This is a genomic window from Chromatiales bacterium (assembly GCA_020445605.1).
Classification (GTDB): Bacteria; Pseudomonadota; Gammaproteobacteria; order JAGRGH01; family JAGRGH01; genus JAGRGH01.
This window is the reverse complement of sequence record JAGRGH010000054.1, coordinates 54,923-112,593: the sequence shown is the minus strand read 5'-3', so window position 1 is coordinate 112,593 and position 57,671 is coordinate 54,923. Positions and strand designations below refer to the sequence as shown.

Annotated in this window: 50 protein-coding genes, 2 tRNA genes and 1 CRISPR repeat array (2 of these 53 running past the window's edge); of the genes, 14 read left to right on the top strand and 38 right to left on the bottom strand. The window is 64.3% G+C overall.

Annotated features, from left to right (window positions below; translation table 11 throughout):
* Positions 1 to 927: a CRISPR direct-repeat array (repeat unit 36 nt; unit sequence GAATTCCTTGGCATTACGCCAAGGCCTCATTGAAGC) (it extends 1,005 nt beyond the left edge of the window).
* Positions 928 to 973: 46 nt separating this feature from the next.
* Positions 974 to 1,312: an XRE family transcriptional regulator gene (locus tag KDG50_13915; GenBank protein MCB1866509.1), complete on the bottom strand. Its 339-nt coding sequence runs from the start codon at positions 1,310 to 1,312 to the stop codon at positions 974 to 976.
* Positions 1,313 to 1,317: 5 nt separating this feature from the next.
* The gene (locus tag KDG50_13910) at positions 1,318 to 1,677 is read right to left on the bottom strand and encodes a type II toxin-antitoxin system RelE/ParE family toxin (GenBank protein ID MCB1866508.1); all 360 of its coding nucleotides are present in this window, start codon (positions 1,675 to 1,677) and stop codon (positions 1,318 to 1,320) included.
* Positions 1,678 to 2,037: 360 nt separating this feature from the next.
* Here KDG50_13910 and KDG50_13905 point away from each other — a divergent pair, with 360 nt between their 5' ends.
* Positions 2,038 to 7,077, top strand: coding sequence for a hypothetical protein (locus KDG50_13905; GenBank protein MCB1866507.1), 5,040 nt, complete (start codon positions 2,038 to 2,040; stop codon positions 7,075 to 7,077).
* Positions 7,078 to 7,194: 117 nt separating this feature from the next.
* On the opposite strand, the gene KDG50_13900 is transcribed toward KDG50_13905, so the two are convergent.
* The 4 genes from KDG50_13900 to KDG50_13885 all read right to left on the bottom strand — a co-directional run bounded on the left by KDG50_13900 (position 7,195) and on the right by KDG50_13885 (position 10,037).
* Complete coding sequence (locus KDG50_13900) at positions 7,195 to 8,001, bottom strand: hypothetical protein (GenBank protein MCB1866506.1); 807 nt, start codon at positions 7,999 to 8,001, stop codon at positions 7,195 to 7,197.
* A 338-nt stretch (positions 8,002 to 8,339) separates the two neighbouring features.
* Positions 8,340 to 8,627: a hypothetical protein gene (locus tag KDG50_13895; GenBank protein MCB1866505.1), complete on the bottom strand. Its 288-nt coding sequence runs from the start codon at positions 8,625 to 8,627 to the stop codon at positions 8,340 to 8,342.
* Entirely contained in the window at positions 8,624 to 9,805 is a 1,182-nt protein-coding gene (locus KDG50_13890; GenBank protein ID MCB1866504.1) for a site-specific integrase, read from the bottom strand. The genes KDG50_13895 and KDG50_13890 overlap by 4 nt, the downstream gene beginning before the upstream one ends.
* Entirely contained in the window at positions 9,798 to 10,037 is a 240-nt protein-coding gene (locus KDG50_13885) for a hypothetical protein (protein ID MCB1866503.1), read from the bottom strand. The genes KDG50_13890 and KDG50_13885 overlap by 8 nt, the downstream gene beginning before the upstream one ends.
* 149 nt (positions 10,038 to 10,186) lie before the next feature.
* On the opposite strand from KDG50_13885, the gene KDG50_13880 reads away from it, so the two are divergent.
* Entirely contained in the window at positions 10,187 to 10,390 is a 204-nt protein-coding gene (locus tag KDG50_13880) for a helix-turn-helix transcriptional regulator (GenBank protein MCB1866502.1), read from the top strand.
* Between the two features lie 191 nt (positions 10,391 to 10,581).
* On the opposite strand, the gene KDG50_13875 is transcribed toward KDG50_13880, so the two are convergent.
* The 6 genes from KDG50_13875 to KDG50_13850 all read right to left on the bottom strand — a co-directional run bounded on the left by KDG50_13875 (position 10,582) and on the right by KDG50_13850 (position 16,485).
* Positions 10,582 to 10,658: transfer RNA gene (locus KDG50_13875), tRNA-Arg, on the bottom strand.
* 184 nt (positions 10,659 to 10,842) lie between these two features.
* A tRNA-Ser gene (locus KDG50_13870) sits at positions 10,843 to 10,935 on the bottom strand.
* A gap of 472 nt (positions 10,936 to 11,407) precedes the next feature.
* Entirely contained in the window at positions 11,408 to 11,617 is a 210-nt protein-coding gene (gene csrA, locus KDG50_13865; GenBank protein MCB1866501.1) for a carbon storage regulator CsrA, read from the bottom strand.
* 167 nt (positions 11,618 to 11,784) lie between these two features.
* A complete protein-coding gene (locus tag KDG50_13860) occupies positions 11,785 to 13,008 on the bottom strand; it encodes an aspartate kinase (GenBank protein ID MCB1866500.1) in 1,224 nt (407 codons plus the stop codon).
* 217 nt (positions 13,009 to 13,225) lie between these two features.
* Positions 13,226 to 15,853 carry an alanine--tRNA ligase gene (alaS, locus tag KDG50_13855; protein ID MCB1866499.1) on the bottom strand — a complete coding sequence of 876 codons (2,628 nt, stop codon included), beginning with the start codon at positions 15,851 to 15,853 and terminating at the stop codon, positions 13,226 to 13,228.
* A 179-nt stretch (positions 15,854 to 16,032) separates the two neighbouring features.
* Entirely contained in the window at positions 16,033 to 16,485 is a 453-nt protein-coding gene (locus KDG50_13850) for a regulatory protein RecX (GenBank protein MCB1866498.1), read from the bottom strand.
* 87 nt (positions 16,486 to 16,572) lie between these two features.
* Between KDG50_13850 and KDG50_13845 the strand changes: the two genes are divergently transcribed.
* The 4 genes from KDG50_13845 to KDG50_13830 all read left to right on the top strand — a co-directional run bounded on the left by KDG50_13845 (position 16,573) and on the right by KDG50_13830 (position 21,361).
* Entirely contained in the window at positions 16,573 to 17,298 is a 726-nt protein-coding gene (locus KDG50_13845) for a YIP1 family protein (protein MCB1866497.1), read from the top strand.
* Between the two features lie 239 nt (positions 17,299 to 17,537).
* On the top strand, positions 17,538 to 18,569 hold the full coding sequence (locus KDG50_13840; protein MCB1866496.1) for a Fe(3+) ABC transporter substrate-binding protein: 1,032 nt from the start codon (positions 17,538 to 17,540) through the stop codon (positions 18,567 to 18,569).
* On the top strand, positions 18,526 to 20,334 hold the full coding sequence (locus KDG50_13835; GenBank protein MCB1866495.1) for an iron ABC transporter permease: 1,809 nt from the start codon (positions 18,526 to 18,528) through the stop codon (positions 20,332 to 20,334). Before KDG50_13840 ends, KDG50_13835 begins: the two co-directional genes overlap by 44 nt.
* A complete protein-coding gene (locus KDG50_13830) occupies positions 20,318 to 21,361 on the top strand; it encodes an ABC transporter ATP-binding protein (GenBank protein MCB1866494.1) in 1,044 nt (347 codons plus the stop codon). The genes KDG50_13835 and KDG50_13830 overlap by 17 nt, the downstream gene beginning before the upstream one ends.
* 66 nt (positions 21,362 to 21,427) lie before the next feature.
* Here KDG50_13830 and KDG50_13825 read toward each other — a convergent pair whose 3' ends face one another.
* Positions 21,428 to 22,654, bottom strand: coding sequence for a threonine ammonia-lyase (locus KDG50_13825; GenBank protein MCB1866493.1), 1,227 nt, complete (start codon positions 22,652 to 22,654; stop codon positions 21,428 to 21,430).
* A gap of 93 nt (positions 22,655 to 22,747) precedes the next feature.
* Between KDG50_13825 and KDG50_13820 the strand changes: the two genes are divergently transcribed.
* Genes KDG50_13820 through KDG50_13810 form a run of 3 tightly spaced genes read left to right on the top strand, consistent with a single transcriptional unit; the run spans position 22,748 to position 26,175 of the window.
* Positions 22,748 to 23,707, top strand: coding sequence for a flippase-like domain-containing protein (locus KDG50_13820; protein ID MCB1866492.1), 960 nt, complete (start codon positions 22,748 to 22,750; stop codon positions 23,705 to 23,707).
* Positions 23,704 to 24,705, top strand: a complete 1,002-nt coding sequence (locus tag KDG50_13815; protein MCB1866491.1) for a glycosyltransferase family 2 protein — start codon at positions 23,704 to 23,706, stop codon at positions 24,703 to 24,705. Before KDG50_13820 ends, KDG50_13815 begins: the two co-directional genes overlap by 4 nt.
* A 6-nt stretch (positions 24,706 to 24,711) precedes the next feature.
* A complete protein-coding gene (locus KDG50_13810) occupies positions 24,712 to 26,175 on the top strand; it encodes a glycosyltransferase family 39 protein (GenBank protein ID MCB1866490.1) in 1,464 nt (487 codons plus the stop codon).
* A 190-nt stretch (positions 26,176 to 26,365) separates the two neighbouring features.
* Here KDG50_13810 and KDG50_13805 read toward each other — a convergent pair whose 3' ends face one another.
* The 21 genes from KDG50_13805 to KDG50_13705 form a co-directional block, all read right to left on the bottom strand.
* Positions 26,366 to 27,151, bottom strand: a complete 786-nt coding sequence (locus KDG50_13805) for a PEP-CTERM sorting domain-containing protein (GenBank protein MCB1866489.1) — start codon at positions 27,149 to 27,151, stop codon at positions 26,366 to 26,368.
* Positions 27,152 to 27,433: 282 nt separating this feature from the next.
* A complete protein-coding gene (locus KDG50_13800; protein ID MCB1866488.1) occupies positions 27,434 to 27,919 on the bottom strand; it encodes a heme-binding protein in 486 nt (161 codons plus the stop codon).
* Between the two features lie 89 nt (positions 27,920 to 28,008).
* Positions 28,009 to 28,545, bottom strand: a complete 537-nt coding sequence (locus KDG50_13795; protein ID MCB1866487.1) for an N-acetyltransferase — start codon at positions 28,543 to 28,545, stop codon at positions 28,009 to 28,011.
* 66 nt (positions 28,546 to 28,611) lie between these two features.
* Positions 28,612 to 29,379 carry a hypothetical protein gene (locus KDG50_13790; GenBank protein MCB1866486.1) on the bottom strand — a complete coding sequence of 256 codons (768 nt, stop codon included), beginning with the start codon at positions 29,377 to 29,379 and terminating at the stop codon, positions 28,612 to 28,614.
* Positions 29,380 to 29,464: 85 nt separating this feature from the next.
* Positions 29,465 to 29,920 carry a rhodanese-like domain-containing protein gene (locus KDG50_13785; GenBank protein MCB1866485.1) on the bottom strand — a complete coding sequence of 152 codons (456 nt, stop codon included), beginning with the start codon at positions 29,918 to 29,920 and terminating at the stop codon, positions 29,465 to 29,467.
* A 104-nt stretch (positions 29,921 to 30,024) separates the two neighbouring features.
* Entirely contained in the window at positions 30,025 to 31,005 is a 981-nt protein-coding gene (locus tag KDG50_13780; protein MCB1866484.1) for a quinone oxidoreductase, read from the bottom strand.
* An 18-nt stretch (positions 31,006 to 31,023) separates the two neighbouring features.
* A complete protein-coding gene (locus tag KDG50_13775; protein MCB1866483.1) occupies positions 31,024 to 31,494 on the bottom strand; it encodes a YiiD C-terminal domain-containing protein in 471 nt (156 codons plus the stop codon).
* On the bottom strand, positions 31,491 to 33,014 hold the full coding sequence (locus tag KDG50_13770) for a malonyl-CoA synthase (protein ID MCB1866482.1): 1,524 nt from the start codon (positions 33,012 to 33,014) through the stop codon (positions 31,491 to 31,493). The genes KDG50_13775 and KDG50_13770 overlap by 4 nt, the downstream gene beginning before the upstream one ends.
* On the bottom strand, positions 33,011 to 33,808 hold the full coding sequence (locus tag KDG50_13765) for a sulfite exporter TauE/SafE family protein (GenBank protein ID MCB1866481.1): 798 nt from the start codon (positions 33,806 to 33,808) through the stop codon (positions 33,011 to 33,013). The genes KDG50_13770 and KDG50_13765 overlap by 4 nt, the downstream gene beginning before the upstream one ends.
* Before the next feature lie 21 nt (positions 33,809 to 33,829).
* A complete protein-coding gene (locus tag KDG50_13760; GenBank protein ID MCB1866480.1) occupies positions 33,830 to 35,236 on the bottom strand; it encodes a malonyl-CoA decarboxylase family protein in 1,407 nt (468 codons plus the stop codon).
* Positions 35,233 to 35,964, bottom strand: a complete 732-nt coding sequence (locus tag KDG50_13755) for a haloacid dehalogenase type II (protein ID MCB1866479.1) — start codon at positions 35,962 to 35,964, stop codon at positions 35,233 to 35,235. Before KDG50_13755 ends, KDG50_13760 begins: the two co-directional genes overlap by 4 nt.
* Positions 35,965 to 37,281 (bottom strand): TRAP transporter large permease, encoded by a 1,317-nt coding sequence (locus tag KDG50_13750; protein MCB1866478.1) that lies wholly within the window; start codon positions 37,279 to 37,281, stop codon positions 35,965 to 35,967.
* Positions 37,281 to 37,820 (bottom strand): TRAP transporter small permease, encoded by a 540-nt coding sequence (locus tag KDG50_13745; GenBank protein MCB1866477.1) that lies wholly within the window; start codon positions 37,818 to 37,820, stop codon positions 37,281 to 37,283. The genes KDG50_13750 and KDG50_13745 overlap by 1 nt, the downstream gene beginning before the upstream one ends.
* A gap of 74 nt (positions 37,821 to 37,894) precedes the next feature.
* A complete protein-coding gene (gene dctP, locus KDG50_13740) occupies positions 37,895 to 38,893 on the bottom strand; it encodes a TRAP transporter substrate-binding protein DctP (protein MCB1866476.1) in 999 nt (332 codons plus the stop codon).
* Positions 38,894 to 38,983: 90 nt separating this feature from the next.
* Entirely contained in the window at positions 38,984 to 39,661 is a 678-nt protein-coding gene (locus KDG50_13735; GenBank protein ID MCB1866475.1) for a GntR family transcriptional regulator, read from the bottom strand.
* A 122-nt stretch (positions 39,662 to 39,783) separates the two neighbouring features.
* Positions 39,784 to 41,025, bottom strand: coding sequence for a nucleoside:proton symporter (locus KDG50_13730; GenBank protein ID MCB1866474.1), 1,242 nt, complete (start codon positions 41,023 to 41,025; stop codon positions 39,784 to 39,786).
* Between the two features lie 84 nt (positions 41,026 to 41,109).
* Positions 41,110 to 42,801, bottom strand: coding sequence for a GMC family oxidoreductase (locus KDG50_13725; protein MCB1866473.1), 1,692 nt, complete (start codon positions 42,799 to 42,801; stop codon positions 41,110 to 41,112).
* Positions 42,798 to 43,406, bottom strand: coding sequence for a gluconate 2-dehydrogenase subunit 3 family protein (locus tag KDG50_13720; protein MCB1866472.1), 609 nt, complete (start codon positions 43,404 to 43,406; stop codon positions 42,798 to 42,800). Before KDG50_13720 ends, KDG50_13725 begins: the two co-directional genes overlap by 4 nt.
* A gap of 323 nt (positions 43,407 to 43,729) precedes the next feature.
* A complete protein-coding gene (gene recA, locus KDG50_13715) occupies positions 43,730 to 44,770 on the bottom strand; it encodes a recombinase RecA (GenBank protein MCB1866471.1) in 1,041 nt (346 codons plus the stop codon).
* A 125-nt stretch (positions 44,771 to 44,895) separates the two neighbouring features.
* Positions 44,896 to 45,381, bottom strand: coding sequence for a CinA family protein (locus tag KDG50_13710; protein MCB1866470.1), 486 nt, complete (start codon positions 45,379 to 45,381; stop codon positions 44,896 to 44,898).
* A 442-nt stretch (positions 45,382 to 45,823) separates the two neighbouring features.
* A complete protein-coding gene (locus tag KDG50_13705) occupies positions 45,824 to 46,522 on the bottom strand; it encodes a DUF1566 domain-containing protein (protein ID MCB1866469.1) in 699 nt (232 codons plus the stop codon).
* A 126-nt stretch (positions 46,523 to 46,648) separates the two neighbouring features.
* Between KDG50_13705 and KDG50_13700 the strand changes: the two genes are divergently transcribed.
* The 3 genes from KDG50_13700 (at position 46,649) to KDG50_13690 (ending at position 50,040) form a co-directional block, all read left to right on the top strand.
* Complete coding sequence (locus KDG50_13700; GenBank protein MCB1866468.1) at positions 46,649 to 48,694, top strand: elongation factor G; 2,046 nt, start codon at positions 46,649 to 46,651, stop codon at positions 48,692 to 48,694.
* Positions 48,695 to 48,770: 76 nt separating this feature from the next.
* Positions 48,771 to 49,403, top strand: a complete 633-nt coding sequence (locus tag KDG50_13695) for a PEP-CTERM sorting domain-containing protein (GenBank protein ID MCB1866467.1) — start codon at positions 48,771 to 48,773, stop codon at positions 49,401 to 49,403.
* Between the two features lie 4 nt (positions 49,404 to 49,407).
* Complete coding sequence (locus KDG50_13690) at positions 49,408 to 50,040, top strand: histidine phosphatase family protein (protein MCB1866466.1); 633 nt, start codon at positions 49,408 to 49,410, stop codon at positions 50,038 to 50,040.
* Between the two features lie 70 nt (positions 50,041 to 50,110).
* Here the strand turns inward: KDG50_13690 and KDG50_13685 are convergent, their stop codons facing one another.
* Positions 50,111 to 51,943 carry an RNB domain-containing ribonuclease gene (locus KDG50_13685; GenBank protein MCB1866465.1) on the bottom strand — a complete coding sequence of 611 codons (1,833 nt, stop codon included), beginning with the start codon at positions 51,941 to 51,943 and terminating at the stop codon, positions 50,111 to 50,113.
* Positions 51,944 to 52,149: 206 nt separating this feature from the next.
* Between KDG50_13685 and KDG50_13680 the strand changes: the two genes are divergently transcribed.
* Entirely contained in the window at positions 52,150 to 54,327 is a 2,178-nt protein-coding gene (locus tag KDG50_13680; GenBank protein ID MCB1866464.1) for a cyclic nucleotide-binding domain-containing protein, read from the top strand.
* Between the two features lie 32 nt (positions 54,328 to 54,359).
* A complete protein-coding gene (locus tag KDG50_13675; GenBank protein ID MCB1866463.1) occupies positions 54,360 to 54,707 on the top strand; it encodes a Rieske (2Fe-2S) protein in 348 nt (115 codons plus the stop codon).
* A 272-nt stretch (positions 54,708 to 54,979) separates the two neighbouring features.
* Here the strand turns inward: KDG50_13675 and KDG50_13670 are convergent, their stop codons facing one another.
* The 3 genes from KDG50_13670 to ggt all read right to left on the bottom strand — a co-directional run.
* On the bottom strand, positions 54,980 to 55,489 hold the full coding sequence (locus KDG50_13670; protein ID MCB1866462.1) for a DUF1269 domain-containing protein: 510 nt from the start codon (positions 55,487 to 55,489) through the stop codon (positions 54,980 to 54,982).
* Between the two features lie 210 nt (positions 55,490 to 55,699).
* Positions 55,700 to 55,996, bottom strand: coding sequence for a hypothetical protein (locus tag KDG50_13665; GenBank protein MCB1866461.1), 297 nt, complete (start codon positions 55,994 to 55,996; stop codon positions 55,700 to 55,702).
* Positions 55,997 to 56,199: 203 nt separating this feature from the next.
* A protein-coding gene (ggt, locus tag KDG50_13660) for a gamma-glutamyltransferase (GenBank protein MCB1866460.1) crosses the window boundary here: on the bottom strand, positions 56,200 to 57,671 show its 3' portion. It continues 214 nt past the right edge of the window; the window shows 1,472 of its 1,686 coding nt (coding positions 215–1,686); its start codon lies off the right edge, out of view; it ends in the stop codon at positions 56,200 to 56,202.

Here is a 57,671-nt window from a genome sequence, read left to right as displayed (position 1 = left end):
GTTCGCGCCGTCGAGAATTCCTTGGCATTACGCCAAGGCCTCATTGAAGCGGCGAGGACGAGCAGCTCGACGTGCGCGCGATGTTGTGAATTCCTTGGCATTACGCCAAGGCCTCATTGAAGCAGGGGTATGGGGGGCGCATCCACGCACGCCCGGGCGGCGAATTCCTTGGCATTACGCCAAGGCCTCATTGAAGCTGCGAAACGCTGAACACGACCTCGCGGCGCGTGTTGAATTCCTTGGCATTACGCCAAGGCCTCATTGAAGCAGAGCTCAGCCAGAGGCTGCGCAGCGCCGCTACTATGGAATTCCTTGGCATTACGCCAAGGCCTCATTGAAGCGCGATAGCCGCCGTTCCTGCATTCGCGGTATATTCCGGAATTCCTTGGCATTACGCCAAGGCCTCATTGAAGCCGGCGTCCTGAGCGTATACGGTCATATTGATCGTGGTCGAATTCCTTGGCATTACGCCAAGGCCTCATTGAAGCCAGACTTGTTCGAGCTTGTCTTTCTGCGCATATCCTGGAATTCCTTGGCATTACGCCAAGGCCTAATTGAAGCTCCGTGGCGGACTATCAGACGCGGGCCGGTGTATGCGAATTCCTTGGCATTACGCCAAGGCCTCATTGAAGCTCTTCCAAGGTTGAGGCCGGTCTGAATCCTGAGCAGGATGAATTCCTTGGCATTACGCCAAGGCCTCATTGAAGCATACGAATGATAGCCACTTTCCGGATCAGTGCTGATGAATTCCTTGGCATTACGCCAAGGCCTCATTGAAGCTTGCGCAGTCAGCAACGTCTTCTGCATGGCCTGTTCGAATTCCTTGGCATTACGCCAAGGCCTCATTGAAGCAATGTGATTTCGCCAAAATGTAATTGGAGCGGAGAGGTCGAATTCCTTGGCATTACGCCAAGGCCTCATTGAAGCGCGGCTCAGGTGTTCCGCTGCAAAGTCGGGGAAATGTAGAAACCTTTTACTGGCGGTTCGGAGTTTCGGTATCGTTTGTGTCAAACAGCGATTTCAATGCCACAGCCGGTCGATCAGGGAAGCGAACAATCAAGTCCAACTCTCCACCCATCGCGGCGATATAACTGCGCATTGTGGAGAGCAGCATGTCGGAGCGATTTTCCATCCGCGATACATTGTCCTGCCCGATACCCAAAAGCTCTGCCATGCGCTTTTGCGTGAGGTTTTGCGCCTTGCGCAAATCCTGCAACGTGAGCTCTTCAGCAATTAGCTCATCTACTCGCGCGGCCACCGTCTTTTGCTGGTCGGCTGGCAGTGCATCAATCATGTCTTTGAGCGTTTTCATGCCTTCTATCCCTTCTGCTTGAGGCGCGTTAAGTGCGCACTGAAGCGTTGATCTGCTTTCGCAATCAGTTGTTTGTAAAAGCGCTTTTCACTGGAGCCAGATTTATCACCCGCAACCAGCAATATGGCGCTACGCGTGGGGTCGAACGCAAAAGCCACGCGCCAGACCCCATCGTCGGCATCGAAACGGAGCTCTTTCATATTCGCGTGCTTAGACCCTTTAAGGGTATCGACTCGCGGGCGTCCGAGTTGTGGCCCGAAAACCTCAAGAAGCTTGGCTTGGGCCAGCATCTCCAGCCTCACGTCCTGTGAGAGAGAAGCAAATTCGGTTTCAAATTCTGCGTCGAAAAGAACTTTCCATTCCATGGTCAATTATGCCGTTTATAACATATGGGTTCAAGAGCATTTTAGTGGCAGGAGCCAGTCCTACTCCAGCGAAGGGCCAGGATCGCGCTCGACCTCGTGGCGGAACTTCTTGTCATCAGGCCAAGGCCGCGTGGAGGCCACGACCTTTGTGAATGGATTATATGTACATCGATGATACATTCATGTAAAGTTTGGATAATACTAAAGTACATTAAAAGCCGGCCATGCAATCAGCCCGCGCAGCCACTTCGCCTCGAGCCTCTCATGCCTCTAGTCCCGATGCATCAACACCCCGGCGGCCGCGGCTGGACACACCGGGACCTGCCCAGACTCTCGGTCCCGGTAACCCGGGGGCCACGGGTGCCGCACGGCGCACTGTTAGCAACGGTGATTCGACGGGTTACTACTCGTCACGTCGAGTGGATCGCCGCCTCATCCTTTCAGGCGCTCGAAGAACTCGCGAGCTGGATAGAGACGAGAAGCCAGCCATCTTTCCGACCCGACCACTCGAACGACGGGCATCCATTCCAGGGCGTACGAGGACAGGCGCCGCTTAGCTTTGCGTTTTTTGATCCCTTCGACCGAGCCGAACTCGATGGCATCCGCGCCGTCATCCTGGCCTTCGCCACCGCTCCGGTCGTCCCCCGCGGTTCACTGAGCGCAGCAACTCAACTGGCCAGCGCCATCGATCGCCCGCACCTGCCGGTCGACACTGAGGCAGCGCGCCTATTGACCCAGTGGCTCGATGCAACAAGCGCTCCGGGTTTTGCCGAAACGGTTGAGATTCTCCTAGCCCGTATCGGCGGACGTGGCCCGCGTTACGACCTGCTGGTCCGGGTGCTACTCGAGAATTACCACACCGAGATCGAGCCCGACGACGACCTGGGGCCGATCACCCATAGGCCACAGGGGTCCGGCTACGTGCGGGTGCGTGACGATCACGGAACTCCACCGCCGGAGATCGATCCTCCCGACGACGGTGAGATCCCGCCCGACGACCTGATCGACATCATCGACCGGATTATCCCGCCGATCGTCGAGGAGCCCGACGAGACGGCACCGGACGAGACCGAAGAGCCCGACGAGGAGTCGACGCACGTGGTCGACGACTGGCTGACCGAGGAAGTGGTCGAGGACCGATGGGTTCGTGACACGCGTCTTCGGCTGTTTGGTCCGGTGCTGCCGAACACCGACCGCGTGCTGACCAGCACGGAGACCCGGTTGCTCATGGCGGCACTCGAAACAGATCTCGAGGCCACTCCCGGCACACACGGGGAGATACAGAAACTGGCCGGGTGCATCGGCGTGCTACTGACGCTCGCCACGGGTCGGCATCCCCAGGACGTGGCGCTGGCGATATCTGCCTGGCTCCGAGAGGAACCTGATCCCCAGGCCGAATTTTCCCTGACTGATCGAACCTGGCGGGGCGAATTGCCGGTCGAACTGCCGCCGCTCCGCGAACTTCCGCCGGACTGGTTTCATCCGACACAAGACGACGTCGAACTTCCCCTGCCCCGTCTCTGCATCGGAGCACTTGCCAGACTTCGGGCGTCGGTACCGAACGACTTTAGCGTATCGACTCGATTGATATCGGATCAGGTGACCAGGTTTCGTGCATCAGTGCCGCGACTTGGGGAGGCTCGAATCCGCTCAACAATCATCGCGGCACTGTACGTGCGCACGGGACACCCGCGGGACTGGCAGCTGGTGACGGGTAGCACGGGCTATCAGTCGCCGGCGCCCCTGCACTACTACGCCACCACGGCAGACGAACTCGCAAAGACCTACTGCGCGGCCCTGGGCGATCTCGGAATCGACTGCGATGCCGATCCGTCCGGTCAGGCTGTCATTCGTGTGGGCGCGCCCCGTGCGGCACTGCGGCTCGAGCCGGTGCGGCGTGCGGTCCGCGCGCTGCGTGAGCATGCCGCAGCCACGCTGATGCCAAAGCGCGCATCGACCGATAGCGCCACCGCCTCGTACAACGCCATGGCCTGTTACACCGCGGCGTGGTTTTCGCTTTGCACGGCGCATCGCTGGACCGCGCCGATTACCCAGACTCGTCGCGGCGACCTGCTCTCGGTCGGTCGCGGGCGGGAGACCGTGCACCTCGCAACAGTCCACGACAAGGGCACCGATGCCGTGGTCGATACCCGCATAGCCGCACTCACGAGCGCGCTGGCGGCCCAGGTCGATGCATTGCTGCATACCGCGACCCGGGCGATTTCGGTTTTCTCAACCGACTCGTGGCACAAGTGGAAACCCGCCATCGATGCGCTTCGCGCATCGATCGACGGCAGCGGTCCGCTGTGGGTGTGGATTGATTCGAGCGGGAGCGCCCGCCCACTGAATCGACACCGAATTGCGACCGCCTGGCCGGCCTGGGCCGTGCCGCTGCCGCTGGCACGTCATCTCCTTGCCTCCACACTCGGGCAGCACGGTGCCGCGGGCGGCGACATCGCCCAGCAGATGGGCCATGCAATCGACACCCCGCCGCATGACATGGTCGACCCGGAAAGCCCGATCGAATTTGCCCGACGCATGGCGGGGCCGCTCGAGGCGTATCTGACCGATCTCGGATTTGGGCTGGTTCATTCAACGACCCGACGCAACCGCGTCGTGCCGGATCTGGTACCGAACGACGCACAAACGATCCTTGGGGCGAGCAAAGCGGACGAGAAAACCTACGCGCAGATCAAAAAAGGCTACGCAGCGGTTCCGACCGACGCCGAGTCCGCCGCGGCCGATGATTTGGCCGCCCAATGGATGCACGAACTGCAACCGACCGAGACCTGGCTGGTGGACCCGGCCGAACTCGCACAACGCACTCAGGACTATATGCGCAGCGGTCCCACGCCCGGTGAGGCCACCGCAATGCTGGCGGCGCTGAACCGCGCCCTGCGCTCGCGCGCAACCGAGAATCGAGCACTCAAACGCCCGGCCATCCCTCCGCTGGTTTCAGCGCACCGGCCCATTGCCTCCATTCGCCGAGTGCATCTCGATGCCTATCGGCTGTGCATCGGACTGGAGCTGAAGCTGATGGCGGAACTGCTCGAGGCCAAACACCAATGGGGGGTACAGCAGGCAATCGCCGCGCGTTTGCTGCTCGCGATGTGGGGTATGGGCAGCTGCCCACGCACGCTCGACGCCCTGCTCGACTCACGAGCGCAATTGTCCGCACTTGCGACCAGCCATGATCTGGTCGTGGCCGAGGTCCCCACCCCTGACGGCGACAACGATGATCGCGAGGCGCGCATCGTGCCGTCGCAGGCGGTCGCGATACTGCTTCGCCTGCACTCCACAGCCGTCGTACCCACCGAGAGCGACTGGAGCACGTTCACGGCGGCCCATGGTCTGGGTACCATCACCGAATCACAATGCTATGCCATCATCAGCATGGCACGACAGATCACCGTCGGCGGCATGCGTGCGGCCTGGGAGCGTGGTGATCTGCACTGTGTCGGCCCATCCCCCGACCGGCTGGCGGCGGCGGTGTCGGGAGCGGTCACCGATCGCAGTGCAGAGATCACATCGACCAGTTCGCGCTCAGTCAACGCAATTGCGCAAGCAATGCCAACTGAGGCGCAGCGTGATTGGAGACGCTTGCGCAGTGCCGTGCACGCCTTGACACAACATCGGGGAGACGCAGCCACCCGAAAGAAAGTCGCTGATCTTTCGAACCACATTGTCTCGCGCTACCCGCCTACGTCGATCCCCGGTGCGACCGCGATTGCCGTACTGGCACACCTAAATGGTGAGGATCGCTACGCGACCAGCAGCATCTATACCTATATCACCCGGTTGACGGACCTTGCGAACCGGACTGGCTCGCGCGCGCTTGAATCGATCGATCCAGACTGGCTAGCCGACAATCTCAACACATTTCTGCTGCGCTACCAGACCGCGGCACGCAGCGTGGAACGCCGAAACCAGAGCACCGCCCTGTCGGCGCTGTCGTGGCTTTGGTCGACCACTGATCGATACGGATACCGTCCGGACGACGCTGATTATTGTGACGGTGTAACGCGAACCGGGCCCCGACGAGCCGGGGGCTGGATCACGGCGAGCGAGCGCGGATGGATACTCGATCAGTTGCGCACGTGGACCGATCAGGTGACCGGCAGTACTCGGGCGCTCGGCCAGGGTCATACGTGGATCGCGGGCGAACTGGGTACACAGATCATGCTGTATACGGGTCCGCGCGTATCCGAGGTTGCCGGCGCACGCACTGAGGATTTGTTGCTTGCGCCTGAGCACTCTGTGCTGCACATCCACCCCAGGCGACGACGGACGCTGAAGACCACTGCCTCCCGGCGCGTAGTAGACATCGCCCACTGGAAGGACGGAGTAGGCCGAGTTCAGTCATTGTGTGATCGGCTCAGCCAACGCCGGACTAATGTCGGCGGCGAACTTTTGGCGACGCGCTACAGAATGACTCTGCGCGAGATCATCGATTCACTTACCGGCACGTACGCCCAGGCCGCTACGAAACCGCTCGGAGCCCTATCCACTCGTACGCATCTCGCACGCCACACGAGAGCCACGCAAGCGGGAATCGCAGTCCATCCGCACGGTTTCGATGGATTTGAATTGGTTCTGCCCGTAACTGATGGCAGTGCCCTAACTTTGCTGCCACAACGGGTACGTTATGTGTATCACTCACGTCAGCTGGGGCACGGCACACCGATCACCACGCTGACGTGGTACGACCACTGCATACCACTGCAGACCGTTCTTGGAAGCGGGTGGCGAGGACCCACCATTGATCTACAAGTCACCGCAATCGGGATGAACAAGGCGACGTACCTACAACGTAGCCAACGAGCACAAGCGGGTGAGAGCAATCGCTGGTCCAACAACATTCCAACCTGGCCAACCAATTCCGAGATGTCGTTAGCAGCAATCTGCCAAACGCCCCCCGAAGTCGCTCCATTGGCGGCACCAAGGCTGGCACCCTGGCTCCGCGCGGCACTTGCTGCACGGCAAGGACTCAGAGGTAATGCGCTCTCCAACGAACTTGGGATCGATGCCGAATTGACTGAACGGATGCTGTGCGTGCTTGAGCGATGCGACCGCGATTACGGCATCGGGTACCTACGACAATCCAGCACTGCCAAGCACTCGCGACGACCACGCGCACATTCGATTGCAGGATTCATCCAAGCGCTGGATGATTCGCTCAACCAGACAAGTCTTACCGCAGAATCGCTGGCGGCGTGGGCGTGGCAATCGCTGGCGACCCGACGCCAATATCCACTGGACCATCAATCAACTGACGTGTCTGTACGCAGCGCGCTGCAGGCAGCGACCGCCGCACTACCATCGCAAGCATTGATCGCGACGGGCACTGGCGCCCAACTGCTGCGGCTGGTGCTCGCTGCCTGGTCAAGCGACGCAACATAACGCAGGCACCGAGCGATGCTAAACGGAATAGTCAGTTTTGTTTACAGAGCCCACAACGCGACAACTGCACAGGAGTGACCGCCGTGCGTGGCGTGCAGGGTGCCGAATCTCAGCGTGTCAACCTGGCTCGCTGCTGTCGTCCGCCGAACCCGATGGCTGAAGACCGGCGATCAGCCGGGAAAATTCTGCGCCCAACTCTCGCAGGACCGCGAGTCGTTGTTGATCAGTCAGGGGTGATCCGTCCGCGGGCAGCACCCCATCCGGCAGATCGGCTTCGATAATATGTCCCCCGTCTGTATGTATGTCGATAGCCCGGCCGGATTCATCGACTACAAGCGCCCGAGCCGACGAGAACCAGCGTGTAGTCCATTGCGGTACGGGGCGTTTTTTGCTGTTTGCAACTTTCTTTTCCTGCCGCCCGGATGGATGCGTAGGTTGAGGGCCGGTAGACGGATTTTGGCCATAGGTTTGATCGCCATCCTCGTCTTCGCCATCTTTCCCCCTCGATGGAATAACGGGCGGCGTGAGTGCTCGACCGTCTATTAGCACACGGCGGTAGAGATCCAGGGTCCGAGCCGCGGTCGCTCCGGCTGACAATGCCGCTTCTTTCATTTGCAGCTCGAAGTGATGGACCAATAGATCTGGTTCCCAAGGTTTTTCGAGGGGCAGCGTCATCTCCGCGTCCCAAGACTCAAGACCCAACGTGCGTACATCGAGGGTGTACTCCGCCGCGTCCTGGCGCAGGTCCAGTCGACGCATCTGCAGAGTAACGACGGCAAATTGTTCGCCCTTCTCAATAGCTCGGGCCAAAGTACCGGCGTAGTCCGCCAGTCTTCCAGCGGCAATTTTGTTGCTTGGCGGCGTGGAGTGATCCGCATTCACTGTTATTACTACATACATTTCGGTTGCCTCGTTAAAATTCACACAGGTGCCGATGCTGGCAATTCTTAAATCCGGGCGACTCCCGACGCGCAGACCAAAAGCCGGAGAATCTACTGAGTGCGTTCGTACTCCGGTCGTCGTTCGATAGGCCCAGATAGGATCGTGACAGCTAAAAACCCGGGAGTGGCAGCGAACTATGGTGGTCTACGTGCGTAGTTCGCAAAAAGACTCCTGCATTTTTGGGGTTTGGGGACACTTTTTGGTTTGTGACAATTGACTTGGGACGATTAACTTTGTCCAAAATCTGCCCCTTTATTACAATTGACCTTGTCTTTGACCTTACGCCCTAGGCCCCAGTGCGGAGGCGCAACGAACCAGAGCTACAGCGTTGGGTCGCGACCTGTATCGAGCAGGTCGGCCAGACGGCGCCTTAGGATCTGGAGTGCGTGCATATCAGAACACTCCGCCAGCTCCGGCAGCTGCCTCAGTACCCAACCTTGGATGGCGTCGCGATTGTTTGCCTTTTCGGAGCCAACAAATAACGCTAACGATCCACCATGCCCAATACTCATCGATAACATCAGCGCATCAGTGAGGCGAGTTGCCCGTTTCTGGAGCTCGCGACGCCTGCTTTCGGTTTCCAAGAGGATCGACTCATTTACGTTCATTTGGCGCTTCCCTGCATCGCCCCGACCAAGAACCGGTCGAACGCACTACCGTCCCTGCGCGTTAGATTCGGAACGAATCGCGAATACGTCCGGAACAGCATCTGGGTGGTGGTATGCCCGAGCTGGCGGGCAATCCATTCCGGATTCTCGCCAGCGCCCAGCCAGAGTGTCGCGGCCGTGTGCCGACAGTTGTAGGGACGGCGGCGGGCGAGCTTCAGTCGGTCCAGCAGGGGATACCAGACCCGGTAGGTGACGTTGTGCACATCCATCGGGCCGCCTGTGGCGGTGCTGAACACATAGCTGCCCGGCCCGGTCACCACCTGCTGGGCGCGCAGTGCATCGTGGACGATCGACGACATCTCGACCTCACGCTGCGAACCATCGGTCTTGGTGTATTCGGTTCGCCCCTTGGCAAAGGTCTCACGTATCAGAATCTGTCTGGTGCCGAAATCGACGTTTTGCCATTTCAATCCGTGGAGCTCTCCAGTACGCAGCCCGGTAAAGAATCGGACCGTAAAGTAGTTGCGGAAATCGGACCTTACTGCGTCGAGGATCAGGCGCACCTCCTCCATCGAGAAGGGCTCGATGACCTTGCGCGGCTGCCTCAGCCGCTTCACGCCGACCATGGGGTTCGAAAAACCGTAACGGTCCGCAGCCTCGGCGAGGATCATGCCGAGCAGCCCAACGGTGTGGTTGATGGTCTTCGGCGTCAGGGTCGCGTTGCCTGTCCGGCCCGGGATCTTTGCCAGCTCGGCGCGAAAGGCTAGGATGTCCGCCTTGGTGATTTCCGACATCGGGCGATCTCCAAAGGCAGGCACAAGATGCCGCCTGACGGTGGAGCGGTTGGTCACCCGGGTGTTGTTGCGCCAGCCCACCTCATTCTCCATGAGCCAGATCCCGGCGAATTCCTTCAGCAGGGGGGTGTCGGGCGATCCACTTCCACCTTCCGCGTTCGCCGCGTCGTCGAATGCCGCGGCGCGACTGCTGTTGGGAAAGTAGCTTCGATAGTCGAACGTTCCGAGTTCGATCTCGGCGGCCATCTTCCGTGCGACCCGTTCCATCTTGCGCCGGTTCTCACGGCTGTCCTGAAGTGTCGTGTACTCCCGACAGCGGATGTTCCGGTAATAGAAATCGAAGTGTAATTTCCCGGTCTCCCGCCGGGCGCGAACGTTAACCATTGCACACGCCGCCCGAGGCCATCGGAATCGATACTTCCGTATTTCGAGGCCGAACCATGTCCCGTTCGATCGCTTCCCATATATAGAGGATCTTCCGACCACCAAAGGGCCGGAAGTAGTGGATTCCCTCGATCAACACCTTGTCCTTAAGGTGGGTACGGATGGTGCGCGGGTCGTAGTGAATCCGAAGGGCGAGCGATTCGGTGGTCAGGTAGGTGAGTTGTTGCTTCACGTCTAGCTCCTAGTTGAGAATGACTTCTGAATGACGAATTGCCGCCTAGCGAATTATTTCGTCATTCTGAATGACATTTTGGAGCTGAAAATGGTATTTGTCAATACAAATTGCGATCTAGGATGTTATTTATTTATCCAGGGGCGCAGATGATCCGCTGTCACCTGTCCCGGATGATGGGCGAACGGAAGATGAAGATTGCCGATGTCGCCCGGGAGACCGGCCTCAATCGAAACACCGTCACACTGCTGTACAACGAGACGGCCAGTCGCGTCGACCTCGATGCGATCGATCGTCTATGTCGGTTGTTCCGCTGCAAAGTCGGGGAACTCTTCGAGTTTGTTGTCGACTAGATCGCCCGGCCATTCCTCCAATACTGACGGTAGCCCTATTGGTCCCATGACAGGGAGTCAATTTGCCGGTTTTATAGAACGGTAAGAATTGCGCTGGTCCCAGATTGGTCCCAATCTGGTCCCAAGCGATCGATGACAAACGTCGGTCGCTCGAGCGACCGACGTAAGTGATTGAACTATTGGGAGAAAGTTGGCGCGCCCGGAAGGATTCGAACCTCCGACCACCTGGTTCGTAGCCAGGTACTCTATCCAACTGAGCTACGGGCGCGTTGCTGATCGCCTGAGGCCGCTCGCGCGTGGCGCTGTCAGGGGCGGCCACGGACCGAACGCATGGGTTTCACGGTTCAATCCGGATACTGCGCGGCTCGGAACGAGGCCGGCAGTGAACGCGGCATTTTGGGTTCGCGACCGCCGGATGTCAATCCGCGCGCAGTCGGTACGCGTCGGGAAAGTGGCGGAGAGAGAGGGATTCGAACCCTCGATGGAGCTTTTGACCCCATACTCCCTTAGCAGGGGAGCGCCTTCAGCCACTCGGCCATCTCTCCAGTTCTGATCCGCTCCCTGCCGGTATAAACCAGCGGGCCTTCGGCCCGCGCAGGGGAGCGCGTTACTTCGGGCTTCCTGCCCTGCGCCCCTTCGGGGCCGCCGCTTCGCGGCGTTCAAATCGCTCCCGGCGATTTAGTCAGCCACTCGGCCATCTCTCCAGTTCTGATCCGCTCCCTGCCGTATAAACCAGCGGGCCTTCGGCCCGCGCAGGGGAGCGCGTTACTTTGGGCTCCCTGCCCTGCGCCCCTTCGGGGCCACCGCTGCGCGGCGTTCAAATCGCTCCAGGCGATTGAGTCCTCCGATCTGCCTTGGTTCACTTCGGTACGGCCCGAACGGGGCTGCCCGACCGCGACCGCTGGCGTTCGGCCGGCTGACCGATCCGCCTCGCCCGTGGGTGGCGAACCAGCCTGTGTCTGATTGTGGGAATCGGTGGGCCGTGACGCCGTCGCCTGCGACCCACCGGGTCGCGGGCTAGCCCTGACCGCCGGTGACGGCCGCAACGGCCGCGCGGGCGGCTTCCTCGGCCTTGATCCGGTGGTAGATCTCCTCGCGGTGAACCGCGACTTCGCGCGGGGCGTTGACGCCGATCCGCACCTGATTGCCCTTCACACCCAACACGGTGACGGTAACCTCGTCACCGACCATCAGGGTCTCACCGACCCTGCGCGTCAGTATCAACATTGTCGTCCTCCGGCCGGCAACGTTCCCGCCGGCTCATGTTTCCATCACAACGGACCGCGGCAAGCGATGTCGCCGTGGCCCCCCCAACCAATCTGCGCCTTCACCCGAGGCACAATCCCGATTCTAGCAACAGACGACGGTTCCGGCATCCCGCCGGCCGGCCGCCCTCAGGCCGGTGCCGCCGCGAGGTCGAAGGCCGCGTGCAGGGCACGCACGGCCAGTTCCATGTACTTCTCGTCGATGACGACGGAGACCTTGATCTCGGAGGTCGAAATCATGCGGATGTTGATGCCCTCGTCGGCCAGCGTGCGGAACATGCGGCTGGCGATGCCCGCATGCGAGCGCATGCCGACACCGACGATGGAAACCTTGACGATGCCGGCGTCACCGCGTGCCTCGCGGGCGCCAAGTTCCGTCGCCGTACGCCTGAGCACGGTCAGCGCCTTTTCGTAGTCACGGCGGTGCACGGTGAAGGTGAAATCGGTCGTGCCATCGCTGCCGATGTTCTGCACGATCATGTCGACCTCGATGTTCACGTCGGCAATCGGTCCGAGGATCGCCGCGGCCACGCCGGGACGGTCCGGGACGCCGGCGATGGTCAGCTGCGCCTCGTCCTTGTTGTGCGCGATGCCCGAGATCAGCGCCTGTTCCATATCGTCATCCTCATAGGTGATCAGAGTGCCCTGGCCATCGGCGAAACTCGACAGCACGCGCAGGGGAACGTTGTATTTGCCGGCAAATTCAACCGAACGAATTTGCAGCACCTTCGAACCGAGGCTCGCGAGTTCGAGCATTTCCTCGAAGGTGATCTTGTCCAGACGCCGGGCCTTGGGCTCGATGCGCGGGTCGGTGGTGTAAACACCGTCGACATCGGTGTAAATCTGGCATTCATCGGCGCGCAGGGCCGCGGCCAGCGCGACCGCCGTGGTATCCGAACCGCCACGACCCAGCGTCGTGATGTTGCCGTCCTCATCGATGCCCTGGAAGCCCGCGACGACCACCACGCGACCGGATTCGAGATCAGCGCGCATGCGCTTGGCTTCGATATCCATGATGCGCGCCTTGGTGAACGCGCTGTCGGTGCGGATGTGCACCTGCGCACCGGTGTACGAACGTGCGCCGAGACCGGCCTTGTGCAGCGCCATCGCCAGCAGCGCGATCGTGACCTGTTCACCGGTGGACAGCAGCATGTCGAGCTCGCGCGGATCGGGTTGCGAAGCGATCTGGCGGGCCAGCGCGTCGAGCCGGTTGGTCTCGCCGGACATCGCCGAGACCACGACCACCAGCTGATGACAGTCGCGCACGAACCCGGCCACCTTCGCGGCGACCGCCTCAATGCGCTCGATGGTGCCGACGGAGGTACCGCCGTATTTCTGGACAATGAGTGCCATGGGGCCAAACACCCGGGAGAAAAGCGCGCTATTTCACTACAGCGCGCAGGTGCGAACAAGGAGGAATTGACTGCCCGGGCCTGATCCAGACGCTCTGGATTGCCGACCCGGGTAGCCCAGAATGCTCGCGCCGGAGGTCCGGCCAGAACCCGCCTAGGCCGAAACGGGTCAGCGCAGGACGGGTTTCACTGAACCACGGGGCGGCCCGCGCGGATCTTCAGTTCAGCGTCGCGCGGATCCAGTCGATCGCGCCGTCCAGCGCACCTGGCAGCGCCGCCGGATCGTCGCCACCGGCCTGGGCCATGTCCGGCCGACCGCCACCACGACCACCGACGCGCGTGGCCACGGCGTTGACGAGATCACCGGCGCGGATGCGGTCGGTCAGATCACGCGTGACGCCGGCCACGAGGCTGACCTTGCCGTCGTTCGTCGCACCCAGCACGATCGCTGCCGAGCCGAGCTTGTCCTTCAGGCGATCGACCGCCTCGCGCAGCGCCTTTGCATCGGCGCCGTCGATCTGCGCGGCCAGCACCTTGATGCCATCGATGTCCACGGCCTGACTGGCGAGATCGCTGCCGCCGCCGCTGGCGAGCTTCGTCTTCAGGCGATCAAGCTCTTTCTCCAGCGCGCGGCTGCGGTCGAGCAGCGCAACGACCTTGCCGTTGACGTCGTCGCGTCCGGCCTTGAGCAGTCCGGCGATCTCGAGCAGCCGGTCTTCCGAGGCGTTGTCGTAGTCCAGCGCGGCGGCGCCGGTCACCGCCTCGATGCGCCGCACGCCGGCGGCCACACCGCCTTCGGAAACGATGCGGAACAGCCCGATGTCGCCGGCGCGCTCGACGTGCGTGCCACCACACAGTTCCATGGAGAAATCGCCGCCGATGCGCAGCACGCGCACCTCGTCGCCATACTTCTCGCCGAACAGTGCCATCGCACCCGCGGCCATGGCCTCGTCGATCGGCATGACTTTCGCCAGTGTCTCGGCATTGTCACGGACATGGTCGTTGACCAGCCGTTCGATCTCGCGCAGCTCCGCGCGCGTGAGCGGTGCCGGATGCGAAAAGTCGAAACGCAGCCGGTCCGGCGCGACCAGCGAACCCTTCTGCTGCACATGCGTGCCCAGTACGCGGCGCAGTGCCGCATGCATCAGGTGCGTTGCGGAGTGATTCAGAATCGTGCGCGTGCGGCGTTCGCCATCGATCGCGGCCTCGACGAGATCGCCGACCGCGAGCCGTCCGGCGGTGACCTCGCCGACATGGCCATAGGCGTCGCCATACTTCTGCGTGTCGGCCACGTCGAACACCGCGCCGTTTTCGTCCTGCAGCCGGCCGGTATCGCCGACCTGGCCGCCAGACTCGGCGTAGAACGGCGTGCGATCCAGGAACACGACGGCCGGTTCGCCCTCGCCGATCGAGTCGACCGCGGCGCCCTCTCTCGCGATGCCAATGACCCGCGCCGTCGCTCGTTTCTCCGTATAGCCTAGAAATTCGCTGGCCGGGAACACGACGCCGCGATTCACATCCGCCGCAAAGCGGCTGGCCGCGCGGGCGCGGTTGCGCTGCTCGGCCATCGCCTGCTCGAAGCCCGCCATGTCGACGCCGAGCCCACGTTCACGCGCCACGTCCGCGGTCAGATCGACCGGGAAACCGTAGGTGTCATAGAGCAGGAACGCCGTCTCGCCAGGCACGGTGTCGAGCTGGAGACCCGCCACGGCCTCCTCGAAGACCTTCATGCCCTTGGAGAGCGTTTCGGCGAAGCGTTCCTCCTCGATCTTCAGGGTGCGCTCGACCAGCGCGCGTGCCTCGCGCAGCGCCGGATGCGCTTCGCCCATGACCTGATCGAGCGGGGCGACCAGTTTGTGGAAGAACGGCCCGCTCTGACCGAGCATGAACCCGTGGCGCAGGGCGCGGCGGATGATCCGGCGCAGCACGTAGCCACGGCCGTCGTTCGCCGGAAGCACGCCATCGGCGATCAGGAACGAACACGCACGGATGTGATCGGCGATCACCCGCAGCGAATGGTTCTTGCGGTCGTCGCAGCCGGTCACCTCGGCGGCCGCGTCGATCAGCGTACGAAAAAGATCGATGCCGTAGTTGTCGTGGCGACCCTGGATGACGGCGGCGAGCCGTTCGAGCCCCATGCCGGTGTCCACCGACGGGCGCGGCAGCGGTTTCAGCGTGCCGTCGGCCGAGCGATCGAACTGCGTGAAGACGAGGTTCCAGATCTCGATGTAGCGGTCGCCATCGGCCTCGGGCGTGCCGGGCGGTCCACCCGGAATCTCGGCGCCGTGGTCATAGAAAATCTCCGAACACGGACCGCACGGGCCGGTGTCGCCCATGGTCCAGAAGTTGTCGCTCTCGTAGCGCTGGCCACCGGGCTTGTCGCCGATGCGCGAGAACCGCGCCGGATCGACACCCATCTCCTCCAGCCAGATCTTCGCGGCCTCGTCGTCGTCGGCATACACCGTGACCCACAGCCGGTTCGCCGGCAGCTTGAGTTCCTCGGTCAGGAACTTCCAGGCCCACTCGATCGCCTCGCGCTTGAAGTAGTCACCGAAGCTGAAATTGCCGAGCATCTCGAAAAACGTGTGGTGCCGGGCCGTGTAGCCGACGTTTTCGAGGTCGTTGTGCTTGCCGCCGGCACGCAGGCAGCGCTGACAGCTCGCCGCGCGCGTGTACGGGCGCTTCTCGGCACCGGTGAAGACATCCTTGAACTGCACCATGCCGGCATTCGTGAACAGCAGGGTGGGGTCGCCGGCGGGCACCAGCGGGCTCGACGCGACGACCTCGTGGCCCCTCGCGCGGAAGAACTCCAGAAACGCTGTTCGTAGATCGGCGACGCTCAGCATGGCGTTAACAACCGGCTTGCGGAAAAGTCGATCATTCTAATGAAGAATCTTGTTGCGAGATAGGGACGTCTCGCCCGAAAATTGAATACGCAAGTGTTTGATTTTCGCGAGCAACCGAAAACCGCGCTTTTTGGTTGCGACGTTGAAAAGGCCATGGATGGGCCCTTTTCAACAACCCGCTAACGAAACAGTCGCCGTACCAGTGACTCGGGAAACCCCCGCGCGGCCAGTGCGCGCATGCGCCGGGCGCGCTCGCGATTGTCCGTCGGGAGCGCAGCGCCAAAGCGTCGCCGGGCCACGGCGCGGAGCTGTTCGAACCAGTCGGCGTCGGACCAGCCGGCCAGCGCCGCTTCGATCAGTTCGTCGCCGATGCCGCGCTCGCGCAATTGCGCGCGGATCGCCAGCGGCCCGTAGCCGCGCTCGACGCGCATGCGGGCATAGACCTCGGCGAACCGTGCCTCGTCCAGCAGACCCTCGGCGGCGAGATCGTCGAGCACGGCTTCGACCACGGCCGAATCGTGGCCGCGCTCGGCGAGCTTGCGTGCCAGCTCGCGGCGGCTGTGCTCGCGGCGCGCCAGCAGGCGAACGGCGCCCGCCCGCACTTCAGTCGGACCGGCATCCTCCGCGCTCATGAGAAATGTCCGAAACCGGCACGCCCGGCGTGAACTACAATTGACCGGGGTCTGGCGCCGCGCCTGTGCGCCAATGGAGAAATCGACTTGAGCACGAACAGCATGATTACGCGCATCCTAGACGACGCGCGCGCCGTCATCACCAAACCGGCGGACTTCTACCGCAACATGCCGAAAAGCGGCGGGTTCGGTGACCCGCTGGTGTTCGTCGTGGTCATGGGTGCGATCACCGGCGTGATCGTCGCCATCATGAGCCTGGTCGGGCTCGGCGGCGCGGCCGGCATGGGCATCGCCGGCGGCGTCGGGCTGATCGCCATCATCACCATGCCGATCTTCGCGATCATCGGATCGTTCATCGGCGCGGCCATCATGTTCGTGATCTGGCGCCTGATGGGCTCGGAACAGTCGTTCGAAACCGGCTACCGCTGCGTGGCCTACGCGAGCGCGATCTACCCGATCACGACCCTGCTCGCACTGGTGCCCTACGTTGGTTCGCTGCTCGGCCTCGCCTGGATGTTCTATCTGATGTATGTCGCGAGCATCGAGGTGCACGGGATCGCCGCGCGCACCGCGATGATCGTGCTCGGCATCATCGTCGGCCTGCTCGCGCTGCTAAACATCGCCGCCGAGCGTGCCAGCCGCGACATGCAGGCGAACATGGAGCAGTTCGGCAAGAGCTTCGGCGACGCCATCGGCCAGGTCCAGACCGACACCCAGGACATGACCCCCGAGGAGGCCGGACGCGCCTTCGGCGAGTTCCTCAAGGGCCTGGAGCAGGCCGGGCGCGAGGCCGAACAGGCACAGTCCAAATAGGCCAAGCTGCCCTCCGGCGGGCCCCCCACGGTCGGCGCAATCGGCCCGCCGGGCACGCTTGTGACACCGCCGCGGAACAGTGCGGTTTTCGGTGCCGCGAGCGATCCCGGGATGGAGCCGCCCGGTCGCGCAATCAAAACCGCCGCCGGCAGCAGGACGTCACGCCCGTAGTCCGTTTCCCGGTATTGCTCACAGGCATTGGATGCGATATATTCGCATTCGTGTTTTCATTTTCGTCCATGAGGTTTCCCTTCGTGCTTCACAGCGTACTGAAACTGCTCGCCGCGGCGAGTCTTGCTGTCTCCGCCACCGTCCAGGCCGCCGAGGTCAACCTGTACTCGGCCCGCCAGGAACAGCTGATCAAACCGCTGCTGGATCGCTTTACCGCCGCCAGTGGCATCCAGGTGAACCTGATCACGGGCAAGGCCGACGCCCTGCTCGAGCGCATGGAGCGCGAGGGTCAGAACTCTCCGGCCGACGTGCTGCTGACCACCGACGCCGGTCGCCTGAACCGCGCCAAGGCGGCGGGCGTGACCCAGGCAGTAACCTCCGCCGCACTGGCCAGCGCGATTCCGGCGAGTTTCCGCGACCCCGAGGGCCACTGGTTCGGGCTGTCGCTGCGCGCCCGCCCGATCATGTACTCGACAGAACGGGTCGACCCGGCGACGCTGTCGACCTACGAGGCGCTGGCCGACCCGCAATGGCGCGGTCGCATCTGCATACGTTCGTCGGGCAACATCTATAACCAGTCGCTCGTTTCGTCGATGATCGCGGCCAACGGTATTGAGGCGACCGAGACTTGGGCGAAGGGCCTGGTCGAAAACTTCGCCCGCCCGCCGCAGGGCGGTGACCGCGATCAGATCAAGGCCGTGGCCGCGGGCCAGTGCGACATCGCGATCGCGAACACCTACTACCTCGCCGGCATGCTCACCGGCGACGACGAGGCCCAGCGCGAGGCCGCCGCGAAGGTTGCCGTGTTCTGGCCGAACCAGAACGATCGCGGTACCCACGTGAATGTCAGCGGCGCCGCCGTGGCCGCGCACGCGAAGAACCGCGACGCCGCCGTGGCGCTGATCGAGTTTCTCGCCAACCGCGAGTCGCAGGCCTGGTATGCCGAGGTCAACGGCGAGTACCCGGTGCGCCCGGGTATCGGCATCGCGCAGCCGCTGGCAAGCTGGGGCTTTTTCCGCATGGATCCGCTGAATCTGGCCCGGCTGGGCGAACTGAATGCGGACGCCCTGCGTCTGGTGGATCGCGCCGGCTGGAAGTAAGGCCCTACAATCCGGTCCGTGTTTCCACTTCCACCCGTGCGCCACCCGGCGCACGGGTGATTCCGTCTACGTGAACGAACTCGCACCACCGACCGGATTCGACAGCCCACCCAGGTCGCTCCACCGCCCGGCGCGCACGCTGCCCTGGCACTGGGGCGCGATCGCGATCGCCGGCGTGCTGGCCCTGCCCGTACTGGTCATCGCCGCGCATGTGTTCGTGCCGGCCGGCGAGGTCTGGCGACATCTCGCCGACACGGTGCTGCGCGACTACGTCGTCAACACACTGGCACTGATGCTGGGCGTGACCATCGGCACGCTCGTGCTCGGGGTGACCAGCGCCTGGTTGACCAGCATGTGCAGCTTTCCGGGCCGATCGCTGTTCACCTGGCTGCTGCTGCTGCCCATGGCGATGCCGGCCTACATCATCGCCTACACCTACACGGGACTCCTCGACTTCAGCGGCCCGGTACAGACGGGCCTGCGCGAACTGACCGGCTGGGGCTATCGGGATTACTGGTTTCCGGACCTGCGCTCGCTCGAGGGCGCGGCAATCATGCTCTCGCTGGTGCTGTATCCGTATGTCTACCTGCTCACCCGTGCCGCGTTTCTGAGTCAGTCCATCTGCGTGCTCGATGTGAGCCGCACGCTCGGCAACGGCCCGTGGCGCACGCTGTTCTTTGTCGCGCTGCCGCTCGCCCGACCGGCGATCGTCGCGGGTCTTTCGCTCGCGCTCATGGAAACGATCGCCGACTACGGAACCGTGCAGTATTTCGGCGTTTCGACCTTCACGACCGGCATCTTCCGCACCTGGTTCGGCCTCAACGATGCCGGCGCCGCCGCGCAGCTTTCGGCGACACTTCTCGGGTTCGTGTTCGCACTCGTACTGATCGAACGCTATTCACGGCGCCAGTCGCGCTATCACTACACGAGCCAGCGTCACCAGGCCTTGCAGCGCGTGCACCTGGGCGGCTGGCGCGCGTTCATTGCGATCGGCTTTTGTGCAGGTACCGTCACGCTCGGCTTCATTCTGCCCGCCGGCCAGCTGCTGTACTGGGCCGTGTTCAGCTCCAGCGCAGGCATCGATGGCGCCTTCCTTGGGCTGGTCGCCAACAGTCTGGAACTCGCAACCATCGCCGCCGTGCTGGCGCTGCTGCTTGCGCTGGTGCTCGGCTATGGCCAGCGCTACAACCGGGACCGCATCACTTCCATCACCACGCGCATCGCGGCGATGGGTTACGCGATTCCCGGCACCGTGATCGCAGTGGGTGTGCTGATCCCGTTTGCCGCGATCGACAATGCCGTGGATGGCTGGTTTCGCGAACAGCTCGGGATTTCAACGGGCCTGCTGCTGAGCGGCACGCTGTTTGCCGTTGTGTTCGCCTACGTGGTGCGGTTTCTCGCGGTTTCCCTGCAGACCGTCGAGGCCGGACTCGGTCGCATCCGCACATCGATGGACGAATCCGCGCGCTCCATGGGCATGCGCGTGCCCGCATTGGTGCGCAGGGTGCATCTGCCGATGCTGCGCGGCAGTCTGCTGACCGCGCTGCTGCTGGTGTTCGTCGACGTGCTGAAGGAGCTGCCGGCGACGCTTTTGCTGCGGCCGTTCAATTTCAATACGCTGGCCGTTCGCGCCTACGAGCTGGCCTCCGACGAGCGCCTCGCCGACGCCGCGCTGCCGGCGCTGGCGATCGTGGCGGCCGGCATCGTGCCCGTGGTCCTGCTCAGTCATTCCATCACCCGCTCGCGTCATGAACGCACAGCTTGAACTTGCCGGTGTCGCAATCGAGTACGCGGGTCTGCGCGTGGTCGGCGATGTGGATTTCACGCTCACGCGCGGCGAGATCGGCTGCCTGCTCGGCCCCAGCGGCTGCGGCAAGACCAGCGTGCTGCGCGCGATTGCCGGCTTCGAACCGCTCGCCGCGGGCGTGCTGCGCATCGGCGGGCGCGAAGTCGCGACGCCGCGCGGCGGATTGCCGCCGGAAAAGCGCCGCGTCGGCATGGTCTTTCAGGACTTCGCGCTCTATCCGCACCTGAACGTTGAGCGCAACGTCGGCTTCGGTCTGCGCGGTCACTCGCGCCGGGACCGCGCCGCGCGCGTGCGCGAGCTGCTCGAACTGGTCGGACTGGAAGATCAGGCGCAGCGTTATCCGCACCAGCTCTCCGGCGGCCAGCAGCAGCGCGTCGCGCTGATCCGCGCCATGGCGCCGCGACCGGAGATCCTGCTGCTCGACGAGCCGTTTTCGAGCATGGATGCCGAACTGCGTTCGGCGCTGGCGCTGGAGGTCCGCAGGATCCTGAAGTCCGAGGGCGCGACGGCGATCCTGGTGACCCACGACCAGCTGGAGGCCTTCGCCATGGCCGACTGCATCGGCGTGCTCGGCGATGGCCGCATGCATCAGTGCGCGAGTCCGTACGACCTCTACCACCGCCCGGCGGACCGCTTCGTCGCGAGTTTCATCGGCCGCAGCGCGATTCTTGCGGGCACCGTGCTCGACGCGCGGCGCGTCGAAACCGCGCTTGGCGTGTTCGAGGGCGTGGTCACACGCGATATCGAGCCCGGTAGTCCGGTCGACCTTCTGGTGCGACCCGACGATGTCATCCACGACGATGCCAGCGAGCTGAAGCTCGAGGTCGTTTCAAAAACCTTCCGCGGTGCCGAGCACCTCTACACGCTGCGCGTGCCAGACGGCGGTGATATCTACTGTCTCGTACCCAGCCACCATAACCATGCCGTCGGCGAGCGCATAGGCGTGCAGCTCGACGCGCAGCACCTCGTCCCGTTTCGACGTTAGGAACCGCCCTGTGCCGCGGGAAACTCTGACAATTCAGAGTTTCCCTGGCTCTCATCCAGTGGCGTGCTACAGCACGCGACGGCAGTCGATGCCGGCCGCATCGAGCGCAGCGAGCATTTCGGTGATGTGGCCCTCGTCGCGCGTCTCGACCGTGACCATCACGGCGACGGCGGTGACGTCCGGGCCGGAAAACGCGCGGTCGTGAAACACGTCGAGGATCGCCGCGCCGGTACCGGCAATCACCCCGGCGAGCTTCGCCAGCCCGCCCGGGCGATCGCTGATGTGGGCGGTGAACCGGCACAACCGGCCGTCGGCCGCGAGGCCCTTGGCGATGATCCGGCTCAGCACCGTGGAGTCGATATTGCCGCCGCAGAACAACAGCGCGACGCGCCTGCCCTGCAGGTCGTCGATACCGGCATCGGTCAGCGCCGCCAGGGTCGTGGCCGCGGCACCCTCGACGACCGTTTTCTCGATCTCCAGGATGCGCAGGATCGCGCGCGCGATCTGCGCCTCGTCGACCTGGACCAGCCGCTCGATCCCGTCGCGCGCGGTCGCAAAGGCATTCGCCCCGACCTCCGCGACGGCCAGGCCGTCGGCCAGGGTCGGGCTCGCCGCCACGGCCACCGGCCGGCCCGCCGCCATGGCGGCATGAAAGCTCGCGACGTTGACCGGTTCCACGCCAATGACGCGCACCGGGCGTGTCTGCCCCTTCAGGGCCGCCACCACGCCGGCGACCAGCCCGCCGCCGCCGACCGGGACGATGATCGCGTCGAGGTCCGCGACCTGTTCGAGCACCTCCAGCGCGATGCTGCCCTGCCCGGCAATGATGTCCGGATCGTCGTAGCCGTTGACGTAGCGCAGCCCGCGCGCCTCGGCGAGCCGGTCGGCCTCGGCGCGCGCCTCGGCAAACGAATCGCCATGCAGCACGACATCGGCACCAAAGCGCCGGCAGGTGCTGACCTTCATCAGCGGCGCAAAGCGCGGCATGACGACCGTCACCGGAATGCCGAGCGCGCGACCGTGGTAGGCGAGCCCCAGCGCGTGGTTGCCGGCCGAGGCCGCGACCACACCGCGCTCGCGCGCGCCGGCGTCGAGCCGACTCAGGCTGTTGCGCGCGCCGCGCTCCTTGAAGCTGCCGGTGTGCTGGAGGTTGTCGAGCTTGCAGAACACCTGGGCGCCGGTCAGGTCGGACAGGGCCGGCGAGTACGGACAGGGCGTTTCCTGCACACCGCCGCGGATGCGCGCACGGGCGGCGGCGACCTCCTCGGACGTGACGATCACGGGTTCATTCACGATATTGGGCTTCCGGACTGGCGGCCGGCGCGGATCGGGTCGCGCGCGGCCGGTTGTGGTCGACTCGGGGCAGCCGTCAGAATCGCTGCCCAGATGATATTTTCACGCATTGGCGACGATCTGCCAGCCACCGGCGGGCAAACGCCGGAATCCGCCGCGCGCCGTGCGGGCGCCGGCTGGCGCGTCGCGATCACGATCGCACTGGCCGCGACGCTGGTCGTGGTCGTCGACCGGACGATCGGCTGGTCCCGGCTCGGTGCGATGCTCGCGCGCGCCGATGCGCTGACGCTCGCCTCCGGATTCGTCCTCGTGTATGCCTCGTACCTGCTGCGCGCGGCGCGGCTGCAGGATTTCCTGCGCGGCATCACGCCGGCCCGGCTCGCGCCGTGCCTGCGGCTGACGCTCGTACACAACGCGCTGAACACCTGGCTGCCGTTTCGCAGCGGCGAGCTGTCCTTTCCGTATCTGCTGAACCGCTGGTTCGGGCTGACGACGCGCGCGGGGGTCGCCAGCCTGGTGGTGTTTCGCGCACTGGACCTGCACGTGCTCATCGTCATCGCGCTCGGCACCTTCGCACTGCGCGATGTGTGGTTCTGGTGGCTGGTCGCCCTCGCCGTCGCCGTGCCGCCCGGCCTGGTCTGGTTGCACGCACAGCGCATCGCGGCAAGCGCGGCCGACATCCTGCGCAGCGAATCCGTCGCGCCGCTGTTCGAACGCACGCGCGTACTGCGGGCATGGGTCTGGTCCTTTGTGAACTGGTGCGTAAAACTTTGCGTGTTCGCCGTGTTGCTGCGCGGGTTCGAACCATTCGACTGGGCCACCGCGATGAGCGGCGCCATCGGCGGCGAACTCGCAAGCGTGCTGCCGGTGCAGGGCATCGCCGGTGCGGGCACCTATGAGGCCGGCGTGGTCGCGGGTCTGGGCGTGCACGGCGCGGCGCTCGAACCCGGCCTGGGTGCCGCGATCGGTCTGCATCTGTTCGTGCTGCTGTGCGCAACGGCGGCGCTGCTCACCCTCCCCCTGTTTCGCGGGCGACCCCGCTCAACCACATGAACCAGACCGATGCCAGCAATGCCGCCGTGACACCGTCCCTGTCGGTGATCGTGCCGCTGTACAACGAGCTGGAGAACGTCGCACCGCTCGTCGACGAGATCCACGCCGCACTGGCGAATCACGCGGGTGGCTGGGAACTGATCCTCGTCGATGACGGCAGTCGTGACGGTACCGACCGGCGTGTACTCGAACTTGCGGAGAAGTTCCCGCACACGCTGCGTTACCTGCTGCTGCAACGCAACTTTGGTCAGACCGCGGCGATGCAGGCCGGCATCGATGCCGCGCGCGGCGCGCTGCTGGTCACACTCGACGGCGACCTGCAGAACGATCCGGCCGACATCCCGCGACTCATCGCGCATCTCGAACGTCATGATCTGGACATGGTCGTGGGCTGGCGGCGCGAACGCAAGGACAACCTCTTCTCACGCACCCTGCCCTCGCGCATCGCGAACGCGCTGATCGGGCGCCTGTCCGGCGTGCGCCTGCACGACTACGGATGCAGCCTGAAGGTGTATCGCGCCAGCGTGATCAAGGGCGTGCAGCTCTATGGCGAAATGCACCGTTTCATCCCGGCCTGGGTCGCCACGCGCACCGCACCACATCGCATCGACGAGATGGCCGTCCATCACCGCGCACGTGTGCATGGCGAGTCCAAATACGGCATCGGCCGCACGTTTCGCGTAATCGTCGACCTGCTGTCGGTGTATTTCTTCATGAACTTCCTCACGCGGCCCGGTCATTTCTTCGGTCGCATCGGGCTGGGCTTCGGCGCGCTCGGCATCGGTGCGCTGGGCTGGCTGATGTTCGTGAAATATGTACTGGGCGAGGCGATCGGACATCGCCCGCTGCTGATCGTCGGCGTGCTGCTGTGCGTGGTCAGTGCGCAGTTCCTGTCGACCGGCGTACTCGCCGAGATGCTCTCTCGTGTGTACTTCGCCTCCGGGCGCGAGCGAGCGTATGTCGTGCGCCGGTCAAATCTTCCAGACCTGCGCGACTGATTCGACATGAGCAGCTCCGCCAGCGCGCTCTCGCGCATGGACTATGCACGCGTGCTGCTCGTGCTGGTCGTGGTCACCGGTCTGCATGCGATTGTCGCCCCGCTCGCGGGGCTGGATCTCGCATTCGACGAATCACAGTACTGGCTCTGGTCGAAACACCTCGACTGGAGCTACTACTCAAAAGGCCCGCTGGTCGCATGGTCGATTGCGGCGTCAACACATTTGTTCGGCGATGGCGAGTGGCAGGTGCGGCTGCCCGCCTGGCTTGCATTTGATGTATTTCTGATCCTGCTGTTTGCATTCGCCCGCGATATGGCCGGCAAATGGCGTGCCGCCTGGTGGGCGCTGTTGCTCGGCGCGACGACGCCGGTGTATTTCACGCTCGGCAGTGTCGCGACGACCGATGCGTTCCTGCTGCCCTGCTGGACGGCGGCGACCTGGGCGGTGTTCCGTGCCGTACGCGACGGATCACCCAGCGCATGGATTGCCGCCGGATTCGCGGCCGGACTTGGCACGCTCACCAAGATGAGCATCGTGCTGCTGCCGGGTTTCGTGTTCATCGCACTGCTGTTGCACCGCGATACGCGCACGCGACTCGCAACGCCGTGGCCATGGCTGGCGATGGTCGTGATGTTGGTCGTCGCCGCGCCAGTGCTCGGCTGGAACGCGGCGAACGACTGGGTCATGTTCCGTCACGAGCGCGGACACATCGGTGATTTCAAACCGAGTCTCGAACGACCGCTCACACTGGTTTCGACGCAATGGCTGATCCTTTCGCCGCTGATCGCAACGGTGGCGTTCGTTCAGCTGCGCAGCCGCCCGCTCGACCCGGCGCTTCGCGTGCTGTGGCTGACCTCGCTGATGGCCGGCGTGTTCTTTGTCGCGAAATCCGTGCTGGACAAGGTCTATCCGAACTGGCCCGCGCCGGTCTACGTGAGTTTTCTCGTGCTGTTCGCCGCGCGTATTCCAGCGCTTTCATCGCGCCTGCGCGGCTGGCTCATCGCCGGCATGGCCGGTTCGGTCGTGATGATCATCGTCGCGATGTTTCCGCACTGGCTCGGCGTGCGCATCACGCCGTTCAAGGACCTCGTCGGCTGGAGACATCAGGCGAGCGAGATTGCCGCGCAGTCCGGACCGACGGATTTTCTGATTGCGACCGACTACCACATTGCCAGCAGCTTCGCGTTCTACTGGCCGGAGCGGATTCCGGTGTACGTCGGCGGCGGCACGGACTGGCGCCGCTCACAGTTCAATCTCTGGTCCGGCCTGGAACGCGAGGCGGGCGATTCGGGCGTGATCGTCAGCAAACTCGATCAGCTACCGGCCACGGCGACTGCGGCCTTTTCGCAGTGCATGCCGCTTGTGCCGGTGGAGGCCGTGAGCCTGCAGGGCATCCGTGTACGCACGCTGTACAGCTGGAAATGCAGTGGCCATCGTCGCATCGCGTGGCCGGCTCCGCAGCGCTATTGAGGGAGGCTCGGATTCATTCGTCCCGGACGGCCAGAGCGGCGAGACTGGCGGCTCATTGCGGTGCCGCGGGAAACTCTGAACGGTTCCGGGGTTTCCTGGGGTTCAGCCAAGTGGCCGTCGCTTGGCATACCTCGCTCCGAAAACGAAAGAGCCCCGCAAGCGGGGCTCTGGCAATTCAGCACTCGTCGAGTTATCGCGACTCGAGTTTGCGGCGACGTGCCATTGCGACCATGCCGAAGCCGATCAGCAGCACGGAAGCCGGTGCCGGTGCGGTGCGCAGCAAGTCGATTCGAAGATCCCAACTCTGCTGTGCGACGGCGCTGGCGTCGATGAACATCGAAATCGCTCCAACGTTCGTAAACACGCTATTAAATGTTGCCCCACCGGCGAAGGAGAAATCAGCGAGCAGCCGGGTGAATGACTGATAGGAATCCGGCGCCACGATCGGGATGTTGAAAACCGTGGACGCGAATTTCGTCCCGCCACCACCATTCTCATAGAAAGTGATCGTGATCGGGCCGGCGTGGTCGGAATCGGCGACGATGATCTCGAAGTACGAGTTTGCCACCCCACCGGTGAAATCCTTCCCACCGAGACCGTTGTAATTGATCGCCGACGATGCGTCGGGACCGTCCCAGTCGATCCGAACCGTGCCACGCGCGGTGTCGATACCCTGCGACAACAGGTCGAAGCCGGTCGGGTTGGTGCGGACCCGCACCAACTCGCCAAGCGCGCCAAAGGTTTTGGTGACCGAGATGTCTCGCTCTACGCCGATGGCCGTAAGCGTCGCGGCGCTGTTGAATCCCGACTGGGTTGGTGGTGCCGCCGCGCTGACCGAAACGGTCTGTTGGGTAACGAAATCGTCGATCAGAATCGCACGGGCCGGACCGGCCACCATGACGAGACAAGCGCCCAGAGATAGCGCCGCGGCGATGCGAGCGTGACGAGGGCCGAAGGAATACACCGGGTGGCGCATGCGGGCAAATCCGAAACAGCGACGAATCCCGCCGCAGGATGCCTTGGATACGAGCATATTGCGCGCCAATAGAACCGGCCCCACAAAAATTATTTTACGTCTATATTTTCAATGTCTTACATTCATTTGTAATCTATTTTTTAAACTAAAGGTTAACTGTTTTAGAGTTAGTGTAAAATTTTCCGGAATTCAGCCGATTTTCGCACTCAAAACATAGGGCAACTTTTACACTCGCGGCCTCACCCCGGGCCCATGGTGCGCGAAAACCCGTGGCCCGCGCCCCTAGTCAGCCAATTCCAGGCGTTCGTAGACGGCCGCGAGCGCGGCCTTCGAACAGGCTGCGTCCTTGTCGCCACCCGGCGCGCCGGACACCCCCACGGCGCCGACCAGCCGCCCGGCGGCGTGGATCGGCATGCCGCCGTCTAGCACCGCAATGCCGCGCATGTGGTTCAGCTCCGGGCGGATATCGGCGCGCGCCTCGCGAAACTCGCCGGTGTCCGAGTTGGAAAGCACTGCCAGCCCGGCCTTGCGCTCGGCCATCTCGAGCGTATAGCGCGAGGCAAGCGAGTCACGCAGTGCCACCTGTACGTTGCCGGCGCGGTCGAGCACAACGGCGGAGACCGTGTAGCCGTCCTTGCGGCAGGCCTCGACCGCCTGCATCGCGATGTCGTGCGCCAGTTCGAGACTGATCTGTTTGACCGGAAGCAGATCCGGCGTCTGTGCCGACACCGTCAACGGAATCAGGGCGAGCAATGCGAAACGACGCATGAATGAATCTCCGGAAAAGACCACGGATGCAGACGAACTGATGGTAACAAGCCGTCGTTCTGCGCCACCACTGCCGGGACGACAGCACGTCACCACAGCGAGGGATCGTCAAGCGGTGCAACGCAGGACAGCCGAACCGGCTGTCGAACCAACACACGTCCGTCAGGAACGGCCGCCTGCCAGCCGAACGGAAATTTCAGTTCATGTGGCGGCAGATAGTTTTCCGCCGCCTGCGCCTGGAACCCGAATCGCCCGTAGTATCCGGGGTCACCATAGACCAGCACGACATCGATGCCGCTCTGTGCAAGCCGGGCCATTCCATCCCGAACCAGCCGCGAACCGATGCCGCGCCCGTGAAACTCCGGCACCACGGCCAGCGGCGCGAGGATGTACCCCAGACACGAATCGCCCGGGTTGGCGAATACGGGGCTGAACGCGACATGGCCCACGATTTCGCCATCCGCCAGCGCAATCAGCGAAATCGTTTCGGGGTTGGAATCCTCGCCGAGCAGGCTTTTAGCCAGCGCCGCGACCACCTCGCCCTCGCCATCCGGAAATGCGCGCAGATGCACGGCTCGGACGGCGTCACGGTCATGGCGGTGCGCCATGCGGATCTCCCGGATCATATGGACGGCCCTCTCGTCAATCGGCCTGGTCGGTCCGAACGGATGCTCCGGACAGCCGCCCTTCGACTACGTCGAATTCCCGTATCTGACCATCGCCCGACTCAATGCCGACGCATAGTCGCCGGAATAAAACACGCGAATCAGGTCACCTTTCAGACCGTATGTCTCTGACACCACATTGCCTGGAATCACGAGGCTCGACTTGAATCTGGTGTAAATGTCCCGATACCACTTCGAATTGCTCATGTTGCTGTCTCTGATGCAAAGCGTCCTGCCGGTGATTTCAGACAGCAACTTCGTCAGGTTGCTGAACAGCAGATCAAACCTGAACAGATAAATCCTCATTTGCGGAGTCTCGAACACGCCGGATTGCCGGGATTCGTCGAATGCTAGATCGCTTGTGTCGACCGCGCATTCACGACAGAGCTCATGCAGTGATTCGGAAAATCCGATGATCGATCGAGACCTCAATTCCGACACAAACAGTTCCTGCAACTGCTCGATGGTGTGCTTGTAGATGATGGTTTCGAACCGACTCTTGACCTCGTTCAACCTCAAGGGTCTCGAACCATGACCCTGAAAGAATGATGAAACATGCCGCTCCACAGGCTCCCTGAAGACCGTGATCACATTCAGCTTCCTGTTGTTTCTTTCGAGATAGCGATCGAGATAGCGTCTGAACTCCCCGCTACTGAGGCCCATGTTGCCCAGGACATGACAGTGCCTGCATCTGAACCCGCTGCTGTTCAGCGTCTCGACCAGCGTCTGGGTGCCGGTCTTGTGAGAGCTATAGACCAGATAATCCAGATTCAACAGGTTTTCCGGGAATTCCATGACCTCACCCAATCCGATCGTCAGCAGAGACCCTGATGCCCTTTCCCCGGATTTCCTCCCAGATTCAGAATTCCCACTGCGGCTCTCAGAACCGCGGTTCGCTGGCTCGCTTGTGGGCGTCGAACCCGCCCTTGGCCTTCCACGAGTCGTAGCCGCCCGTCAGCACGAGGATGTCCTCGCGTCCCGTTGCCACCTTCAGTGCAAACGCGGCCTGTGCGGACAGGCTGCCGGTGTTGCAGTAGACGATGACAGCCCTGTCTTCCGGCAGTTCACCAATGGATTCGAGCACCTTGCGCCATTCGATGTTCACGGCACCGTCGATGTGGCTGGCGGCATAGTCCTCCGGGCGCCGTGCATCGACGACAAAGAATCCGGCCCAGTCGGCGGCGGGAATCTGCTCGGGAAGAATATTGCCCCCCGAGTAGGCGCTGAACGCCATGATCTCCTGCATGGCGTCAATGGCCTGGGGATCAGCGGCCTGCAATGCAGGCGCAGACAACAACAGGCCCGCGAGCATGCAGGCGCCAAGTTTCTGAATCATGGGTCCTCCCCCAGAGTCTGGTTTACCTTAGGCTCGCTGCTGGCTGCTGGCTGCTGGCTGCTGGCCGCTGGCTGCTGGCTGCTGGCTGCTGGCTGCTCTCGATCTCAGACCACCAGCACGCTGGAACCAACGGTCTCGCGCGCCTCCAGCGCCCGGTGGGCGTCGGAGGCCTGCGCCAGAGGATAACGCTGGTTCACCGGAATGGAAACGATGCCACGATCGACCATGCCGAACAGCGCGGCCGCGCTGGCCTGCAACTCATCCGGCGCCGCGGTATAGGTCATCAGGGTCGGGCGGGTCAGGTACAGCGAGCCGCGCGAGGTGAGGTCGGCCAGTTCCAGCGGCGGCACCTTGCCCGAGGAACTACCGAAACTCACCATCATCCCGCGCACGCGCAGGCTGTCGAGCGAGGTGATCCAGGTATCCTTGCCGACACCGTCGTAGACCACGTCGACACCCTTGCCACCGGTCAATTCGCGTACGCGCTCCACCACGTTCTCTTCGCGATAGAGAATGGTGTGCGTACAACCATGCGCCCGCGCGAGGTCGGCCTTCTGCGCGCTGCCGACCGTGCCGATCACCGTCGCGCCGATCTGTCGCGCCCACTGACAGAAGATCAGACCCACGCCGCCGGCCGCGGCATGGAACAGTACGGTCTGCCCGGCCTGCAACGGATACGTTCGGCGCAGCAGATATTCCACCGTCATGCCCTGGAGCATCATGGCCGCGCCCGTTTCGAACGATATGCAATCGGGCAGTCTCACGAGCCGGTCCGCGGCCAGATTGCGCGCCTCGGCATAGGCACCGAGCGGCGGTGTGGCGTAGGCCACACGATCGCCCACGGCGAGCGTGCCGACACCATCCCCGAGGGCCTCGACGACCCCGGCGGCCTCCATCCCGATCGTGCAGGGCAGAGACGGCGTCGGGTACTGCCCCGTGCGGTGATAGACGTCGATGTAGTTCAGGCCCACCGCATGGTGACGCACCCGCACGCTGCCCGGGCCAGGCTCGACGAGTTCGACCTCTTCCCAGCGCAGTACCTCTGGTCCGCCGTGGGCGTGCATGCGAATGGCCTTGATCTGCATGTTCTGCGTTCCTGTACGTTACGGCATGCGCGCATGGACAGTCGCCATGAACTCAACGGCCGGACCTTTTTCAGCGGGCACGATGATCTCGGCCTGAATGCGACCGCGACCCGTGCGGGCGACCGTATCCACGAATGAGTCGAGCGTCTGGGCATCGAGTTCACAGCGCGCGACGATGTCACCGATCACCGGTCTGCGATAGCGGATCGCACCTTCCTGCATGACGACGCTGGCGCCTTCCGGCAATCGCGCCGTGACCAGCCCCCAGGCCGCTAGCGTGCAGACGGCATACAGCGAACCCGCAAATGCCGTGCCATGTACGTTGATGTTCTGGTTGCCGCCGCCACAGACCGTGATCGAAGTGTCGTCCAGTTCCATGACGCGAAAGTTCATCGCCGTCGCCAGCGGAATGCCCTCCAGGATGCGTTGTTCGAGCACCGCGCGCGGCATGAGGCCGGGCCCGGCCTGCTCACCGGAATGTTCGCTCATGACGGGAAAAGATTCCTGTAGGTTTCGCGAAGCCGGGCCTTCTGTACCTTGCCCATGGTGTTGCGCGGCAGTTCGTCGACGAGAAACACACGCTTGGGCTGCTTGAAACGCGCGAGCCGGCCCTGCAACGGGGCGAGAATATCGGCTTCGGAAAGCGACCGGCTGCCATCGGCCACGACCACCGCCACCACGCCCTCACCGAAATCCGGATGCGGCACACCGACCACGGCAGACTCGCGCACGCCGGGGACCGCGTCGATCTCGCCCTCGATTTCTTTCGGATAGATGTTGTAACCGCCGGAGATGATCAGGTCCTTCGCGCGGCCGACGATACTGACCCGCCCGGACTCATCCATGGTCGCGAGATCGCCGGAGATGAACCAGCCGTCCGCGCGAAACTCCGCGGCGGTCTTCTCCGGCATGCGCCAGTAGCCCTTGAATACATTCGGACCGGTGAGTTCCAGCACACCGGTCTCCCCGCGCGGCACTTCACGTCCCTGTTCGTCGGCAATGCGCACGCTCACGCCCGGCAACGCGAAACCAACCGTGCCGGCCAGCCGCTCGCCGGCGTACGGGTTCGAGGTGATCATGCCCGCCTCGGTCATGCCGTAACGTTCGAGGATGCGATGGCCGGTGCGTGCCTCGAACTCACGGTGGGTCTCGGCAAGCAGCGGCGCGGAACCCGCGATGAAAAGGCGCATGCCTGCACACACATCGGCGGTGAACGCCGACGTTGCGAGCAATCGTGTGTAGAACGTCGGCACGCCCATCATCACCGTGCTGCGTGGCAACCGCGCGATGACTTCGGCCGGATCGAACCGCGGCAGAAAATGTACCGGCGAGGCACCCAGCAGCGCGCAGTGCAGGGCGACGAACAGCCCGTGCACGTGGAAGATCGGCAATGCGTGCAGCAGCACATCGTCATCGCGCCATTGCCAGTACTCGTACAGCGCCTCGGCGTTCGACTGCAGATTTGCGTGACTGAGCATCGCGCCCTTGGATCGACCGGTCGTGCCCGACGTATAGAGAATCGCGGCCAGATCATCGCCAGCGCGCGGCACCACGGCAGGTTGCGGATCGAGCGCATCCAGCGCGTTCAGCAGGCTGCCGTCACCGGCCATGCCGAGCGTGCGCAGATGCGGCACGCCGACGCGTTTCGCCACGGCTGCGAGTCCGGGTTCGGTCTCTGGCTGGCATACGAACAGCCGTGGTTCGGCGTCGGCCATGAAATATTCGATCTCCGCCGCGGTATACGCCGTGTTCAGCGGAATGTAGATCGCCCCGGCGCGCAGACAGGCGAGATACAACACCACGGCCTCGGCGGACTTTCCGGCCTGCACCATCACCCGGTCACCGGGCAGCACACCGAGATCGCATAGACGGCTTTGCATGCGGCCGGTCACCGCATCGAGTTCGGCATAGCGCAGCGCGCTGCGACCGGGCGACATCAGAAAGTCGCGGTCGCCGCCATGCGCGAAGCGCTCGCGCGCAAAACGCAGGTAAAGGTTTTCGTCGTTCATGGTTTGAGCACGAAGTCGTAGGCCATGCGCATGGCCAGAATGAACAGGAACACCGCAAACGAGCGCTTCAGCACCTTGTCCGGCAAGCGATGCGCCAGTCGCGCACCGAGCGGCGCGAACAGAATGCTCGCGGTCACCACGCCGGCAAACGCCGGCAGGTTGATGTAGCCGAGACTGTGCGGCGGCAGGTTTGGTTCGTCTAGTCCGGTCAGCACGAAGCCGATGCTCGAGGCCAGCGCCAGCGGAAAGCCGATGGATGCGGCGGTCGCGATCGCCTGTTTGACCGGCACGCCATGCCAGCTCAGGTATGGCACATGCAGGGCGCCGCCGCCGATACCCATCAACGCGGAGATCGAACCGACGACGGCGGACACGCCACGCAGGCGCATCGGCCCGGGCAGTTCGCCGTGCGCGCGGACCGGTCCCCAGGCCATCTGCAGCGCAACGCCGACGAGAAAAACGATGAACGCAATGGTCAGCCAGTAGGCGGGAACAAGGTCGGCGAGCCAGGCACCGAACAGCGAACCGACGACCACGCCCGGCGTCATGACCCTGACCAGGTTCCAGCGCACGGCGCCGCGGCGGTGGTGCGCCCACACCGATGAAATGGCCGTGACGACGATGGTCGCCAGCGAAGTACCGACGGCGACCTTGATGAGGATCGCCGGATCGACGCCCTCGGCCGCAAACACCAGCGACAGCACGGGCACGATGATGACCCCGCCACCGATGCCGAGCAGGCCTGCCGCGGTGCCAGCCGCCGCGCCCGCTGCCAACAGCGTCAGCAGTTGCATGTCGGTTGCCAGGGGCCCATGTCAGTGCACCTCCGAGGCTTCACGTGTCAGGACACTTGCGAGCTGTCGATTCAGGCGATCCAGTTCCTTTGACAGCGCGATCTTTCCTTCGCCGACGTAGGCCTCGTGATTCTCGACCACAGTGGCGCCGTCGTAACGGTAATTGACCATGCAGCCCCAGGACTCGCGCCGGCCGCGTTCAGAGGGGTTCGCGACGGTATTGATGCGTTCCAGTCGCGCGCCGTTGGAGAGGTGAAAATTCGCCACCGGGTCCACGGCATGAGCGCGGCGCTTCATGCGCAGGAGGTAGAACAGCGCAAGCTCGCGCAGCACCGCGCCGACGAATCCGGTCAATTCCCTTGGCAGGTCTCGCTCCAGCAACCGGTCCAGCGCCGCGAGCGGCTGGTCACAGGCGCTGGCTTCCCGGAGCGCCGCCTGGTGCCGGGCCAGCAGCAGGCGCAATTCATCCGCGGTGGCAGAGTCCTGTCCAAGCAACTCGCCGAGCGCGCTGCGCATGCGGGGGACCGGTGACAGGGTCACGAATGTATCGATGTCCGGAAACTCGGCGCCGAGTTCCGTGACGACCTGCTTGATCAGGAAGTTGCCGAAGCTCACGCCGCGCAGGCCCGTCAGCGCGTTGTTGATGGAATAGAACACGGCGGTGTCGGCAATCGCGGGATCGGCAATCGGCGCCTGCGGATCGATCAGCGGCGCGATCGAAGCACTGACGCCCCTGGTCAGCGCAACCTCGACGAAGATCAGCGGTGTCTGCGCGAGCGCGGGGTGAAAAAATGCGAAACACCTGCGGTCCGCAGCGAGCCGGCGACGCAGGTCGTCCCAGCCGCGCATCGGGTGCACGGCCTCGTAGCGAATGAGCTGCTCCAGTATCTCCGCAGGCGAATTCCAGTCGATGCGCTCTAGACGCAGAAAGCCACGGTTGAACCACGATCCCAGCAGATGCTGAAGATCGGCATCGACGTTGCGGAACTCCGGATGTTCGCGCAGTTCACCCAGCAGGAAGGATCGCATGTCGACGAGAACCTTGGTGCCGCCCGGCGCCATGTTCAGGCGCCGGAACAGTTCCTGGCGCGGTGGCTCGGTCGCTTCGAGCAGCTCGCGCAGGCGCTCGGGATCGCGCGCACGGTACGCACCCGCCGCGCGGACGATGGCGTCCGGATCCGGATCGAACTCGACCGCGAGCAGATTGACGAACTCACGCCGCCCGACCTCGTCCATGCCCGTCCAGCGCTGAAGGATTTCGCGCGCCAGCGCGATATTCGATGCCTCGCCCACACCGTCGACCAGTCGGTGGCACAGCTCGGCATTCGACGGCGCATCGCGTTCGTCAGGATCGCGCAGGCCAATCAGATCGCGGCCATGATCGGCCACGGTGTCGAGCAGGCGCTCGAACCAGCCACGCGCACTCACTGCATCGTCTCCAGACGCGCGGCAAGTTCCGTGAACCCAGCCACGACGAGATCGAATTCACCTTCGTTCGCGCAATCGGCCTGGGTTTTACCGCCGTATTCCATGGGTCGCGCAACGAATACCGTACGCAGACCGGATCGCGCCGCGGCGTCGAGATCCGAACGATGGCAGGCCACCATCATGACCTGCCCGGGCTCAAGCCCCATGAGCCGGCACGCGCCGAGATAGGTTCGCGGATCGGGCTTGAAACAGCCGAACAGGTCGGAGCAGAACAGCGCATCCCAGGCAAGCCCACCGTGCCGCGCGAGGTCGATGAGCAGATCCAGGTTGCCGTTCGACAGGGTCGCAACCCATCGGTGTGCGCGGACTCGCGCAAGCCCTTCACCGACGTCCGGCCACGGGTCCAGTGCGTGCCACGCGCGGGCAAGCCGCTCACGATCACCTGCGGAGAGCGCATCCAGACGGTTCTCCGCGATGAGTGCATCAAGCGCATCGCGGTGAATCGAGTCGATGCGGCGCCACGGTGCGCGGCCGGCGCGCACCTCGGCCATGCCGTCGAAATACGCCCTGCGCCAGGCCAGCGTGAAGCTCGCCGCATCCGCGACAAGGCCATCTGCGGCGAACGCAGCAGCAACCGCGCGTGACACGCCGCCGTACCAGTCCACACAGGTGCCGAACACATCGAAGAGCAATGCCCGTGGCGACATGGACTTGGGCGCATCGCGCAACTAACGCACCGGACCCATCAGCACGTCCGGCAGCCACAGCGCAATCTTCGGGAACAGGATCAGCAACACGATGCCCAGCACCATGCACAGCATGAACGGTAATGCGCCGATGAGAATCGTCTTCAGGCTGACATCCGGCACGATGCCGTTGATCACATAGAGGTTCAGGCCGACCGGCGGGGTGATCAGCCCGATCTCCATGTTCAGCGTCAGGATCACGCCGAACCAGATCGGATCAAACCCGGCCGCGATCACGATCGGCACCAGGGTTGGTGCCGTCATGAGAATGACGGCGACCGGCGGTAGAAAGAACCCGGCCACCAGCAAAAACAGGTTCACATACAGCATCAGAAGCCAAGGGTCCAGATCCTGCCCAGCGATGTATTCCGCGATGCCCTGTGTGATGTACAGGCTCGACATCATGTAGCTGAACAGGCCCGCCATGCCGATGATCATCATCAGCATCACAGACTCGCGCGTCGCCGAACTGACGATCTCCCACAGCTTTCTCGGCTGCCACACGCGGTAGATGATGATGACCAACAACAGGCACACCATGGCGCCGACGCCCGAGGCCTCCGACGGCGTCGCGACCCCCCCGTACAGCGCCCACAGCACGAGCACGATGATGGTCAGAAACGGCAGCACCTTGGGCAGGATGACCAGCTTGTCACGCAGCGAAAAATGCTTGTCCGCCTCGGTGAACCGGTAGCCCTTGCTGTAGGCGTAGAACAGTGACCAGGCCATGAACAGGGCGATCAACATCAGGCCCGGCACGAGGCCGGCCGCGAACAGGCGGCCGATCGAGGTTTCGGTGGAAATGCCATAGACGATCATCGTGATCGACGGCGGAATGAGGATGCCCAGCGTGCCGCCGGCGGCGATCGAACCGGTCGCAAGGCTCGCCGGATAGCCACGCTTGCGCATCTCCGGGATGCCCATCTTGCCGATCGCGGCACAGGTCGCCGGCGACGAGCCGGTCAGCGCGGCGAAGATACCGCAGGCGCCGATGTTCGAGATCAGCAGACCACCGGGCACCTTGTACAGCCAGCGGTCGATCGCCTCATAGAGATCAGCTCCCGCGCGTGACGCCGCGATCGCCGCACCCATGACCAGAAACATCGGGATCGACAGCAATGCAAACTCATTGAGCGATCCGAACAGGGTCTCGGCGAGCACCGAGAAACTCCCGGGCCCGCTCTCGATCAGCAGAAACACAACCGCCGTCGCACCCAGCGCGAAGGCGACCGGCATGCCGATCAACAGCATCACGATCAGGGTCAGCGCGGCGATCCCGCCCATGCTCAACGGGTCCATCAGGACACCTCCGGGGGCGTGGCGGGTTCAAGTCCAAACGGGTGATCGCGCCCGTTCAGCAGGCAGATCACGTCCGCAATGTATTGCAGGCTGATGGCGAAAAATCCAATTGGCATCGCCGCATAGGCCTTCCACAGCTTGGGCGCCCAGATACTCTCCGATGTCCAGCCGCCATCCCACGCCTCTTTCCAGAACTCGAACCCGTACCACGTCAGCATGATGCACAACGCGGCGGAGACGACGTAGGCAAGCAAGGCCATCAGGAATCGTCCGCGCGCGCCAAGCATCATCGGCACCAGCTCGACAAACACATGGCCCCGTTTCAGCAGCACCCACGGCGCGCCAATAAAGGTTGACGCCAGCAATGCGTAGGTCACGAATTCGGTCTGCCACTGCGTTGGCTCGTTCAGCACGAAGCGTACGAACACCATCTGGCAGACGACGACCACGGAAACGATCAGGAGCAGCGCGGCGATATAACCGAGCAGACGCGACAGCCCCTCAACCGCTTTCAGGTAAACATCGATGCAGAAGTTCATTGTCGGGTATCCAGCGGTTCGATTGAACAGCCGGGATGCCGCTCGCGTGGCAGAGCGGCATCCCTCGCAGACGGCTATTCCACCGACAGCGCCATGTCGAGCAGTTCGCGACCGCCTTTCACGTTGTCGGCAAACGCCTTGTAGCTCGAGGTATCAGCGATCTTGCGCCACTTGGCAGCCTGCTCGTCGGTCATCTCGACCACCTTCACGCCCGCCTTCTTGAAGGTCTCCACCAATTGCGTATCGGCATGCTTGGCCTGTTCCAGGGCGTATTGCTCGGCCTTGCCGGCAGCCTTCATCAGCTCGAGCTGCTGCGCGGGGGAGAGCTTTGCGAAGCTGCTCTTCGCCATCAGGATCGGCTCGTACATGACCCACAGTGCGCTTGAGCCGGGTGCGGTCAGGCACGAGACCTGCTCGTACAGCCGGTAGGAAACGAGCGATTCGGACGAAGTATTGGCGCCATCGAGCACCCCGGTCTGCAGGCCGGTGTAGATTTCCGACGACGGCATCGACGAGATGGTCGCGCCGGCTGCGGCGAGCATCTGGTCAAAGGCCTTGCCGGCGGCGCGGAACTTCTGCCCCTTGACGTCGTCCGGTTCGAGAATGCAGTTCTTCTTCGACACGAAACCACCGGCGAGCCAGGTGTCGGCCAGCACCATGACGCCCTGCTCTTCCATGATCGCCTTGATCTTGCGCATGAACGCCGAGCTGTTCAGGCGCGCTGCGTGGTCGTGGTTCTTGACCAGACCAGGCATCAGCGTCAGGTTGAACTCGGGGTGTCGGCCGCCGGCATAGTCCAGCGGAAAGGCGGTGATGTCGAGCTGACCCTTGGTCATCGCGCCCCATTGCTCCTTCGGTTTGAACAGACTGGCGCCGGGGTACACCTTGATGTCAACGCCGGTGCTGTTGGCCGACATGTGCCGCGCGATGATCTGGACCATCTCGTCGCGGATATCGCCGGTACCGCCCGGCCATTGATGCGAGGCACGCAGTTCAAGGGCGTTCGCCGAACCGGAACTACCCAGCACCACGACCGTGGCCGCCGCAACGGCCAGTTTCTTCAGCTTGATCATGATTCACTCCTCGGGGTTGTGCGCGACGATTGGCATCGTCACGATTATTGGTGGTCGACAATCAATTCGTCACGGAACGTCTCCGCTGCCTCAGGCCCGCGCCACCGTGCGCGGACTGTCATCCGGTGCGGCCCGCAGGGCGCGTTCCTGACGACACAGATGCTCATGCATGGCACGGTAGGCGGCATCGGCATCGCCGATCCGCAGCGCGCGCATCAGTTCGCGATGTTCGGCAAGCGAGGCGTTCAGCCGACCGGGCATGGTCAGCTGCCGATGCCGTGCCAACACCAGCACGTTGCGCAGTTCGCCGGTGATGCGATGCAGCCAGCGGTTCGCGGCGAGATCCTGAATCGCCCGATGGAACTCGCGATTGGCCTCGTAGTAACGATCGACATCCTGGGCCTCGGCGAACTCCTCCAGGCGGGCATGGATGCGCTCGAGGCGCTTCAGCTCCGCGGGTCGCAGCTTTTGCGTGGCGAATCGGGCACACAGGGCCTCGAGACTCGCCATGACCGGAAACAGCTCCAGCAGGGCCTCGTCGTCGAGCGCATTCACGCGGCAGCCGCGGCGCGGCACGAGTTCCACGAGGTTCTCCGCATGCAGCACCTTCAGCGCCTCGCGCAACGGCGTGCGGCTGATACCGAGCTGCGCGCACAGGACCGGCTCGTCGATCCAGTCGCCCGGCTTGAGTTCCGCGCGATAGATGAGCTCGCGCACGCGGTCGGCGACATCGAGATACAACGGGCGCTGGGCAAGGGGTTCGATCATCGGTTCCGGTGCAGTCGCGGGGCCGGGCTCAACCGCGCTCTGGAGGTATATTCATAATCCATAATTACAGAAATTGCCAGTTCCGCCCCCCCCCGGACGAACGTCGACTCCCTGATTCGGCCTCAGGCCAACACGGCCACAACCGCCCCGGTGCAGAGGCTCGCCAGCGTGCCGGCCGCGACCGAGCGCATGCCCAGCGCAACGATCTCCGCGCGGCGTTCGGGCACCATTGCGCCCAGCCCGCCGAGCATGATGCCGAGGCTGCCGAGGTTCGCGAATCCGCTCAGCGCATAGGTCAGGATCAGCCGGCTGCGCCCGGATAGACCCGCCCCGCCCTCCCCCGCCAGCTGCAGGTAGGCCAGCAATTCATTCAACACCGTCTTGATACCCAGCAGGCTGCCGGCGGCCTGGGCCTCGGCCCAGGGAATGCCGATCATCCACGCCAGCGGCGCCATGAGCCAGCCGAGCATTCGCTCCAGGCTCAACCGGGCGCCACCGACCTCCGGCAGCCAGCCGAGCAGCTGGTTGGCCAGTGTCACCAGCGCAACCAGCACCAACAGCATGGCCACGACATGCGCAAGCAGACGCAGGCCGTCGACCGTGCCGCGCGCGATCGCGTCCATGGCGCTGCGCGGTGAGTCGTCGCCCGGTGCGTCGTCGGCAACGGTGACAGGGTGTTCACCCGCGGCCAGCGACGGCGGTTGCATAATCCGCGCGATCAGGATCGCCGCGGGCGCGGAAATCAGCGAAGCAGTCAGCAGGTGTCCGAGCGCGCCCGGCAAAACGGGATTCAGCACGCTCGCATACAGCGCCATCACGGTACCCGCGATGGTCGCCATGCCGGCAACCATGAGCGCGAACAGATCGGCGCGGCTCATCGTGCGCAGATGCGGACGCACCAGCAGCGGCGCTTCGACCATTCCGACGAAGACATTCGCGGCGGTGCCGAGCCCGAGCGGGCCGTCTACACGCATCAACCGCCGCAGCATCCATGCAAATCCACGCACGATCACCGGCAACACCCGCCAGTGAAACAGCAGCGCCGAGAGCGCACTCATGACCAGGATCAGCGGCATTGCCTGGATCGCGAGGATGAAGGTCGAACCGACGTTCGACAGCTCGAACGGCTGCGTACCGCCGCCGAGATAACCAAACACGAATCGCACGCCGGCCTGTGTCGCATCCACGACGTCTTGGACGAGCCTGTTGATCGAACCGAGGGCCGACTGAAAGGCCGGCACCTTCAACAGCAGGAGTGCCAGCACGAACTGCATGCCAATGCCTGCGGCAAGCAGGCGCCAGCCCGGCGCCTCACGACGCGGCCCGAGCAGCCACGCAAGCAGCACGAGCCCGGCCAGACCCATCAGGGGTTGTGTGATTTGCACGAGTCGCTCGCCAATCCGGAATGACTGGCCGGGGATTATGCCCGCGCGGATCGCGTGACGGCGTCAGGCCGAACGCTTTCCGCCGAGGCGCTCGATGATGCGGTCGGCGACGCGGAAGGCGTTCGCGTAGATCGTCCAGGTGTAGGGCACGCTGCCGCCCGTGGGCATGAACGAACCGTCCGTGACATAGACGTTGTCCGCGTCGTGGATGCGGCAGTCGGGGTCGAGCACGCTGGTCGCGGGATCGGTCCCGAACCGGCAGCCGCCGGCAACGAGGTTCGCCGGTGGCGCACCGGAAACGCTGGAGTTCACGCCACTCGCGCCGAGTTCCGTAAGCAATCGTTCACCGCGTTCGGATAGGAACTGTCCGACGCGAAGGTCGTGGCGGTGGTAACCCACGCGCACCCGCGCGACCGGCGAGCCCCACCTGTCGCGCACCTGCGGGTCGAGCGAGACAAAGCAGTTGTCCGTCGGCAGCCAGTCGCAGAAGACTTCAAATCGCAGCGTGCGCTCGCCGCGAAAACCTTCTTCCAAGCGCCGTTTCAGGGGTCGGCCCCAGACCAGTCCGTCCTCGCCCCATTTCAACCGATTCGCGCGTGCGACCGGGTTCGGATGGCTGAACAGGAATTCGATCGTGCCGCCTTTCGCGCGACCGAAATCCGGGTCGTCGATCACATACCAGTCGCTGAGCGCCCGATTGACGAAACTGCCGAATTCGCGCAGCTCTTTTGCGCGATCTTCAGAGAGATCGGCGTAGTAGAACGTTCCGCTGCCCGAGCCACCGGCGGAGAACAGCAGGTTGCGCCCCACTTGGCCCGTGTTGTTGCCAAGCCCGTCGGCGTGACGCGGCCCCGGCGAGGACAGCAACAGTCGGGCGGTTTCGATCGCCTGGCAGGCGACGACATAGAGCTTCGCGCCGATGCGCTTGGCCTGTCCGGCACGGTCGTAGTAGTCCACACCCGTGACGCGCCCCTGATCGTCGGAAATCAGCCGATAGGCCTTCGCTTCGGGGATCAGCTTGCAGCGCCCGGTGCGCACCGCGGGTTCGATCAGGGCGACGCGTGAACTCCCCTTCGCCCCGGTCGCGCAGCCGTAGCTGCCGCAGTAACCTGAGTACGAACAACCGCCGCGTTCGTTCGCCGGGCGTGACAGCACCGCCCGCGGCACGGTCATCGGTTGCCAGCCGAGATTTTTTCCGGCCGCATCGATCCAGCCCGCGATCGGGTGTTCGCGTGTCGGCGGATAGGGGTATTCGGCATGCGCGCGCGGAGCCGCATGTGGCGCGTCCTCGGCGCGACCGGATACGCCGACGGCGCTTTCAACCCGGTCGTAATACGGTGCCAGCGCTGTGTAGTCGATCGGCCAGTCGACCATGTTCGCACCGTCGATCGGGCCGAACTCGCTGAGCAGGCGAAAATCCACCGGCCTCATTCGATGAAAGAAGCCGCTCATGAAATTCGTCGCGCCGCCGACGATATTGCCGTTCCAGAAATCCCAGCCGGACACCGAGGTCGGCACGGCGTTGAAGCCGCCCTGCCCGTCGTAGTCCTCGATCACGTGCTGCTCGTCGGCGAGCTTCGGCGTGTAGAACTTTCGCAGCGAGCAAGCGAGCTCGTCCTTGGCGAAGTCGGCGTCGCGCAGCCAGCGCCCCTTCTCCAGCACAACGACGGAATAGCCGGCCTGCACCAGCGACCAGACGACCGGCCCCGCGCCCGCGCCGGAGCCGATCACGCAGACGTCGAAGTCCTGGCTCATGAGCGATAGCGGTTGCGCGGGTTCGGCCTTGGTTGGCCGGGATCATGCTCGAGCCACTGCCAGCCCGCGCCGCGCGGGTTGCCGCCGTAGATCGGATCTTGGAGCAGGGCCTCGAAAATGTAGTACAGGAGCGTCGACAGCCAGTTTTCGCCGGCATCGGATTGCGCGACCTGGCGCAGCACGCGCTCGCGCGCCTCGGCATCGAGATTCACGAACAGTCCCTTCTCGCGCTCCCGGGCAATTTCGTCCAGCCAGGTGGTGCCGCGCACCAGGAACTCGCGTTCCTCACGATCCACGCCGCGGTCGGCCAGCACGCCGCGCAGATAGGCAAGCGCGCGGATCTCGCGCGCGCCCGGTGCATCCGGTTCCGACGGGAAAAGGTGATTCTGCACGGCGTGGAGCAGGCTCCATTGCGCGGCCGTGGGCGCAATCGCGACCGGTTCCGTGGCGACCGCGACGGCGGGTGCGGCGGGCAGGCCAAACACCAGCGCGAGCGAGCCGCCCGCGGCCGAGATCAGAAACCGCCGGCGACTGACCAGCCGGCCGTGCCAGTCATCGAGTCGGCGGCGGGCCTCGCCCGGGACTTCGCGGCGCGCACCGGTCATGCCGCGCGTCGCCCCCGGCGTTCAGCGGCTGGATCGAGAAATTGGCTATGGCAGGAACACGACACGGCGGAGGCGACCGAACCAGCGATCTCTACACGGAGTAACGGGCATTCACACGCCGACTTTAGCAGGCTGTTGAAATTCTCTTTTCAACAGCCTGCTATCGCGAGACATGAACGTCTCGCCCGAAAATCGAACACCCAAGTGTTTGATTTTCGTGAGCAACCGAAAACCGCGCTTTTCGGTTGCGAGGTTGGAAAGGCCATGGATGGGCCTTTTTCAACAACCTCTTAGCGCCGATTCGGCAGAGTTTCAGCACACCGCTACGCCTCGGCCGGGTCCTCGACCATCTCTTCGTCGGAATCGCCGCCCGACGACGGCAGCGCGTTCGCGCGGACCTTGGCCTCGATCTCGGCCGCGAGTGCCGGGTTGTCTTTGAGGAACTGGCGGGCATTTTCCTTGCCCTGACCGATGCGGTCGCCGCTGTAGCTGTACCACGCGCCAGCCTTATCGACGATCGACTGCTTGACGCCCAGATCAATGACCTCACCGAGCCGCGAGATGCCCTCACCATAAAGAATCTCGAACTCCGCCTGTTTGAACGGCGGCGCCATCTTGTTCTTGACGACCTTCACGCGCGTCTCGTTGCCGATGACCTCGTCGCCCTTCTTGATCGCACCGATACGGCGGATGTCCAGGCGCACGGACGCATAGAACTTCAGCGCGTTGCCGCCCGTCGTGGTCTCTGGATTGCCGAACATCACGCCGATCTTCATGCGGATCTGGTTGATGAAGATGACCAGCGTGTTCGAGCGCTTGATGTTCGCCGTGAGCTTGCGCAGGGCCTGACTCATGAGCCGCGCCTGCAGGCCGACATGCGAATCGCCCATTTCACCCTCGATCTCGGCCTTCGGCGTCAGCGCCGCAACCGAGTCGACGACCACGACATCCACGGCGCCCGAGCGCACCAGCATGTCGGTGATTTCCAGCGCCTGTTCGCCGGTGTCGGGCTGCGAGACCAGCAGGTCGTCGACGTTTACGCCGAGCTTGCCGGCGTAGACCGGGTCGAGCGCGTGCTCGGCGTCGACGAATGCACAGGTTCCACCAACCTTCTGCGCCTCGGCGATGACCTGCAGGGTCAGCGTGGTCTTGCCCGAGGACTCCGGCCCGTAGATCTCCACGACCCGGCCGCGCGGCAGCCCGCCGATGCCGAGCGCGATGTCCAGCCCCAGCGAACCGGTGGAGATCGCGCTTGCGTCGCGCACCGCGGCCACATCGCCCATGCGCATCACGGCGCCCTTGCCAAACTGGCGCTCGATCTGGGTCAGCGCGGCGCCAAGCGCCTTTTTGCGGTTGTCATCCATCGTTGAAACTCTCTTTGGCAGCTTGTTTTCGGGTGGCCCGTTCGCTCGCAGGCCGATACTGGTTAAACATACAGTAACCGGGCGTCGCGACGCAACGGCGGCAGGACGGCCGGCCGCGGGCCGGATCAGGACAGCAGGTCCACGACCCCCTGCAGCGCGGATTGCACCGATTGCAGCCGCACCTCGGCACGATCGCCGAGAAAGCGCATGCGCTGCACGCGGGTCTCCTCGTCGCGCGCGGCCCAGGCCAGAAACACCGTGCCGACGGGCTTCTCGCGGCTGCCGCCGTCCGGGCCGGCAATGCCGGTGACCGCCACGGCGAGTTGCGCGCGCGAGCGCGCCAGCGCGCCGTCCGCCATCTCGCGGGCGGTGGGCTCGCTGACGGCGCCATAGGCCTCCAGCGTCGCCGGCTTCACCCCGAGCAGGTCGACCTTCGCCTGATTGCTGTAGACCACGAAGCCGCGCTCGAACCAGGCCGAGGAGCCCGAGACATCCGTGATGGCCTTGCCGATCCACCCGCCGGTGCAGGATTCGGCCACGGCCAGCTTCCAGCCGCGCGCGACCAGCCGCTCTCCGGCGAAACTCACCAGCAGGTTGAGAAGGTCGCTCAAGACACGCTCCGGGGGCAGCGGGGCCAGACTGCAAATCGCACCGCCGGAAGTCTAGCAGGCCGGCACGGACCGCTTGTCGGCTGATTTGACGGAGTCGTGTCCGAGTATTCCGACCCGCCGGCCAGGCGCCGCGCAAACGGCGCGCATTGCGCAGGTGTGCACTGTGGGCAGGGTGCGAACGGCGCAGCGGAGCCAGCCGCCAGTGAGTAGGGTGCGCACGGCGCACCGAGTCGAATCATCACGCGCCGGATATGGTGCGTGGTACGCACCCTACATGTGCGGTGTGGGCAGCGTGCGCACGGCGCACCGGAAGTCTGAAATGCCGTATGCGGTGCGTGGTACGCACCCTACATGTGCGGTGTGAGTAGGGTGCGCACGGCGCACCGTATGGAGTGATCATGCGCCGAAAATGGTGCGTGGTACGCACCCTACGGCGCCGGGGTCACGCAAGACGGCGACGTGCCGTCAGGCCGAGCAACCCCAGCCCCAGCAGCAGTGCCGTTCCCGGCAGCGGTACGCCGGCATTGCCGGTACGAACCGCCCAACCATAGAAGAGATTGGTCTTAAGGTTGAGGTCCTGGTAGCCGCGGTCCGTGTGGAAGGTCCACGCGTTAACGGTACTGGGTGCGTACTCGGTACCCGACCAATAGTAGTCGGACTGCATATTGTCGAACGGGCCGGTGTTGGTCAGGCCCCAGCCGGCCTGGGGTCCGTTACCGCTGGTGTCGTAGTAAGGGATGTTACCCAGGGCCCGGTACCACAGGTCCGCGAGTTCTCCCGTGCCCAGATCCACGTTGTAGCCGCAATCCGTACCCGTGAAGGCAAAGTCACAGCCCGGCGCGCCGGTGTCGGTGATCGTATGCAGTCGCCAGTCGTTGAAGCCCAGATAGTTCGCCGCGTTCATCGCCGCGATCCACGCCTGGGCGGTGTCCCAGGTCATCCTCCCGGTAGCAGCGATGCCGCCCACACCGAAGGTGTTGCTCGCCGCGAGATTCGCGTTCTTCGTCCAAACCAATCCACTTACGTCGTCCAACACCGTACCGTCGAGGTTGTCGATCAAAGTCGCCCGGGCGGGTGTGGCGGACAGCGCAAGGATCAGCAGGCCAATAGCCGCTCCGCGTTGCAGCGGTAATGCTCTCATGGACGTTCCCCGAATCGCTGAATTGTTATTGAAGCGGAAGTCTGAGGCCGTAACCGGCCCGGCGGCAAGCGTGGCGGCGGAGGGGGACGCGTTGCCGCCAACCGCAATCGGCTAGACTTCCCTCCAATGGCCGATACCCGACTCGAACAGCGACGCAACCTGGCCCTGGTCGGCCACGCCGCCTGCGGCAAGACCTCGCTGGCCGAGGCGCTGCTGGTCGCGGCGGGCGTGCTGAACGAGCCGGGCTCGATCGAGCGCGGCACGACGGTGTCGGACTTCGACCCGCTCGAACAGCGCCATCACCACTCGCTGAACACCACGATCCTCGGCTTCAGCCACGCCGGGGTGCGCGTGAACATCCTCGACACCCCCGGCGACCCGGACCTGATCGGCCGCAGCCTGAGCGCCCTGCCCGCCGTCGAATGCGCCGTGCTGGTCGTCAGCGCCACCGCCGGAATCGAGCCGGTCACCCGCCGTGTCATGGAACAGCTCCGCGCGCACGGCATGGCCGCGATGATCGTCATCAGCAAGATCGACGCCGCCGGCGAAGGCGAGCTGGCCGCGCGCATCGCCGAGCTGCGTGAGGCCTTCGGTCCCGAGGTGCTGCCGGTGAACCTGCCGGCCGGCGGGGCAAGCCGGGTGGTCGACTGCTTCGACCATGCCGCTGGGCAGGCGGATTTCTCTTCGGTCGCCGAGGCGCACCAGGCGCTGATGGAACAGGTCGTAGAGGTCGACGATGCACTGACCGAGCGCTATCTGGAAGAAGGCGACGTGGACCCCGCGACCCTGCACGACCCGTTCGAGCAGGCGCTACGAGAGGGGCACCTGATCCCCGTGTGTTTCACGTCGACGCGCAGCAGCGCCGGCATCGCGGAACTGCTCGATGTCGTCGAACGACTCGCGCCGAACCCGCTCGAGGGCACGCCGCATTTCTTCATCGCCGGCCACGGCGACAAGGCCAAACGCCTGCTCGCGCGCCCGAACGCCGACCGGCCCGTGCTCGCGCATGTGTTCAAGATCGACTACGACCCGTTCCTGGGCAAGCTCGGCACCCTGCGCGTGCACCAAGGTGTGATCAGTCGGGGCGACACGCTGCTGATCGACGACGGCAACCATTCGTTCAAGGTCGGTCATCTGTTTCGCATGCACGGCAAGGAACACCTGGAGATTCCACGCGCAGGTCCCGGCGCGATCTGTGCCGTGGCCAAGGTCGACGACCTGCACCTGGACGCGATCCTGCACGGCACGCACGAGTTCGATGACCTGCATGCGGAGCCTTGGGACCTGCCCGCGCCCGTGGTCAGGCTGGCGCTGACGCCCGAGAGCCACGGTGACGAACAGAAGGTTTCAGACGTTCTGCACCGCATCGTCGCCGAGGACCCGTGCCTGAGCATCGAGCACGACATCTCGGCCAACGAGACCGTGCTGCGCGGGCTCGGCGAATATCACCTGCGCGTCGCGCTCGAGAAGATGGACGACCGCTATCACGTGCGCGTCGCCACACGGCCACCGAGCGTGCCGTATCGCGAGACGATTACGCGCTCGGCATCCGGCCATCACCGGCACAAGAAGCAGACCGGCGGGGCCGGTCAGTTCGGCGAGGTGATGCTCGAAGTCGAGCCGCTGGAACGCGGTGCGGGATTCGAATTCGTCGACAGGGTCACGGGCGGCGCGATCCCGGCGTCGCTGATCCTGGCCGTCGAAAAAGGCGTGCGGCAGGTCATCGAAGGCGGCGCGATCGCGGGCTTTCCGGTCGTGGACGTGCGCGTGACCGTCACGGATGGCAAGACCCATTCGGTGGATTCGAAGGAAGTCGCGTTCGTGACGGCCGGACGCAAGGCATTCATCGATGCGGTCGGCAACGCCGGGGCGATCGTGCTTGAACCGATTGCAGCCCTGCAGGTGCGCGCACCCGCGGCCTCCATCGGCGACATCAGCGGCGATCTGGCCTCGCGCCGTGCGCGCATTCTTGGCACGGATGCGTCCGACGACGGCACGCTGACCATTACGGCGGAGGCACCGCTGGCCGAACTCGACGACTACGCAACGCGCCTGCGTTCACTCACGGCCGGCGCCGGCGCCTACACCATGCAGTTCGCACGCTACGAACCGGCACCGCCGAAGGTGCAGCAGTCGCTGACCGCCGCGCACCGCCCGCGCCAGGACGACTGAAGTCCGATCATGTTAGGGTCGTGTTGCGTCTGGCGCTGCGCCGGACCTGCTGACACTTCATGAGGGTGACCGAATCATGACGAAAATCAGAGCGCTTACCACGGCCCGCTGCCTGACGTTCGCCGCAATTGGCCTGCTGGCGAGCCCCGCATCTGCGGTCCTGATCGACAACGGCATGACCACGACCGATACAGATCAGAACCTTCTGTGGTTGGATCTTACGAGCTCACAGGGCCGTTCTTTCGACGATGTTTCCAGTCATTTTGGTGTCGGTGGCGATTTCCAGGGGTGGCGCCATGCGACGATCTCGGAAGTCACCACGCTGTTCACCAACGCAGGCTTCGCCCCCCCGTATGACGGCGCGGCCTCGGCGCCGATGCTGTCGTTGATCGATCTGCTGGGGCGGACATTTTCCCAGTCCATCGCAGATGGCGGAACCTTCTCCGCCCAGGGGCTGTTTGATGATGGCAATGCACTGGACGGCGTTGGTGGCGCCACCCTGCGGTATAGCTTCTACACCGCGCCCCCTGGCTCGAATTCGGACAGATCCCGCGTCATCCTCAATTCGGACGCATCCGACTGGACCAATGCGGCCTGGGGTAACTGGCTGGTCCGCGTCGCAGTCCCTGAACCCGGCATCCTGGCATTGTTCGGCCTCGGACTCGCCGGGATGGGCCTGACGCGAAACAAGCCCCAACACACCTGCTAAGCCGATGGCACGGCTGCCATGCGGCCGGTTCGGGCAGATCGATTGCTCACCCCAGCGGCGCGAATCAACAGCTACACTGAACTGGATGATCGTGCTCGTGCTGCTGTCATCAACCGCAACAGCAGACGTTGGTCTCTGGGAGAAACTGCGCCACGACCCGAACATGGTCGTTTTGATGCGCAACGCGGAATCCGGCGGAAACCGCGACGGCACGAACATGCTGGTGTGGGATTCAAGCGGCAACTGTGTGGGCGAAAGCATCCTGACGGAGGAAGGCCGCGCCCAGGCACGCGCGGTTGGCGCGGCATTCTCGGCACACGATATCAACCCGGTCGTGATCAGCTCGCCCATGTGCCGCTGTACACAGACCGCGCAGATCGCATTCGGGAAGTTCATCGCCGATCCGGACCTGCGACAACGGCCGGTCGAGGACACCACGGGGCAGGAAGCATTCCTGGCTGCGGCAGGCGCCCTGCTCGCGAAGCATCGCGGAACGTCGCCAATCGTCTTCGTGAATCATCGCCCGAACATCGATGCGCTGACGCTGGAGCTGATCGGCATCGGCGAGCTGCTGGTCGGCAAGATCCTTGACGACGGCGAGATTGAAGTGCTCGGAAGGATTCCAGTTCAAGAATGACAGCCCCACCAGCGTAGTTCGAAGGCTTCAGCTTCGTCGTGCAGTCGGGACATGCCCGGCTTCAGGACCTCTAGCGCTTCGTGTGGAAGTAGGCGATCTGTGCGGGAAGATCCACGCGGTCCAGGCTCAGTTCGATGCGGTCGTCGAGTCGCGCGCCGTCCGGCAGCCGCACCTTCGTCTCCAGCGCCAGCGACGGCACGATGACGGTGCCCCGGCCGCGCTCGCCGAGTTCCACCACGACCGCCTCGCCCTTCCAGCCCTGCTGCTCGCCGAGCCACACGAGTTTCCAGTGCAGGTTGGAAAATCGCTCGGACCGCGCGATGGCACCAGCGAGGTTGTCCATGGCAGCGATGCGCTCGAGCATCGCCTCGTGGTCCAGCGGCGTAGCACCGGCCAACGCCGCGCGCAGTTGCTGGTGCACGACTAGGTCCGCGTAACGCCGTAGCGGGCTGGTCGCACGGACATAGCGCGTGATCCCCAGCCCCGCATGCGGCGCCGCGCCAGTGCGGATGACCGCGCGCTGAAACGCCCGCCGGAACGCGTACTGCCCGGACATCGCGTCGCCGGGTCGCGGCACGCGCTCATCGGGCGGACCCTGTGTCACGAACGGCGCGGCGATGCTCCGTTCTTCCAGCCAGATCGCGACCGCCTCACCGGCCGCCAGCATCCACTCGGTGACGAGATCGCGCGCGCGCAGCGGCGGCAGTTCGCGGATGTCGATCGCGCCGTCTGGCAGTACACGCACGCGCGCTTCGGGCAGTCGCACCCGCACGGCGCCGGCCGCGAGCCGCCGCTGTTGCAGACGTTCGGCAATCGCCCACAACGGCGCCAGATCGGCATCGAGTCTGGTCTCGGCCTGCTCGTAGCTCATGCGCGCGACCCGCACGCGGGCGGTTTCGATCTGCACGTCGCCGGGCGCGCCGTCGGCATCCAGCACGAAGCCGATGGACAGGGCCGGGGATTCCGCCGCGAGGCCAACGCCGAGTCGTTCGGTGATGGCGCGCGGCAGCATGTGCACCGTGCGCTCCGGCAGGTATTGATTCGAAGCTCGTTCGCGGGCGGCAATGTCCAGTTCACTTTCCGGCGCCACGAGCGCGGCGACATCCGCGACATGCACCCAGCAACGGTCGCCGTCGAGCGCGATGGCATCGTCCGGGTCGGTGTTGTCGGCGTCGTCGATCGCGTAGGCAGGCGTCCCGGTCAAATCGCTGCGCGATTCGTCCGGCAGCTCGCCGACCGTTCCGTCGGCATCGTCGACCGGCAGACCGAAGCGCTCGGGGTACGGATTGCGACGCGGCTGCCAGACCCCGGCTTCGAGCAGGAAGGCGTGCGCGGTTTCAGGCGTCTGCGCGAGATCGAGCGCCTTCAGCACACGAGACGACTCGCTCCTGCCCAGCGCCACGGCCTCGACCTCGACCGTGTAGCGCCGGTCCTCGGCGTCGGTCAGCGGTCTGCGTGCGCGGGCGCGTTCGAGAAAGCCCTCCCAGGCGGCCTTCTCCAGCGCCTTGCGCTCGCGCTCGGCGCGCAGCTCGGCGACCTCGACGGCCGGTCGTGCTGTCACGCGCTCCACGGAGCCGGCAAACCACAGCCCGTCGTCGATGAGTTGCCAGGTCGCCCAGGCCGTGTCGGGCCGAAACTCGCCGTAGATCAGCTCAGCGAGTTCGGCGAGGCTCATGGTCTCGTCGCCGAGCAATTCGTGTGCGGCCTCGATCTCGCCACTCGGGCTGCCGAGCGCATTCAGGTCACCGACCGGGCCGGGATGCAGCACCACGATGTCCTTGTCGCGCACCCGCCGCAGACGGCCGTCGGCGGGCACGATCTCGATCTTGTCGGTGATCGAGACCACCCGCGCGGGTGCGGACTTGTACAGGACCAGACTGCCGGGACGCGCGGACGCGGTCATTTGGAAACGCACTGGGTGTGGGAGAGGCGGGGCGCGATTCTAGCAGGGCGGGCCACGCGGGCCGGTTCTCGTCCGAGCCGACGACCGCGACCTGGGGACCGTTCGTCAATCTGCCAATTCCGTCATGAACCGCGACGCGCGAAAAAGCTACACTTCCCGCAACGCGTGCGCGCACCCGCGCTCGAGACAACCCCGGTATCCAGCAGATGGACAACCCCGACCTCGACACCCTGCGCGGCTTCGTGCCGTTCAATACGCTGTCCGACGAAGCGTTCGCACGCCTGGGCGACGCGGTCACGGTGCAGACCGCGCCACCGCGCTCGGTGCTGTTCAACCGCGGCGATGCCGCGCCCGTGTCGATCTACCTGCTTCGGGGCTATGTCGGCTTCTATTCCGGCGGCACCGAAGTGGATGCCGTCGCCGCCGGATCACCGACCGCACGCTTTCCGCTGGCGCACCGCATTCCGCGCGAACTTACGGCGAAGGCACTCACCACGCTGCGCTATGCATCGGTCAATACCGGCAAGCTCAACAAGGTGCTTGAGGAGGAACGCCTGGCCGACCACAAGGTCAGCGAGGTCGATCCGGACGGCGCCGACGACTGGATGTCCAAGACCCTGCGTTCGCCACTGTTCCATCGCATTTCGCCGGCGAACATCGAGTCGGTCCTCATGCGCATGCAGGAATTCGAGGTCGCCGACGGCGACCGCATCATCCGCCAGGGCGACACCGGCGATTACTACTACGTCATCAAGACCGGGCGCTGCACGGTGGAGCGGCGTTCGCGCGACGACCGGCCCATGTTGCTCGCAACGCTTTCCGAGGGCGACAGCTTTGGCGAAGAGGCGTTGTTGTCTGGCGCAAGGCGTTCCACGAGTGTCACCGCCGATGGGCCGGTCACACTGCTGCGCCTGAGCAAGGACGATTTCGTCGAGCTGATCAAGAAACCGATCGTGCGCTTCGTGGATGCCGCCGAGGCCATTCAGCGCACGCACAAGGGCGCGCACTGGCTGGATGTCCGCGAGACCGATGAGCCGCTGCCCGAAGGAACCGAACCGGTCGCCCATCTGCCGGTACGCGAAATCCGCGCGCGCGCGAACGAACTCAAGCGCGACACGCCCTACATCACGATCTGCGAGGACGGCGCGAATTCAACCACCGCGGCCTACCTGCTGGTCGAACGCGGGCTTGAAGCGTTCGTGCTGCGCGGGGGTATTCCGGCACTCAGGGCCTTCAAGGAAGAAGCCGTGCAGATGTCCGTGCCCATTGCCGACAGCAAATCCTCGGGCCAGCGTTCGAAGCCCGACGGGCAAACCACAGCTTCCTCGCCAGCAGCCGCAGGCGACTCCGACGTGATCGAAGCAGGTGCCGACGAGATCTATGCGCTGATCGAGGCCCGGCTGGACGACAGCGAAACCGCGCGACGCAAGGCCGAGGCACAGGTGACGGAACTTCGCAGCCGCCTGTTCAAGTTCACCGAGCAGGCCCGCGCCACAACGGTCTCACGTGCCCGCGAAGATCAGGCGCGCATCGCGCTGGAGGCCCTGCGCTCGGAGTATGAAACGCTCAAGAACGAGCGCGAAGAGATCGCGGCCCGCGCCGAAACACTCGATGAACTCAATACCACGGCCGGTCGCGAAGCGGCGGCCCTGCGTGCGGAAATCGAGACACTGCGCGCACAAAGTGTACAGGCCGGCGAATCGCATGCGGCCGCCATTGCCGCACTGGAATCGGAACGCGATCGCCTGATCGAAAGCGTGACCGCCGAACTTCGCGAGCAATATTCACAGGCGCAACGCGAACTGGAGCAGCGCGCCGACGAACTCAACGCGGCGAAGCTGGATCGCGAAGCCCTGGAGCACGAACTCGAGGATGTCGCACGCGAACTCGAGGCCAACGGCGAGCGCAACAAGGCGAACGCGGAGCGTGCGACCCAGTTCGACGCAAAGCTCACTGAACTCAAACGACAGCTGGAACAGCGCAGCGAGGAACTCACCGCTGCAAAGCTCGATCACGAAACCATGCAACGCAAGCTCGACGAGGCCGAGCGTCAGCGCGCCGCGGCGAACAAGCAGGCCGCGGAAGCCGAGCAACGCATGGCACAGTTCGATGCGCAGCTCGCGAAGGCGAAGTCTGCCGAACAGGAGGCAGCAAAGCGCGCAACGGAAAACGAGTGGCGGGTCGCTGAACTCACCGCCGTGGTCGAGTCGCATGTCGATGCAATCCGCGCAGCACAGGCCAACTCCGACGGCGATCTCGTCAAGGCCCTGCGAGCCGAACTCAAGCTCGTGCGCGACGAGGCGCGCGAAGAGATCGAGGCACTGCGCCGTCAGTTGACCAACGCGCGCCTGGCCTCCGAACCGTCGCGCTGGCTGGCCTCGTGACCGATCCTATGCAGGCGCCGCGCAGACCATGCGTGCGCCTGTGTGAATGGACGGCACTGGACCCGATCGACAGCCGCGGGCTGCGCTGGCCCGAAGCGACCCGTTTCAGCCATCGTGCCGGCTCGACGGCGGACCTGTTCGTCGTGCGTCGTGACGCCGCGGTGTTCGCCTACGAAAACCGCTGCCCTCATACCGGTGCCCCGCTCGACTGGGCACCACACCGGTTCCTGGATCACGAGCGGGAGTTCATCCAGTGCGCGATGCACGGCGCCCTGTTCGAGATCGAGACCGGACGCTGCGTGCACGGCCCCTGCGCGGGGCAAAGGCTCAAGTCCGTACCGGTGAGGATCGAGGCTGACTGGGTCGTGCTGGCTGGCTGAATTTCTACAGCCGCATTGCGGGCTGAGCGCGTGCACCAGAGCCAATTCGCAGCCGCAGGAAAAACGCAAAAAAATCGGGCCCGGCCGAGGTGATGCCGGACCCGTCATCGCAAGATCGAGAACGCCGTTTTCGCCCCGGATCGACCGGGACTCCAAAACACACGCGCGGCGTGGCCACGGCACTTGCTTGCCTGCCACGGCTCGCGCCGCGCCTGCAAGATTCGCGGAGACGACTCGTTGCGCAGCCGCCGCCCGTGATCCCGATTGGGTCGCTACGGAAAGGCCGGAATCGCCGGCTCGGTACCATGAACGTCCGCTTCAGGGTGGTGTTCGCGGACCATTCTCGATACCTCGTCGACACGAGCCTTCGGGATGTCGACCATCATCAGGATGTGCCCATCCTCGATCGCCGATTCGAATTCACGCAGGCGCGAGTTGGGAATATCCGTGCCGATCATGCCGGACACCCACGCACCGATCCCCGCACCGGCAAGCGCGGTCGCCAATACGGCACCGCCGCCCAGCGCGAGACCTGCGGGTGGAAACGTGACGGCAATCAATCCGGCCAGAACGCCGGTCGCGCCGCCCACGGCCAGACCCTGCTCGACTCCATGGATGAAATCGCTCTTCTGCAGCAGGTTCGCCTCGGGCAGGTCTTCCATCGCGGTGCCATCGCGGGCCACGACATGGATGTGCCGCTCCTCAACCCGGGCGAGCAACAATTCGCGCACGACCTGGCGCGCGGTGCCGGTGTTCGGCAAGAGAAAGTACAGACGCCTCATAAGCCGATCTCCTGTTGTTGTAGGCCGTCCCACGCCATCCCGCTGACGCGGTGTCGCGGGCGACCCAAGCAGTCCGACCCTGGCATGCGTCGCGCAGCGTCAATGCGCTGCGTGGCTTTGACCACCCCGCTCCCGGCGGGGTCACGGTCCGGAACGTCCACCTGTGCCATGCCGACCCCGACCGCGCCCGGATTGCGCGACTGGGCCGATTCAATAGTCGCGATCTATAACGTCCAGCACGTTCATCGGTTCCGCTTCCATCGGATTGTCGAGATCGACGCCGTAATCGTCACGATCCAGCTCCAGCGCCCCGGACCAGTCGTCGGGCGGTTCGGCATGGCGCAGTTCCATCGCTTCCCAGGTGTCGAAATCGAATTCCTCGACCGCGCCGTCGAAATACTGGACTTCAATCGTCGCGCGATCGGCGTCCGTGGCTACGACCTCAAACAGGGAGCCGTCCACATCAGTGAACCACCCGCCGATTTCGGGATGGGTTGGACGCCGCATGATCAAACCTCTACATCAGCTGTCGGGCAAAAAAAGCAGTGACTTTGGTGTTCGCTTCTACTTCTGTATAGAACATCCTCAGAGAAGCGCAAGGGGGTTGCGCTGGGGCCGTTGCCCCAAATTCGGAGCGGTTTTTCAGGGCCGGGCGGGCCGAAAAACGACGCTTTTTCGGTTCCGTGGCGCTGGCGACGCGGGTGGATCGATCAGCGCTTCCTTGGGGAGAACACCGCGGCGGCACCGACGCCGCGCGGGTCGCTGGCGGCCGCCGTGCGGTCCGCGCCCCGATCCCAGGTGACGGCCTGCAGGTTGCCGTATCGCTCCTCCAGCACGCGCACCTGATGGCCGCGCTCCCGCAATGTATCGAGCGCAAAATCGACGGCGAATTCCGGCTCGACTTGGATCTCGTCGGGTCGGTACTGGTGATGGAAGCGCGGCGCCGCGACCCAGTCGTCGACCGCCACCCCGCGCTCGAACTCCAGGATCGCCAGCAGCACCATCGTGATGATGCGGCTGCCGCCCGGCGTGCCGAGGATCGCGAGCCGATGGCCGTCATCGACAAAGCTCGGGCTCATGCTCGACAGCATGCGCTTGCCGGGTGCGATGGCATTCGCGGATGCGCCGATCAGGCCGTACACGTTCGGCACGCCGGCGGCGACGGCGAAGTCGTCCATCTCGTCGTTGAGCAGCACGCCCGTGCCGGCCGGCATGAACCCGCTGCCAAACGGATAGTTGATGCTCAGGGTCGCGGCAACCCGATTGCCGTCGAAATCGAGCACCGAAAAGTGCGTGGTGTCGCGGCCCGCCCCGGCCGGTTCGGCGAGCTTCGCCAGCGAATCGCTCGGCGTCGCGCGCGCCGGATCGATCGAAGCCGCGAGCCCGCGCGCGTAGTCGGTCGACAGCAGCCGTTGCAGCGGCATCGTGACGAAATCCGGATCGCCGAGGTATTCCGCACGATCGCGATAGGCCCTGCGCATGGCCTCGACGATCCGGTGCATGCGCGCGGCGGGATCGAGCGCATGCAGATCCACGGCGGCGAGCTGGTTGAGAATCTCGGCGAGCACCACGCCACCCGACGATGGTGGTGCGGCCGAGCTGACGCGAAATCCGCGGTACTCGAAGCGTACCGGCTCGCGCTCCACGGTGCGGTAGCTATCGAGATCGTCGAGGGTCCACACGCCGCCGGCCGCGTGCACGCCGTCGACCAGCCGCTGCGCGAGAACACCGGCGTAGAAGCCCGCCCGGCCCTCGCTGGCAATGCGCCCGAGCGTCTCGGCCAGCTCCGCCTGGCGGATCACGGTGCCTGCCGCCGGAACAGCGTTGTCATCGAGAAACACGCGCGCGGCGACCTTGGATGCACGCAGTGCCTGCAAACGCAGCGCGGCGAGACTGCGATAGATCTCATCGACCTCGAAGCCGTCGCGGGCCACGGCGATCGCCGGCGCCAGCAGCTCGGCGAGCGGGCGCGTGCCATAGCGTGCGGCGAGGTCCACCAGCGCGGCGGGCAGACCGGGAATGCCCGCCGCCAGCGGACCGTCGATGGACAGCCCGGGCCACGGGCGGCCGTCAACGTCCAGGTACATATCGCGCGTGGCGGCCAGCGGTGCCCGTTCGCGGGCATCGAGCATGGTCTCGTGGCCGTCGCTGGCGCGATGCAGCAGAAAGAATCCGCCGCCTC

Bases quoted from the DNA above. Each gene is read 5' to 3' on its own strand.
- KDG50_13915 (MCB1866509.1), bottom strand. From the start codon at position 1,312: ATGAAAACGCTCAAAGACATGATTGATGCACTGCCAGCCGACCAGCAA.
- KDG50_13910 (MCB1866508.1), bottom strand. From the start codon at position 1,677: ATGGAATGGAAAGTTCTTTTCGACGCAGAATTTGAAACCGAATTTGCT.
- KDG50_13895 (MCB1866505.1), bottom strand. From the start codon at position 8,627: ATGAACGTAAATGAGTCGATCCTCTTGGAAACCGAAAGCAGGCGTCGC.
- KDG50_13890 (MCB1866504.1), bottom strand. From the start codon at position 9,805: ATGGTTAACGTTCGCGCCCGGCGGGAGACCGGGAAATTACACTTCGAT.
- KDG50_13880 (MCB1866502.1), top strand. From the start codon at position 10,187: ATGATCCGCTGTCACCTGTCCCGGATGATGGGCGAACGGAAGATGAAG.
- csrA (MCB1866501.1), bottom strand. From the start codon at position 11,617: ATGTTGATACTGACGCGCAGGGTCGGTGAGACCCTGATGGTCGGTGAC.
- KDG50_13860 (MCB1866500.1), bottom strand. From the start codon at position 13,008: ATGGCACTCATTGTCCAGAAATACGGCGGTACCTCCGTCGGCACCATC.
- alaS (MCB1866499.1), bottom strand. From the start codon at position 15,853: ATGCTGAGCGTCGCCGATCTACGAACAGCGTTTCTGGAGTTCTTCCGC.
- KDG50_13850 (MCB1866498.1), bottom strand. From the start codon at position 16,485: ATGAGCGCGGAGGATGCCGGTCCGACTGAAGTGCGGGCGGGCGCCGTT.
- KDG50_13840 (MCB1866496.1), top strand. From the start codon at position 17,538: ATGAGGTTTCCCTTCGTGCTTCACAGCGTACTGAAACTGCTCGCCGCG.
- KDG50_13835 (MCB1866495.1), top strand. From the start codon at position 18,526: ATGCGGACGCCCTGCGTCTGGTGGATCGCGCCGGCTGGAAGTAAGGCC.
- KDG50_13830 (MCB1866494.1), top strand. From the start codon at position 20,318: ATGAACGCACAGCTTGAACTTGCCGGTGTCGCAATCGAGTACGCGGGT.
- KDG50_13820 (MCB1866492.1), top strand. From the start codon at position 22,748: ATGATATTTTCACGCATTGGCGACGATCTGCCAGCCACCGGCGGGCAA.
- KDG50_13815 (MCB1866491.1), top strand. From the start codon at position 23,704: ATGAACCAGACCGATGCCAGCAATGCCGCCGTGACACCGTCCCTGTCG.
- KDG50_13810 (MCB1866490.1), top strand. From the start codon at position 24,712: ATGAGCAGCTCCGCCAGCGCGCTCTCGCGCATGGACTATGCACGCGTG.
- KDG50_13805 (MCB1866489.1), bottom strand. From the start codon at position 27,151: ATGCGCCACCCGGTGTATTCCTTCGGCCCTCGTCACGCTCGCATCGCC.
- KDG50_13800 (MCB1866488.1), bottom strand. From the start codon at position 27,919: ATGCGTCGTTTCGCATTGCTCGCCCTGATTCCGTTGACGGTGTCGGCA.
- KDG50_13795 (MCB1866487.1), bottom strand. From the start codon at position 28,545: ATGATCCGGGAGATCCGCATGGCGCACCGCCATGACCGTGACGCCGTC.
- KDG50_13790 (MCB1866486.1), bottom strand. From the start codon at position 29,379: ATGGAATTCCCGGAAAACCTGTTGAATCTGGATTATCTGGTCTATAGC.
- KDG50_13785 (MCB1866485.1), bottom strand. From the start codon at position 29,920: ATGATTCAGAAACTTGGCGCCTGCATGCTCGCGGGCCTGTTGTTGTCT.
- KDG50_13780 (MCB1866484.1), bottom strand. From the start codon at position 31,005: ATGCAGATCAAGGCCATTCGCATGCACGCCCACGGCGGACCAGAGGTA.
- KDG50_13775 (MCB1866483.1), bottom strand. From the start codon at position 31,494: ATGAGCGAACATTCCGGTGAGCAGGCCGGGCCCGGCCTCATGCCGCGC.
- KDG50_13770 (MCB1866482.1), bottom strand. From the start codon at position 33,014: ATGAACGACGAAAACCTTTACCTGCGTTTTGCGCGCGAGCGCTTCGCG.
- KDG50_13765 (MCB1866481.1), bottom strand. From the start codon at position 33,808: ATGCAACTGCTGACGCTGTTGGCAGCGGGCGCGGCGGCTGGCACCGCG.
- KDG50_13750 (MCB1866478.1), bottom strand. From the start codon at position 37,281: ATGGACCCGTTGAGCATGGGCGGGATCGCCGCGCTGACCCTGATCGTG.
- KDG50_13745 (MCB1866477.1), bottom strand. From the start codon at position 37,820: ATGAACTTCTGCATCGATGTTTACCTGAAAGCGGTTGAGGGGCTGTCG.
- dctP (MCB1866476.1), bottom strand. From the start codon at position 38,893: ATGATCAAGCTGAAGAAACTGGCCGTTGCGGCGGCCACGGTCGTGGTG.
- KDG50_13735 (MCB1866475.1), bottom strand. From the start codon at position 39,661: ATGATCGAACCCCTTGCCCAGCGCCCGTTGTATCTCGATGTCGCCGAC.
- KDG50_13730 (MCB1866474.1), bottom strand. From the start codon at position 41,025: ATGGGTCTGGCCGGGCTCGTGCTGCTTGCGTGGCTGCTCGGGCCGCGT.
- KDG50_13725 (MCB1866473.1), bottom strand. From the start codon at position 42,801: ATGAGCCAGGACTTCGACGTCTGCGTGATCGGCTCCGGCGCGGGCGCG.
- KDG50_13720 (MCB1866472.1), bottom strand. From the start codon at position 43,406: ATGACCGGTGCGCGCCGCGAAGTCCCGGGCGAGGCCCGCCGCCGACTC.
- recA (MCB1866471.1), bottom strand. From the start codon at position 44,770: ATGGATGACAACCGCAAAAAGGCGCTTGGCGCCGCGCTGACCCAGATC.
- KDG50_13705 (MCB1866469.1), bottom strand. From the start codon at position 46,522: ATGAGAGCATTACCGCTGCAACGCGGAGCGGCTATTGGCCTGCTGATC.
- KDG50_13700 (MCB1866468.1), top strand. From the start codon at position 46,649: ATGGCCGATACCCGACTCGAACAGCGACGCAACCTGGCCCTGGTCGGC.
- KDG50_13695 (MCB1866467.1), top strand. From the start codon at position 48,771: ATGACGAAAATCAGAGCGCTTACCACGGCCCGCTGCCTGACGTTCGCC.
- KDG50_13690 (MCB1866466.1), top strand. From the start codon at position 49,408: ATGGCACGGCTGCCATGCGGCCGGTTCGGGCAGATCGATTGCTCACCC.
- KDG50_13685 (MCB1866465.1), bottom strand. From the start codon at position 51,943: ATGACCGCGTCCGCGCGTCCCGGCAGTCTGGTCCTGTACAAGTCCGCA.
- KDG50_13680 (MCB1866464.1), top strand. From the start codon at position 52,150: ATGGACAACCCCGACCTCGACACCCTGCGCGGCTTCGTGCCGTTCAAT.
- KDG50_13670 (MCB1866462.1), bottom strand. From the start codon at position 55,489: ATGAGGCGTCTGTACTTTCTCTTGCCGAACACCGGCACCGCGCGCCAG.
- KDG50_13665 (MCB1866461.1), bottom strand. From the start codon at position 55,996: ATGCGGCGTCCAACCCATCCCGAAATCGGCGGGTGGTTCACTGATGTG.